Source organism: Desulfoferrobacter suflitae (genome assembly GCF_022603395.1).
GTDB lineage: Bacteria > Desulfobacterota > Syntrophobacteria > Syntrophobacterales > Syntrophobacteraceae > Desulfoferrobacter > Desulfoferrobacter suflitae.
This window is the reverse complement of the sequence record NZ_JAIBKA010000002.1, coordinates 345,729-403,399: the sequence shown is the minus strand read 5'-3', so window position 1 is coordinate 403,399 and position 57,671 is coordinate 345,729. Positions and strand designations below refer to the sequence as shown.

46 protein-coding genes and 1 pseudogene (2 of these 47 cut by a window edge) are annotated in these 57,671 nt (G+C 53.1%); 20 read left to right on the top strand and 27 right to left on the bottom strand.

Annotated elements, in window-relative coordinates; translation table 11 throughout:
* Positions 1-1,423, bottom strand: the 5' portion of a protein-coding gene (locus tag K1V27_RS04615) for a cache domain-containing protein (RefSeq protein ID WP_258928377.1). 761 nt of this gene lie to the left of the window's left edge; 1,423 of the gene's 2,184 nt are visible here — the first part of the coding sequence; it begins with the start codon at positions 1,421-1,423; its stop codon lies off the left edge, out of view.
* 316 nt (positions 1,424-1,739) lie between these two features.
* Here K1V27_RS04615 and K1V27_RS04610 point away from each other — a divergent pair, with 316 nt between their 5' ends.
* From K1V27_RS04610 to K1V27_RS04600, 3 genes are all read left to right on the top strand, one after another.
* Complete coding sequence (locus K1V27_RS04610; RefSeq protein ID WP_258928375.1) at positions 1,740-2,243, top strand: nitrous oxide reductase accessory protein NosL; 504 nt, start codon at positions 1,740-1,742, stop codon at positions 2,241-2,243.
* 232 nt (positions 2,244-2,475) lie between these two features.
* A complete protein-coding gene (locus tag K1V27_RS04605; protein ID WP_258928374.1) occupies positions 2,476-4,563 on the top strand; it encodes a TonB-dependent receptor domain-containing protein in 2,088 nt (695 codons plus the stop codon).
* A 65-nt stretch (positions 4,564-4,628) separates the two neighbouring features.
* Positions 4,629-4,784, top strand: coding sequence for a hypothetical protein (locus K1V27_RS04600; protein WP_258928373.1), 156 nt, complete (start codon positions 4,629-4,631; stop codon positions 4,782-4,784).
* A gap of 3 nt (positions 4,785-4,787) precedes the next feature.
* Here the strand turns inward: K1V27_RS04600 and K1V27_RS04595 are convergent, their stop codons facing one another.
* Positions 4,788-5,219 (bottom strand): archease, encoded by a 432-nt coding sequence (locus K1V27_RS04595; protein WP_258928372.1) that lies wholly within the window; start codon positions 5,217-5,219, stop codon positions 4,788-4,790.
* A 26-nt stretch (positions 5,220-5,245) separates the two neighbouring features.
* Positions 5,246-6,703, bottom strand: coding sequence for an RtcB family protein (locus K1V27_RS04590; protein ID WP_258928371.1), 1,458 nt, complete (start codon positions 6,701-6,703; stop codon positions 5,246-5,248).
* 644 nt (positions 6,704-7,347) lie between these two features.
* Here K1V27_RS04590 and pheA point away from each other — a divergent pair.
* The 5 genes from pheA to K1V27_RS04565 all read left to right on the top strand — a co-directional run bounded on the left by pheA (position 7,348) and on the right by K1V27_RS04565 (position 12,064).
* Positions 7,348-8,481 (top strand): prephenate dehydratase, encoded by a 1,134-nt coding sequence (gene pheA / locus K1V27_RS04585; RefSeq protein ID WP_258928370.1) that lies wholly within the window; start codon positions 7,348-7,350, stop codon positions 8,479-8,481.
* Positions 8,482-8,484: 3 nt separating this feature from the next.
* Positions 8,485-9,177, top strand: a complete 693-nt coding sequence (locus tag K1V27_RS04580; protein WP_258928369.1) for a type I 3-dehydroquinate dehydratase — start codon at positions 8,485-8,487, stop codon at positions 9,175-9,177.
* The gene (gene aroE, locus K1V27_RS04575) at positions 9,174-10,013 is read left to right on the top strand and encodes a shikimate dehydrogenase (protein ID WP_258928368.1); all 840 of its coding nucleotides are present in this window, start codon (positions 9,174-9,176) and stop codon (positions 10,011-10,013) included. Before K1V27_RS04580 ends, aroE begins: the two co-directional genes overlap by 4 nt.
* Positions 10,006-11,295 (top strand): 3-phosphoshikimate 1-carboxyvinyltransferase, encoded by a 1,290-nt coding sequence (gene aroA / locus K1V27_RS04570; protein WP_258928367.1) that lies wholly within the window; start codon positions 10,006-10,008, stop codon positions 11,293-11,295. Before aroE ends, aroA begins: the two co-directional genes overlap by 8 nt.
* Before the next feature lie 292 nt (positions 11,296-11,587).
* A complete protein-coding gene (locus tag K1V27_RS04565) occupies positions 11,588-12,064 on the top strand; it encodes an FKBP-type peptidyl-prolyl cis-trans isomerase (protein WP_258928366.1) in 477 nt (158 codons plus the stop codon).
* 52 nt (positions 12,065-12,116) lie between these two features.
* Here the strand turns inward: K1V27_RS04565 and K1V27_RS04560 are convergent, their stop codons facing one another.
* The 5 genes from K1V27_RS04560 to dnaN all read right to left on the bottom strand — a co-directional run bounded on the left by K1V27_RS04560 (position 12,117) and on the right by dnaN (position 21,013).
* The gene (locus tag K1V27_RS04560; RefSeq protein ID WP_258928365.1) at positions 12,117-13,553 is read right to left on the bottom strand and encodes a sensor histidine kinase; all 1,437 of its coding nucleotides are present in this window, start codon (positions 13,551-13,553) and stop codon (positions 12,117-12,119) included.
* Complete coding sequence (locus K1V27_RS04555; protein ID WP_258928364.1) at positions 13,540-14,586, bottom strand: NAD(P)H-dependent glycerol-3-phosphate dehydrogenase; 1,047 nt, start codon at positions 14,584-14,586, stop codon at positions 13,540-13,542. Before K1V27_RS04555 ends, K1V27_RS04560 begins: the two co-directional genes overlap by 14 nt.
* Entirely contained in the window at positions 14,586-17,015 is a 2,430-nt protein-coding gene (gene gyrA / locus K1V27_RS04550) for a DNA gyrase subunit A (protein ID WP_258928363.1), read from the bottom strand. Before gyrA ends, K1V27_RS04555 begins: the two co-directional genes overlap by 1 nt.
* A 33-nt stretch (positions 17,016-17,048) precedes the next feature.
* A complete protein-coding gene (gene gyrB / locus K1V27_RS04545; protein WP_258928362.1) occupies positions 17,049-19,463 on the bottom strand; it encodes a DNA topoisomerase (ATP-hydrolyzing) subunit B in 2,415 nt (804 codons plus the stop codon).
* Positions 19,464-19,798: 335 nt separating this feature from the next.
* Entirely contained in the window at positions 19,799-21,013 is a 1,215-nt protein-coding gene (gene dnaN / locus K1V27_RS04540; protein WP_258928361.1) for a DNA polymerase III subunit beta, read from the bottom strand.
* Positions 21,014-21,630: 617 nt separating this feature from the next.
* On the opposite strand from dnaN, the gene K1V27_RS04535 reads away from it, so the two are divergent.
* The 7 genes from K1V27_RS04535 to K1V27_RS04505 all read left to right on the top strand — a co-directional run bounded on the left by K1V27_RS04535 (position 21,631) and on the right by K1V27_RS04505 (position 30,730).
* On the top strand, positions 21,631-23,394 hold the full coding sequence (locus tag K1V27_RS04535; RefSeq protein WP_258928360.1) for a formate--tetrahydrofolate ligase: 1,764 nt from the start codon (positions 21,631-21,633) through the stop codon (positions 23,392-23,394).
* 95 nt (positions 23,395-23,489) lie between these two features.
* Entirely contained in the window at positions 23,490-24,380 is an 891-nt protein-coding gene (locus K1V27_RS04530) for a bifunctional 5,10-methylenetetrahydrofolate dehydrogenase/5,10-methenyltetrahydrofolate cyclohydrolase (protein ID WP_258928349.1), read from the top strand.
* A gap of 77 nt (positions 24,381-24,457) precedes the next feature.
* Positions 24,458-26,029: an ATP-binding response regulator gene (locus tag K1V27_RS04525; RefSeq protein ID WP_258928347.1), complete on the top strand. Its 1,572-nt coding sequence runs from the start codon at positions 24,458-24,460 to the stop codon at positions 26,027-26,029.
* A gap of 241 nt (positions 26,030-26,270) precedes the next feature.
* Positions 26,271-28,553, top strand: coding sequence for a PAS domain S-box protein (locus K1V27_RS04520; RefSeq protein ID WP_258928346.1), 2,283 nt, complete (start codon positions 26,271-26,273; stop codon positions 28,551-28,553).
* Complete coding sequence (locus K1V27_RS04515) at positions 28,553-29,722, top strand: sensor histidine kinase (protein WP_258928345.1); 1,170 nt, start codon at positions 28,553-28,555, stop codon at positions 29,720-29,722. The genes K1V27_RS04520 and K1V27_RS04515 overlap by 1 nt, the downstream gene beginning before the upstream one ends.
* A gap of 61 nt (positions 29,723-29,783) precedes the next feature.
* Complete coding sequence (locus tag K1V27_RS04510; RefSeq protein WP_258928344.1) at positions 29,784-30,287, top strand: universal stress protein; 504 nt, start codon at positions 29,784-29,786, stop codon at positions 30,285-30,287.
* Between the two features lie 50 nt (positions 30,288-30,337).
* Positions 30,338-30,730: a response regulator gene (locus K1V27_RS04505; protein ID WP_258928343.1), complete on the top strand. Its 393-nt coding sequence runs from the start codon at positions 30,338-30,340 to the stop codon at positions 30,728-30,730.
* 38 nt (positions 30,731-30,768) lie between these two features.
* Here the strand turns inward: K1V27_RS04505 and K1V27_RS04500 are convergent, their stop codons facing one another.
* From K1V27_RS04500 to K1V27_RS04475, 6 genes are all read right to left on the bottom strand, one after another.
* Positions 30,769-32,481, bottom strand: coding sequence for a GspE/PulE family protein (locus K1V27_RS04500; protein WP_258928342.1), 1,713 nt, complete (start codon positions 32,479-32,481; stop codon positions 30,769-30,771).
* A 148-nt stretch (positions 32,482-32,629) separates the two neighbouring features.
* On the bottom strand, positions 32,630-33,037 hold the full coding sequence (locus K1V27_RS04495; RefSeq protein ID WP_258928341.1) for a response regulator transcription factor: 408 nt from the start codon (positions 33,035-33,037) through the stop codon (positions 32,630-32,632).
* Positions 33,038-33,039: 2 nt separating this feature from the next.
* Complete coding sequence (locus tag K1V27_RS04490; RefSeq protein ID WP_258928340.1) at positions 33,040-33,912, bottom strand: sensor histidine kinase; 873 nt, start codon at positions 33,910-33,912, stop codon at positions 33,040-33,042.
* A gap of 40 nt (positions 33,913-33,952) precedes the next feature.
* A complete protein-coding gene (locus tag K1V27_RS04485; protein WP_258928338.1) occupies positions 33,953-34,861 on the bottom strand; it encodes an oxygen-binding di-iron domain-containing protein in 909 nt (302 codons plus the stop codon).
* Between the two features lie 217 nt (positions 34,862-35,078).
* Positions 35,079-36,755 (bottom strand): PilT/PilU family type 4a pilus ATPase, encoded by a 1,677-nt coding sequence (locus K1V27_RS04480; RefSeq protein WP_258928337.1) that lies wholly within the window; start codon positions 36,753-36,755, stop codon positions 35,079-35,081.
* 12 nt (positions 36,756-36,767) lie between these two features.
* The gene (locus K1V27_RS04475) at positions 36,768-37,850 is read right to left on the bottom strand and encodes a bifunctional 3-deoxy-7-phosphoheptulonate synthase/chorismate mutase type II (protein ID WP_353740529.1); all 1,083 of its coding nucleotides are present in this window, start codon (positions 37,848-37,850) and stop codon (positions 36,768-36,770) included.
* Between the two features lie 405 nt (positions 37,851-38,255).
* Here K1V27_RS04475 and K1V27_RS04470 point away from each other — a divergent pair, with 405 nt between their 5' ends.
* Both K1V27_RS04470 and K1V27_RS04465 read left to right on the top strand, forming a co-directional pair.
* Positions 38,256-39,230, top strand: coding sequence for an NAD(P)H-binding protein (locus tag K1V27_RS04470; protein ID WP_258928335.1), 975 nt, complete (start codon positions 38,256-38,258; stop codon positions 39,228-39,230).
* Positions 39,231-39,284: 54 nt separating this feature from the next.
* Complete coding sequence (locus K1V27_RS04465; protein ID WP_258928334.1) at positions 39,285-40,232, top strand: YbgA family protein; 948 nt, start codon at positions 39,285-39,287, stop codon at positions 40,230-40,232.
* A gap of 164 nt (positions 40,233-40,396) precedes the next feature.
* Here K1V27_RS04465 and K1V27_RS04460 read toward each other — a convergent pair whose 3' ends face one another.
* The 3 genes from K1V27_RS04460 to K1V27_RS04450 all read right to left on the bottom strand — a co-directional run bounded on the left by K1V27_RS04460 (position 40,397) and on the right by K1V27_RS04450 (position 42,112).
* Positions 40,397-41,062 carry a DnaJ domain-containing protein gene (locus K1V27_RS04460; protein ID WP_258928333.1) on the bottom strand — a complete coding sequence of 222 codons (666 nt, stop codon included), beginning with the start codon at positions 41,060-41,062 and terminating at the stop codon, positions 40,397-40,399.
* A gap of 144 nt (positions 41,063-41,206) precedes the next feature.
* Positions 41,207-41,605: an Hsp20/alpha crystallin family protein gene (locus K1V27_RS04455; RefSeq protein ID WP_258928332.1), complete on the bottom strand. Its 399-nt coding sequence runs from the start codon at positions 41,603-41,605 to the stop codon at positions 41,207-41,209.
* Positions 41,606-41,656: 51 nt separating this feature from the next.
* Complete coding sequence (locus K1V27_RS04450; protein ID WP_258928331.1) at positions 41,657-42,112, bottom strand: Hsp20/alpha crystallin family protein; 456 nt, start codon at positions 42,110-42,112, stop codon at positions 41,657-41,659.
* Between the two features lie 267 nt (positions 42,113-42,379).
* Here K1V27_RS04450 and K1V27_RS04445 point away from each other — a divergent pair, with 267 nt between their 5' ends.
* A complete protein-coding gene (locus K1V27_RS04445; protein WP_258928330.1) occupies positions 42,380-43,015 on the top strand; it encodes a tyrosine-type recombinase/integrase in 636 nt (211 codons plus the stop codon).
* A 56-nt stretch (positions 43,016-43,071) separates the two neighbouring features.
* Here K1V27_RS04445 and K1V27_RS04440 read toward each other — a convergent pair whose 3' ends face one another.
* The 8 genes and pseudogenes from K1V27_RS04440 to K1V27_RS22730 form a co-directional block, all read right to left on the bottom strand.
* Complete coding sequence (locus K1V27_RS04440; RefSeq protein WP_258928329.1) at positions 43,072-44,829, bottom strand: DUF2207 domain-containing protein; 1,758 nt, start codon at positions 44,827-44,829, stop codon at positions 43,072-43,074.
* A gap of 14 nt (positions 44,830-44,843) precedes the next feature.
* Complete coding sequence (locus tag K1V27_RS04435; RefSeq protein WP_258928327.1) at positions 44,844-45,398, bottom strand: LemA family protein; 555 nt, start codon at positions 45,396-45,398, stop codon at positions 44,844-44,846.
* 259 nt (positions 45,399-45,657) lie between these two features.
* Positions 45,658-46,620: a P1 family peptidase gene (locus tag K1V27_RS04430; RefSeq protein WP_258928326.1), complete on the bottom strand. Its 963-nt coding sequence runs from the start codon at positions 46,618-46,620 to the stop codon at positions 45,658-45,660.
* A 17-nt stretch (positions 46,621-46,637) separates the two neighbouring features.
* On the bottom strand, positions 46,638-47,540 hold the full coding sequence (locus K1V27_RS04425) for a hypothetical protein (RefSeq protein WP_258928325.1): 903 nt from the start codon (positions 47,538-47,540) through the stop codon (positions 46,638-46,640).
* 30 nt (positions 47,541-47,570) lie between these two features.
* Entirely contained in the window at positions 47,571-48,614 is a 1,044-nt protein-coding gene (locus tag K1V27_RS04420; protein WP_258928324.1) for a MotA/TolQ/ExbB proton channel family protein, read from the bottom strand.
* Between the two features lie 734 nt (positions 48,615-49,348).
* The gene (locus K1V27_RS04415; protein WP_258928323.1) at positions 49,349-49,864 is read right to left on the bottom strand and encodes a nitrous oxide reductase accessory protein NosL; all 516 of its coding nucleotides are present in this window, start codon (positions 49,862-49,864) and stop codon (positions 49,349-49,351) included.
* 109 nt (positions 49,865-49,973) lie between these two features.
* Positions 49,974-50,867 (bottom strand): damage-control phosphatase ARMT1 family protein, encoded by an 894-nt coding sequence (locus K1V27_RS04410; protein ID WP_258928322.1) that lies wholly within the window; start codon positions 50,865-50,867, stop codon positions 49,974-49,976.
* A 1,060-nt stretch (positions 50,868-51,927) separates the two neighbouring features.
* Positions 51,928-52,929, bottom strand: a pseudogene (locus K1V27_RS22730) (hypothetical protein); the annotation flags it as partial.
* Between the two features lie 478 nt (positions 52,930-53,407).
* Between K1V27_RS22730 and K1V27_RS04400 the strand changes: the two are divergent.
* On the top strand, positions 53,408-54,520 hold the full coding sequence (locus K1V27_RS04400; RefSeq protein WP_258928319.1) for a PQQ-dependent sugar dehydrogenase: 1,113 nt from the start codon (positions 53,408-53,410) through the stop codon (positions 54,518-54,520).
* A 551-nt stretch (positions 54,521-55,071) separates the two neighbouring features.
* Complete coding sequence (locus K1V27_RS04395; protein WP_258928318.1) at positions 55,072-56,010, top strand: DUF3786 domain-containing protein; 939 nt, start codon at positions 55,072-55,074, stop codon at positions 56,008-56,010.
* Between the two features lie 299 nt (positions 56,011-56,309).
* Here K1V27_RS04395 and K1V27_RS04390 read toward each other — a convergent pair whose 3' ends face one another.
* Together K1V27_RS04390 and K1V27_RS04385 are read right to left on the bottom strand one after the other, a co-directional pair.
* Positions 56,310-57,254 carry a methylenetetrahydrofolate reductase gene (locus K1V27_RS04390; protein WP_258928317.1) on the bottom strand — a complete coding sequence of 315 codons (945 nt, stop codon included), beginning with the start codon at positions 57,252-57,254 and terminating at the stop codon, positions 56,310-56,312.
* Positions 57,251-57,671 carry the 3' portion of a methylenetetrahydrofolate reductase C-terminal domain-containing protein gene (locus K1V27_RS04385; RefSeq protein ID WP_258928316.1) on the bottom strand. 248 nt of this gene lie beyond the right edge of the window, so 421 of the gene's 669 nt are visible here — the last part of the coding sequence; its start codon lies off the right edge, out of view; its stop codon occupies positions 57,251-57,253. The genes K1V27_RS04390 and K1V27_RS04385 overlap by 4 nt, the downstream gene beginning before the upstream one ends.

The window sequence follows — 57,671 nt, the reverse complement described above, 5'->3', positions numbered from 1 at the left end:
TGATACCCTGCAGATAATAACCGTTGTCCCTCTCGGATCGCACGCATACTGCTTCATCGGTGAGCCACAACTGCCGGCCGGCCTTGGAAAAAATGCGGTATTCACAGCGGAAATTCGCTCCTGGCAGGACCGCACAACAATCGTCAAGCATTCTTTTTACCGATTGCAGGTCCTCCGCATGAATTTGCCTCATCCAGAGACCGGAGTCCGCCATCCATTCTTCCGGCGAGAAGCCCAATATTTCAATCACCTGCGGGCTGATATAGAAGGTGGTTCGCAATTGATCCGGGTTGGCTGCATAGGTTATGGCCGGTATTTGCTCAACCAGTGTGCGGTATTTGCCTTCTGCGGCGCGCAACTCGAAAGCGCGCCTCTCCAAAGCGGCAGCCATTTCGTCAAAAGCACGCGCTAAACCATCCAATTCGCCCGCCCCGTACGGCAGCCCGCTGCGCGCCGTCATATCGCCCGCCGACAGGCGCTCAACCGCTCCGGCCATGGCTCTCACCCTCTTGAGGATGAGCACTTCACTGCCAAACCAGACTGCCAAGAGCGCTGCCATTATGACTAAGCCCAGCCCCGCAAAGTGCTGCAAAAGCACTTTTTGGGCCTCGCTGTAGACAACCCTTTGGGGAATCCCAACACCCACATAGAACCCCGTGTCTACAACGGTGGAGAGTGGAGTGAAGGCGTAAAGACGGGTCACCCCATCCAGTCCGGGAAGCTCGGCCGTGTCCTGGCCTTTGGCCAGTATCTGCTCTATGATGGCTGTATCGCCCGCCGATCTGCCTGCCCACCGGTCATGCTCGGGAAAATGCGCCAAAACAGTGCCGTTTCGGGAAATCATGAGAAACTCTGCATGCGCCGGTAACCGCACCTGATAGCTGAACTGATGGAGCTGATCCATGGCCACTGATGCAAACAATACAGCCTGGATATGGCCGGCATCATCGACCGTTGGATAACAGATATCGAACGTCCCTTCTTCCGGCGTGGGACCGAGGGCAAAGTCTTTGGTCTTGAGGCTGTGCCGAAACCAGGATTGGTCCACCAGACTGGCCTCACGAGGCCGTCCGTCAGCACTGCAGAACAATTGCCCATCCGGTCTGATGACGCCAAGGTTCGTGTAACGTGGGTATTCTTCCAGGATATCGGATAACATATTGCGGCAGGCTGTGCTGTCCGTGCCGACGATCTCGGGCAACTTGGAGAGGGCAAGAAGCAGCTGTCTTGTTCTTTCAATGAGCTGTTCCTGGTCCCTCGCAGCAAACTGGGCGATGCGCAAGACATCCTGCCGGATGTGGGCAACCACCTGATTCTTCTCCGACAGGTAGGTATAGATCGTCAGACCAAGCAGCGGGAGCAGGGTCAGTAAAATGAGCGACGCCAAACGCGAGCGAAGGCTTGTCAACGGCAACTTTTTCATGGGGAATGCCGTGCCCCTGCCGTTACGGCTCCTGTCAGCCCAACGAAGAGCGCCCAAAGGCACCGAACAAAACTACTCACAATGCCGACCCATCCCCGGATTTCCGCTCTCGCCATCGTAGCCTCTGCCCAAAAACTGCAATAGGTCATTTTAGCAAATGTTTCCATTCAATTTTGTGTGTTAAAATCAAAAATGCTTCATGCAAGAACGCAACACGATGATTGGCAATATATCTCAATTCCACAAGAACGGCCGAAAACAAACTACCTCCAAGGACCAAAAGGACCAATCCGTGAACGACAAGAAAAAGATGTTAATGAAGAAATCATATGGCCTGCCATGCATATTCCTGGTGCTTGCTGCAGTGTCGGCTTTTGCACAGGATTTCACGGACATTCAACAACACGGGACATGCAAGTATTGCAACATGGACCGCCAGCAGTACGCTCACAGCAGAATGCTGGTTATCTATAAAGACGGCACCGAGTTTGGCGCATGCAGCCTGCACTGCGTGGCCGTCGACCTGGCGCTAAACATAGACAAAACGCCCCAATCCATACTGGCAGCGGACTACAATACCAAACAACTCATCGAAGCAGAGACTGCCTACTGGATTCTTGGCGGAACCCTTCACGGCGTGATGACCAAGAGAGCCAAGTGGTGCTTTGCAAAGGAACGGCACGCGCGCCGGTTTATGCATAGAAACGGTGGCAGTCTGGTCACTTTTGATGAAGCGCTGAAAGCTACCTACGAAGACATGTACGCCGATTCCAAGATGATTCGCAATAAGCGCAAATTGAGAAAAATGCACGCTCAATGAGAGCACCGTCGCCTGCTCAATTTCGTTTCAGGAAACAGCAGTTTACTCCGAGCATACGCATGCTTTTCTGCGTCCTCTGAGATCTCCGCGGTGAACGATTGCGTCAGGGAATACGAAAGAATTTTTCGGGCATTGCCCGCTTCCGAATCAGGCTTTCCAGCATAGAATCATAGCTAAACCTCCATTACTCTCCCCCGGAACACCTACTCGTCCACCACAGGAGGATTAACAAATGACAAGGGCTTGGATGGTACTCTGGGTTTTCATCCTTATTCCGGCATCGGCGGTCTATGGGCAGCACAGTCAGGAGGCGTTGAAAGAGATGATATTCAAAGAAATCGTCATCACTGCACCCCCAATTGAGGAACCCCTGAAGGAGAAGATCACCAAGAACGCTTTGGATTTTGGAACATACGTCAATATGGGAGAGGTGCTTGAAGCGGTGCCCGGGGTGAGCGCCGTGCGGCGGGGAGCGAGTGCTACCGAACCCGTCATCCGTGGACTGGGCTGGGAAAGAGTGCAAACGCAGGTCGGTTTTGTTCCCATTTATGGCGGCTGCCCCGCCCGGATGGACCCTCCGGTGACCTATCTGCAACCGGAAAATTTCCAGGATGCTGAAGTCATCAAAGGGATTCCCTCCGTCACGCTTGGACCGGGAGGAACGGCTGGGCGGGTGATGGTTTCCACCGATTACAAGCGCAGCCCGGAGGCACCGCCGCAATTGGGAGGCTGGGTTACCTCCACCTACAATGGCGCCCGCAATGGCTTTTTGGGAAGTGCGGGGTTCAAGGGGGGGAACAAGTGGGTAGATGTCTACGGGACCGTTAACGGTATCGATTATGGAGACTATGAATCGGCCGACGGAAAAACTGTTCCTGCAGACCAGGAAGAAGTGGGTGGTGCGGTTTCTCTGGGATTCAAGCCAAGGGATGATCATCGCTGGTCCAATGGGATAATTTTTGTACGCGATAACGGCATCGAATTTCCTTCTGTTCCCATGGACAGTGAAAAGACCACCACATGGATTTATAACACCACCTACCGGATGGACTTTGCCGGCAAAACCCTCGAGAGGTTGCAGGTGGACGGCGGGTTTTCTTTGCTCGATCATCGGATGAGCAACCGTAATAAGCCGAATCGAAGCACCTTGGAAGCAGTGGCCACCACCAGTTCCGATTCGTATGCCGGCCGCACCCTTCAGGACTGGAGACTCACGCCGTCCATTCTTCTAACCACCGGTCTCGACTACTACAACCTGGAGCGCGACGGCATGCGCAATCGATTTGTCGTAGCCAGTGGGAAGACCTTCATTGACCACATCTGGCCTGATATTACCCAGTGGAATATGGGAGGATTTTCTGAATTGCACATCGATCTGGCAAACGACTGGCATCTGCGCGCAGGAGGTCGAATTGACGGCGCCCGCAGCGAAGCCAATGCCGTCGACGATACCATTATGGCTGGCACCACTGCCTCAACCATCCGTGAACAGTTCGTCAAGTATTATGGACCCGCTGCGGCCGATGTCGACCGCAGCGAGCTGCTGGGCTCCGGAAACCTGTTGCTGGAATGGCAAATGATAGAAGAGCTCACTGTGTTTGTCGGGGGTGGAGTGATCTCCAGGCCTGCCAATTCAACGGAGCGATATTACGCGTTTTCGCCGGCGCCGGGCGGTTACACACTCGGCAACCCCACCCTTGATCCGGAAATCAAGTACGAACTGGACTGGGGAGTCAATTGGGCAAAGCCTTGGGGGCTTTTTCAGTTGTCACTCTTCTACGACTGGGTCAGTGACTACATCCTGCCGACCCAAATCGGCACGCTTGGCAACCTGCCGGTGCGCGGTTTCAAGAACGTCGATGCGCAACTCTATGGCGGCGAGCTGGCTGTTATCCTGCGAGCTTTCAAGCACTGGAGCCTGCCGGTCAGCCTTGCTTATGTGAGAGGTAGAAACACAACTGAAGGCAAAGATCTTCCAGAAATCCCTCCGCTTGAAGTGAGAGCGGCGGTACGCGCCGAGTATGGCAAGAAAGTTCCCTGGTGGGTTGAGTTTGGAGGACGCTTTGCGGCGAGCCAGCACTACGTGGATGAGAGTTTTCCAGAGGATGAAACGGCCGCCTTTGCAGTTTTTCATCTCTACGGCGGGTTAAAACCGGTCAAGGGATTAAAATTGATTGCGGGTATCGATAACCTGTTCAATACCGAATACAGCGAGCATCTAACCCGCGAAGCCGTCTTTAGCGTGGGAGATCTGGTCGCCGGAGAAGAAATCCCGGCTCCCGGCATCAGCTTTTTCGCGGCGGCTCGCTATGAGTTTTGAAAGCCGGTGGGGAACTGCTGAAATTCCCGGTCCGTTTTCAACCGGCAGATTCTGGGGGAGCAGCAATGAATGCCGCAGCCCTGGCTAATGAAATCTATTGCGCCAACATCAGGGCCACCTGTCAATTTGCCGTGGCAGACGCTAATGAAAGCTGGTACGATCTGACCCGCAAGGCAGCGCCGGACCTGCTCGAAGGCAAAACTCTGGAAGTCTCCCGTTAGCCGTCAGATGTCCACGATCACTGTGGCTTCCCATCCCTCCGGCGTTTGTTCCACTCGGAAACGGTGTAGAGTAACCGCTTTGACATCCACCACCAGATCGTGTTTGTGCATGTTCAACTCTTCGCCATGGGCATCTGCTTGCAAAATGAACGCCTCGTCCTGTCGGCTGATGCTGAGCCGGCAGACGCGCAGCAGAAGTTTCTCGGCGTCTTTATAGTAAATGAGCTCCTGCAGCAATTCGAAAAGCAGCATATCGATCGCGTCAGAAGAAACACTTATGCTTCTTTGCTGCTCATGAGCGATGGTCTCCAAATCCCCCACCATCACGTTCATGGTGGCGTCGCAGGCTGCGATAAACATCTCTTCGAGGGTATCGCCCGAGGCTTTGAAAGCGGCGTCGGCTGTGGCGATCTCATCCAGATATTCATAGGGCATGACAAACCTCACCGTCTCCCGGACGACTACCCTTTCACATTGCCAATGGGAATAAACCGCACCACCGCTTTGCTGATCCCCGCCTGTTCCGTGGCGGCGACAACGTCATCGATATTCTTGTAGGCTGCTCCCGCCTCTTCCGCCAGCCCTGCGTAAGAAACGCCGCGTACATAGATGCCGCGCTGCTCCATGTCATGCACCAGCTTTTTGCCCTGGAACTTCTTTTTGGCCTGTCGCCGACTCATGCTCCGCCCACTGCCATGAGCAGTGCTGAAGAACGTCTGGGCTCCACTCGCCACTCCCACCAGCAAGTACGACCCTGTTTCCATACTGCCGCCAAGGATGACCGGCTGCCCGGTTTTTCGGTAAATTTGCGGAAGTTCCGGGTTGCCCGGGCCAAAGGCTCGGGTCGCTCCTTTGCGGTGTACCAGTACTTCGCGCTCTTTACCCTGGACCATGTGTGTTTCCAATTTGGCCGTGTTGTGCGCCACGTCGTAAATCTGATGCAAGCCCAGTTCCTCAGGGCCCTTGTGAAAAACATCGGAGAACACCTCACGAATGCGGTGCAAGATCACTTGCCGGTTGGCAAACGACATGTTGATGGCGCATTTCATGGCCGCAAAGTAATCCTGCCCTTCCTGAGAATTGAAGGGTGCACAAGCCAATTCGCGGTCGAGGATCGTGATTCCGTATTTTTTCTCCATGACCTTCAAGAAAAGCTGCAGGTATTCGGTCGCCACCTGGTGGCCAAAGCCACGACTGCCGCAGTGAAACATGACAACCACTTGATTGGGCTTGGTGATGCCGAAAGCACCGGCCAGTTCGGCATCATAAACGTTTTCGGGTTTGACCACCTGGATTTCAAGATAATGATTTCCGGAACCCAGTGTACCAATCTGATTGTATCCGCGTTCTACCGATTTTGTGCTGATCTTGGACGAATCCGCACCATCAATACAGCCGTATTCTTCCGTTCGCTCCAGGTCTTCCGGCCAGCCATAGCCATTGTCAATACACCAGCGCGCACCGAGTTCGACAACGCGACGAAACTCACCCTGAGAGAGCTTCACAAAGCCGCTGCTGCCCACCCCGGCGGGCACTCTCTCGAACAACCGGTCAACCAGAAGCCTCAGGTGGGGCTGCACTTCCTCCAGAGTCAAATTGGTTCGCACCAGGCGCATACCGCAATTGATGTCAAAGCCGATGCCGCCGGGTGAAATCACTCCTGATCTGGTATCCATCGCTGCAACGCCGCCTATGGGGAAGCCATACCCCCAATGTCCGTCCGGCATGCAATAGGCGTAATTTAAAATACCCGGCAGGGTTGCAACATTGGTAACCTGATCAATGACTCCATCGTCCATTTCCCGCAAGAGCTTCTCTGTCGCATAAATCCTGGCGGGTACTTGCATGCCGTCTTTGTATGTGGCTGGAATTTCCCAAATGGAGTCGGATACTTTGATAAAATCTTTTACGGCTGCCATACTGCTGCCCCCTTTCAGAGCTGATTAATGCGTGCGCCTCGGCTCATGACCCTCAACGGCCCGCCCTTCTAAAATAACAACCCTGGCGCTGTTCGTCATCCTGGTTCAAGGATCGGCCCGTCGCCGCATCCTGGGAAGGCGAGCAGTGGTACTATTGTCTTGACATTTTTTACCAGGACCTCTTATGCTTGCAGTACAATGAGATCACTGCAGTGAGGGCTGAAAGCCTCATTGCAGTGTCAAGTTCCGCTCGCCATGGGAACACAATCAGATTGATCGCTCGATGGCTTCAGGAGATCGAAGGTGGCACCGCGTTGCAGGATGTTTTGCCGGTATTTTTGTTATTATTATCTGGGTGTACTCACCGGGTTGACGCCTCTGTGATTTCCCTGGTTAATTTGCCAAACGAAAGCCGCGGCGTCAGCCCGCGGCTTTTTTCTTTTCAGCCGGCTCAGACGAGCGGTTGCGGTTGGCTGTGCACATCAATGGGAGATCCTTCCTTCCGCAGTGCCGGCCTGGAATGAGGGAGTTTCCGTGCGCAAGCACCCTCGTCTTTGGATGAGGGTGTTATTGCTCCCTTACCTGACTCCTTTCACAGGGGGGGCAGAGGAGCCATGGGATTTGCTCCTGGGAACGAGATGAGTATGCATGAAGATTTGAAAACATTGAGAGACGCCATCGATGAAGTGGACCTGGAGCTTCTTCGACTTTTCAACAGGCGCATGGAACTGGCGCAGGGAGTAGGGCGACTGAAGGCTTCCAATGGTTTGGAACTGTTTGTTCCCGGCCGGGAGGAGCTCATTTTGCAAAGGCTTCTGGCTGCCAATCCGGGACCTATTTCCGAAGCTTCACTGCGCGCCATATACAAAGAAATTTTTGCCGCCTCCAGACTTCTGCAATATGTGCTGCAGGTCTCCTACCTTGGGCCCGAATGGACCTATTCCCATCTGGCCGCCCTTTCCCTGTTCGGCCATTCGGCACAATACATTTCCTGTCCCACGCTGGAAGATGTTTTCGATGCGCTGCTCAAGGGCAAGGTCCATGTAGCCGTGGTTCCCGTAGAAAATTCCCTGCAGGGCGGCGTAGGAAGAACCATGGACCTCCTGTATGAGAGAGATGTCCGCGTTCTGTCGGAATGCTACGTGGAAGTTGCCCATTGCCTTTGCAGTCACCTGGAATCCCCTCAAAGCATCAAACACCTCTTTGCGCACCCTCAGGCAATGGAACAATGCCGGCGCTGGGTGTTGGAAAATCTGCCTGATGTGGTGTGGACGGAATGCACTTCGACCGCTCAGGCGGCCCAGCTGGCCGCCAGAGATCGAGCCGGCGGAGCCATCAGCAATCTTTACGCCGCCCACCACTACGGCCTGCGCGTCCTGGAGGAAAGAATTGAAGATCATGCCGCCAATACAACCCGTTTTTTTGCCCTGTCCAATCGCCTCAACCCAAAAACCGGCAATGACAAGACCTCCGTTCTTTTTGCGGTGTCCGATGAGCCGGGTTCTCTCCATTCCGCCCTCGAGGCTTTCGCGCGCTCGGGCATCAACATGACCCGCATCGAATCCCGGCCCAATCGTCTTTTTCCCTGGCAGTATTTGTTCTACGCGGATATCGAGGGCCATCATGAAGACGACAGCGTTCGAGACGCGCTCCAGGAACTGAGGGGCAGCGTAACATTCCTGAAAATCCTTGGCTCATATGTGAAGAACGATCCCACCCATCCCATTCGTCTGGAAAAAGAAAGAATAAGACAAACCCCTCCAACGCCAGGTCATTAGAACATGGAAAGACTGAACATCTGCGGTTGTCTGTTGAATGCCTCCGAACAGGAGCTCCTGCAATACTTTAAGCATCCCGGCGTGGATCTTTTGGAATGGAGGCTGGATTCCTTCATCCATCAGCGCGGACACCGCCAAACCGTGCAGCTGCTGTCTCTGTTGAGCTCTTCCGACAGGCACCCGGTAGTAGTCACCAATCGACCCGAGCGCGAGGGTGGACTATTTGCGGGCTCGGATGAAGATCGCATGCGTCTGCTGTGGAAGGCGGCCGACCACGGGGCGGACTGGATCGACCTGGAAGATGATGTACCGCACGATCATCTCGCATACTTTCAAAAAAGCAATGCCGGACTCCTCATATCTCATCACGATTTTGGCGGGACACCCGATCAAGCGACTCTGGGCCGCCTGGCTGAAAATATGGCTGCACAAGGAGCCCGGGCCATCAAACTGGTCACTTTGGCACAAGTGCCGCAAGACAATATCAGGGTTCTCGATATGATCGGCTTCGGCAAAAAGCATTTATCCATCGATGTCATTGCCTTTTGCATGGGTCCCCTGGGCCGCTGGAGTCGCCTTGCCTGCCTTCTGCTTGGGAGTCCATGGACCTACGCCCGGTTGCCGGGACAGATCAGTGCTGCTCCAGGACAACCGACCATCGAAGAATTGCGCCGCGCATTGGAGCTGCTGGCATGATCCGACCTGTGCAAAAGGACCTGTACGCCGTTATTGGAGATCCGGTAGAACACAGCCTGAGTCCCGTCATGATGAATGCGGTCATGAGCGCTATGGGGCTGGCAGCGGTTTACCTGGCATTTCAAGCGGATGATCTGGAGGAGGCGCTGGATGTTTTGGCGCGCATCGGCCTGCGCGGCTTGAGTGTGACTCTGCCCCACAAAGAAACGGCGTATCGTCTGAGCCAGGAAGTGGATGAAACCGCCAAAACCATTGGTGCCGTTAATACCTTGAAATGGCAGATAAACCGCTGGATCGGCCGAAACACCGACTGGCTGGGTGCCAATCGGGCGCTGCGGGCGGCAACGTCTTTGAACGCAAAGCGTGTCGCCGTCATTGGAGCAGGGGGAGTGGCCAGAGCGGTAACCTTCGGACTGAAACGGGAACAGGCTGAGGTCATTATTTTCAATCGAGGAATAGAGCGGGGACGAACACTGGCTGAACAATTCGACTGTCAATTTTATCCGCTGGACGAACTGACCGCCGTCGCAGAACAGCTTCCTTTTGATATTGTTGTGCAATGCACCTCGATTGGACTGGCCGGATCGGATTCAGTACAGCTGGTGGCCGATTCCTTTTTCAGACCGCCCATGGTGGTCATGGATACGGTCTATCGGCCATTATACACGCCTTTCCTGCGAGCCGCTCAAAAAGTTGGATGTACGACCATAACCGGGCTCGACATGCTGTTGCATCAGGGAGTTGCCCAATTGCAGTGGTGGTTCGAGCGAGCCATACCGCAAGAGGCTGTAGGACTAATGAAGAACGCTTTGCAAGAGGCTCTTTCTCATGAGTGAAAGCGTGAAAAAAATAGGCACCGTGTCAAAGGTGAATTGTGCAATTGGGCTGCCGGGATCAAAATCGGTAACTCACCGGGCATTGCTGATGGCGGCCCTGGCTGACGGCAAAAGCGTGATAAGAAACCCCCTCAAAGCGGAAGACACACTGCTGACGGCCGGGGCATTACGCCAGTTGGGCGCAGAAATCAATTGGGACGATGAGCAGGAAACGCTTTGCGTAATTCCTCCGCAACACCGCTGGCGTGAGCCCGCAAAACCCATCCTACTGGGTAACAGTGGAACCAGCATGCGTCTGTTGCTGGGACTGACGGCAACGGGTTCAGGTAGATTTCTGCTGGACGGCAGTGCGCGCCTGCGTGAACGTCCCATCGATCCGATTCTCAAGGCTTTGGGAACCCTGGGAATCCAATACCGCTGTTTGGGGGTGCCGGGCTTTCCTCCGGTAGAAATCCAAAGCCGCGGACTGCGCGGCGGTGAAGTGGTGATCGATGCCAGCCAGAGCAGCCAGTTTCTGTCGGCCTTGCTGATTGCATCGCCCTGCGCTCAGAGTGAAATGCGCATCGGCTGGCGGCAGCCCGTGGCGTCTTTTCCCTACGTGCAACTGACCTTGACCATGATGGAAAAGCTCGGGATGAAATACCAGTGGTTAAGTGCTCAACAAATTGCCGTGCCCGCACCGCAAAACTATCCCCCTCTGGATTATCAGGTCGAAGCGGACTGTTCTTCGGCTTCCTACTTCTGGGCGGCCGCCGCCCTCACCCGGGGTGAAGTCTACACTTACCCGGTTTCCCCCGGTAGCTCTCAAGGCGACTGCCGATTACTGGAAGTGCTGGAGCGAATGGGTTGCACGATAGAGTGGGAGGAACGGGGCGTCCGAGTCAGGGGAGGCGAGTCATTGCAGGCCATTGATCTGGACATGAACGACATCCCCGACATGGTGCCAACCATAGCGGTGGTGGCGGCCTGCGCCGAGGGACGCAGCCACATTCGCAATGTGGCTCATCTGCGGGTAAAAGAATCGGACCGTCTGCACGTGGTGGCCATGGAATTGGAAAAATTTGCCGTGCCGGTTCGGGAACTGCCCGATGGGTTGGTGATTGAAGGAGGCAAAGCCAGACCTCCACAAACACCGGTTGAATCCCATGACGACCATCGAATTGCCATGGCATTTGCAGTGCTGGGGCTTGTGGTAGAAGGGGTTGCCATCCAGGGCGCGGAAGCTGTCGGAAAGTCGTTCCCCTCCTTCTGGGAGAACTTTGAGCTGCTGGGGAGCGCCTGACCGGATCGGCCGCCGGACCCGGCACAGATGAGGTGAGCGGAGCGACATCGCTGACTACAGCTCCACACAATAGAGTGCCCAAAATGCAGCGGGCAAATGAATTAACCCTTTGATATCATGGAGCAGCCTTGACTTTGTTCCGCTCACCGCCTAAGTTAAAACAACTGAAAGCAACGTTAGCGTTTTTCACCGGGAAATTTCCATCGAGAACTCCCAAGAGAATTCCAGCAATGATGAGTATCATACGGAGGTAACGTTGGTTTCACAATTCACTACCTTTAAGGAGAAAACAATGAACAAAGCGGAAAAGGGAAAGTTTGTTAAAGTCCACTATACCGGAAAATATGAAAACGGAGAGGTTTTCGATTCCAGTTCGGGGTGCGAACCGTTGGAAGTGCAATTGGGCTGCGGCCAGGTGATACCCGGCTTTGAAAAGGCTTTGGAAGGAATGCAGCCCAACGAGAAGAAGAGCTTCACGTTGGAACCTTCACAAGCTTACGGCGAGCGCAATGACGACCTGGAGCAAAGCTTTCAGCGCTCTGATTTTCCCGATGATTTCAGTCCCGAAGTGGGTCAGGTACTGGTCCTTCAAACCCCCGAGCAAGGGCAGTTCCCTGCCACAGTCAAAGCTTTGCAGGGGGACAGCGTGGTTCTCGATCTCAACCATCCCCTGGCGGGAAAATCCATCACGTTTGATGTTGAAGTGACCGAAGTAAACGATCAACCGACCGCAGCAAGCGCCTGCGGTTGCGGCTGTTCCTGTTCCTGATCGAGACAACACACCGCATGGATAACAGAGCCGGCCGTGCAAACCGGCTTTGTTATTTTGACCCATCAAGCTCGGTTTTGACCTGGGCCGCATCCTTCAGGGGCAGCACAAAGTAGAAAACGTTGCCGTAGCGCTGGGGCTCACAGCCCACAATTCCACCATGGATTTCCACAACATTGCGAACAAAATGCAGACCGTGCCCACCTCCCCGCTCCTGCCGAGCGCCGGAGGTTCTGTACCCCTCCTCAAAAACCTTGGCCGCCTGCTGCTCCGTAAGAGGTTTGCCCGTGGTGAAAAAATTGAAGCGCACACCGCTGGTATTCTCACCAAAAAAATTCGCCAGAATTTCCCGATTATAGGAAACCAGCTTGATTCTATGGCCCAGTTGATCTTCAACCCGGTGTGTGTATTTCAAGGCATTGGAAAACAAGTTGTCGAAAACCTGGGATATGAGGCCTTTGTCGACAAACAGGGTGATCTCCTCATCGGGAACATCTTCAAACATATTATCCACCACTATTCCCTTCTTCTCAAACATGGGAATGTAGCGGTCCAGCAGAGGCTGAATAATTTCCGTCCTAAAATTGCATGGCTGCTTCCTCAGAACATACGTCCCCTTTTCGAAATGGTCGCGCCGCATGAGCGTTTCCAGAAACAGGCTGGTGTGCTCATAATGCCTGGATAAAGCATTGGTTTCTTCGCGCAGTTTTGCGGTATTCTTGACCAGATGACGGTGGAGCTTGCCGATCTCTTTGAGGGACGGATGGTCGCGTCCCAGGAAAAGCACCAAATCCCCCAACTGCTGCTGAATCTGAGAGTATTCCTGGATTATTCTGTTCAAGCGTATGAGAAACAACTTGTAATACATGTTGGGTGAGATGACGTTGTGCTCGATGTCGGCCACCAACTGATTGATGAACTTGATATGATTGATGTTCTGCTCGATGAGCAATTTTTGGTGTAAATTGTAGCCGATGCGGTTGGTGAATTTCTCGAAGAAGAAGTGTTCCTGAGCGTCGACTTTCTCTTTGGGATATATTTCAAAGACCCCCAGAATGCTCCCCCGGCTGTGAAATGGAATCCATCGGGTAAGGGCCTCGTTACCCCGAATCGGGTAAACCCACGCGGATTCCGTTTGATAAGGCTCCTCGCTGAGCTCAAGCGACGCATCGACGCGATTTTTTAATGGAATCAGTCCCGAATCGGTTGTGCAGACTTTTTCCGGACGACCGGATTTCATGTTCAAAACGTACAAGCGGCTCTCCAAATCGAAGAAGACCTTGGGAACGGCGACACACACCTGGTACAAATATTCCAGGCTGGTGTACTCCTGGGCTAGATCAAAAAAAGTGGCAAAAGCTTCCTCCTGGAGCCGTTCAAAGTTGTAGCGCTCGTAACTTTCCTTCTTTTCCTTGACACGCAGATAGATGTCTCTAAACGAATCGGGTTGCATGGCTGAAACCTTGGTCATCGGGTCACTGGCAGGCATCCCGCATCATTTCCCAGGAGACTTCCAGTTCATGTTTTAGATCGCGATCCATCAATTCCCGCACAGCAAGCAGAGGGTTCTTATTTTCGAACAATACCTGGTAAACCTGCTCCGAGATGGGCATATCCACCTCTTTCTTCTGCGCCAGAAAGTGAACGGATCTGGCGGTCTTCACGCCTTCGGCAACCATCCTCATTTCACCCAGGATTTCCTCGAGGGTTCGCCCCTGACCCAGTTGCATTCCCACGGTGCGGTTGCGGCTGAGGTCACCCGTACAGGTCAAAACCAGATCCCCGATCCCCGAAAGTCCTGAAAAGGTCAATGGATGGGCGCCCATCTTTACCCCCAGTCGGGAGATCTCGGCAAGCCCGCGTGTGATCAGCGCGGCACGCGTGTTGAAGCCGAATCCCAAACCGTCGCTGGCACCCGCCGCCAGGGCAATCACATTCTTGAGCGCGCCGGCGAGTTCCAGCCCGGTTTTGTCCAAGCTGGTGTAGACTCTGAAAAAAGCAGTGGAAAAAACCCTCTGCAGGGTTTTGGCAAGATCCAGATCATCGGCGGCCACGGTGATCGCCGTGGGCATCTTCTGAATCACTTCGCGCGCAAACGTCGGGCCTCCCAGACTGGCGATCCGGGCGAAACCGCTCGCCGGCAGAAGCTCCTGCCAGATGCCTGACATGGTGAGCAGGGTCTCATTTTCGATGCCTTTGGTGGCGCTCACGATGATCGTGTTTTGGCTGAGAAAAGGAAGCATTTGACTGGCTACATTGCGGTACACATGCGACGGAACCACCATCACCAGCAAGGCATGATCGGCCACAACCTGCTGCAGGTCATTGTGCGGCAGAATATTTTCGTGCAGCGGGAAGCCGGGCAGATAAAACGCATTTTCCCGTTTCCCTGCAATGATCTCGCACAGATCCTGTTCATACACCCACAGGTCTACCTGGTACCCTTTTTCGGCCAAAACCTGCGCCAGTGTCGTACCCCAGCTCCCCGCTCCGACAACCCCGATGGAGTCACTAACATTCATCACGCTTCCTCGTCCTCCCCATTTTCTTCGGGCTCGAGCAGCACAGCAAGATCCGATACCTTTTCGCCTTCGTCCAGACCGATCAGCTTGACACCCTGGGTCACTCGTCCGATTTTGCTTATTTGGGCCACCGGTGAACGGATCAACCGCCCGCGATCAGTAATTATGAGGATTTCATCTTCTTCCCCCACCTGGCGAAAGCCGACCACTTTGCCATTGCGTTCGGTCACCCGAATATTCATCACTCCTTTGCCGGCACGTCCCTGGCTACGATAGGCTTCATTGGGAGTGCGCTTGCCAAAGCCCTTTTCAGTAACCACCAGGATCGACTTGCCTTCGTCTATGACGTCCATGCCGACCAATTCACTGCCATCCAGATTCATTCCTCGAACACCTCGAGTCACCCGTCCCAGGGGGCGAAAATCCTTTTCATCCATGCGGATGGACTTGCCGGCTTTGGACATCAGAAAAAGATGCTGGTTGCCGTCGGTGATGCGAGCACAAATGAGCTCGTCGTCATCGTCAAGCACGACAGCCTTGATGCCATTACTGCGCGGGTTAGCGTACTGGGTCAGATCGGTCTTCTTGATGATACCGTTCCTAGTGGCCATGACGGCATAATGGTCTTCTTTGAATTCCTTGACGGGCAGTATGGTCTGGATTTTCTCTCCCGGCTGCAGGGGAAGTAAATTGACAATGGCTTTTCCAATGGCGGCCGGCCCCACTTCTGGAATCTCATACACTTTGAGCCAGTAGACCTGCCCCCGATTGGTGAAAACCAGCAGGTAATCATGCGTGGAGGCGGTGAACACAATGGCCACTACATCCTCCTCCCGCGTGCTCATCCCGCTTCGTCCGCGTCCCCCCCGCCTCTGACTGCGATAGATGGAAAGCGGCGTCCGCTTCACGTATCCGGCGCGTGAAATGGTGACCACCATTTCTTCTTCAGCAATGAGGTCCTCGATGCATATTTCCCCTGTTTCGGCTATGATTTCCGTCTTGCGCTTGTCGCCGTATTGTTCCCGAAGTTCGTTTATTTCCTCGCGGATCACTTGATCAACCAGAGCCGGTGAGGCCAAAATCTGTCTCAGTCTTTCGATCTCCTTAATGATTTGTTGATATTCTTCAAGGATTTTTTCCCGTTCCAGACCGGTCAACCGCTGCAGGCGCATGTCCAAAATCGCCTGCGCCTGCACGTCGCTGAACTCAAAGCGCTGGATCAGTCCGGCTTTCGCTTCTTGCGGATTGACGGCGGCACGAATCATCTGGATGACCTCGTCCAGGTGCTCGAGGGCGCGCTTCAAACCTTCCAGGATGTGGGCCCGTTTTTCGGCCTGCCTGAGCTCATATTGTGTCCGCCTGACGACAACTTCACGTCTGAAGTCGAGGAAGTGCTGCAGCACTTCCTTAAGGTTTAAAACCAGGGGCTTGTTGTCTACGACGGCCAGCATGATGACACCGAAGCTGCTTTCCAGAACGGTGTGCTTGAAAAGATGATTTTCTATCACCTTGGGCTCTTCCCCCTGACGCAGAGTGATCACGATGCGCATGCCCTTGCGGTCGGATTCGTCGCGGATGTCGGTGATGCCGTCGATTTTCTTCAGTTTGACCAGTTCAGCTATTCTTTCCAGAAGTTTTGCTTTATTCACCTGGTAGGGTAATTCGGTCACAATGAGGTGCTGTCTCTTACCGAACTCCTCCACCTCGACGCGGGCACGCATTTTGATCACGCCCCTGCCTTGCTCGTAAGCCTGTCTGATTCCTTCCAGCCCGTAAATGAATCCGGCGGTGGGGAAGTCGGGTCCGGGAATATGCTTCATCAGCTCACTGATGTTGATGTCCTTGTCATCGAGAAGGGCCAGCAGGCCATTGCAGAGCTCTTTAAGATTGTGCGGCGGAATATTGGTGGCCATTCCCACCGCAATACCGGCCGAACCGTTCAGCAGCAGGTTCGGGACACGGCCCGGCAATACCGTCGGTTCAAGGAGAGTGTTGTCATAGTTGGGTTGAAAAAGTACCGTCTCCTTTTCGATGTCCCGCATGAACTCATGCCCCAACCGGGCCATGCGAACCTCGGTATAACGCATGGCTGCAGGCGGGTCGCCGTCCACCGAACCAAAATTCCCCTGACCGTCAACCACCGGGTAGCGCATCGAGAAATCTTGCGCCATTCTCACCAGCGCGTCGTAGACGGCCGAATCTCCATGGGGATGGTACTTACCAATGACATCACCAACAATGCGCGCCGACTTTTTGTAGGGTTTGTTGAAATCGTTTTTGAGCTCGTGCATGGCATACAGGATGCGCCGATGAACGGGCTTCAATCCATCCCTTACATCGGGAATGGCGCGCCCGATGATAACACTCATGGCGTAGTCAAGATATGAGAGCTTGATTTCGTCTTCGATATTGATCGTTTTGAGTTCCATGCAATCCTTCCCTGTGCGGGCTGCTTTAAATCACTATATATCCAGTTCCCTGAAATCCAGCGCATTATACTGGATGAAGTCACGCCTGGGCTCCACTTTATCCCCCATCAAAGTAGTGAAAAGCTCATCTGCCATATAGAGGTCTTCTACCCGTACTTGAAGCAGAGTCCGCTTATCGGGGTTCATGGTAGTCTCCCACAGCTGTTCGGGATTCATTTCTCCCAGACCTTTGTAGCGCTGAATGCTGGTCCCTTTTCTGGCCTCATCCATGAGGAATTGAAACAGCCGGCGCGGATCATCAAATTTCTCCTCCCCCTGAGAATCCTTGACCACATAGGGGACTTCATGGAGCATTTCAAGCTGTTCGTAGAGTTCGAGAAGCTTCTTGAATTCCACCGACTGCAGAAACTCGTAGCTAAGCCGAAAGCGCTCCTGCCCGTTGGTCGGCTGCCAGATCTCCAAGTCGTAGCCACGTTGTTCCTCCTCGATTTCAATCGAAGACACATCATACCCTGCCTGCTCGAGCTCGCTTTTGAGGACCGCCATGCTTTCGTGCTCGGTGGGGGACAGGCGTTGCTCGCTGAAGGTTTCAATGACCTTCTCCAGTAAGCCTTTATGAATCCCCTTTTTGCTCTGGCGTTCCAGCCATTCATCGTAGCGTGCAAAGGTCTTCATCAATTCAATGAGACGTTCGGCCGGCAGCGGTTCACCTTGGCTGGGAAGAAAGACTTCTTTCCTGTTGGTAGCCCTTTGGAGCAGAAAGGCGTTCAGTTCCTCGTCGTCTTTCATGTAGTATTCTTGTTTGCCGATGGCCACGCGATACAGGGGCGGCTGGGCAATGAAGAGATTGCCACGCTCGATCAACTCGGGCATCATGCGAAAGAAGAAAGTGAGCAGAAGCGTGCGTATGTGGGCACCGTCGACGTCCGCGTCCGTCATGATGACCGTCTTGTGGTAACGCAGTTTATCCGGATCATATTCATCTTTGCCGATGCCTGTGCCAAGGGCTGAAATCATCGTCCTTATTTCCTGGTTCTCAAGCATCTTGTCAAAGCGCGCTTTTTCAACGTTGAGAATCTTTCCGCGCAGCGGCAGGATGGCTTGAAACTTCCGGTCCCGGCCCTGTTTGGCAGAACCGCCGGCCGAATCTCCCTCCACAATGAATATTTCACTCCTGGCAGGATCGCGCTCCTGACAGTCCGCCAATTTTCCCGGCAGAGAATGATCGCTCAAAATACCTTTACGGCGGGTCAGTTCACGGGCTCTGCGGGCGGCCTCACGGGCACGGGCGGCATCCAGGATCTTTTCCAGTATGATCTTGATCTCTTTGGGATTCTCTTCAAAAAAGATGGAGAGTTTCTCGTAGATCAGGTTTTCGACGAGGCCTTTCACTTCACTGTTGCCCAGCTTCGTTTTGGTTTGCCCCTCAAATTGAGGCTGCGGCAACTTGACGCTCACGATGGCGGTTAGGCCTTCGCGTACGTCATCCCCGGTCAGCTTATCGACATCCGCCTTGGGCATTTTGCTCTGAGTGGCGTACTGTTTGATGGCTCGGGTGAGGCCGGTTTTGAATCCCACCAGATGGGCTCCACCTTCCCGCGTGTTGATGTTATTGGCAAAGGTGAAAATTTTTTCATTGTAGGTCCTGTTGTACTGCATGGCCATTTCGATGGTGACAGACTGTCTTTCTCCACTGATTTCAATGATTTCTGGATGGAGAGGCTCCTTGTTCTTGTTGAGATACTCGACGAAGGATCGCAGCCCGCCTTCGTAACAGTAACTCCTTTCTCTGGCGATGGCTTCATCAGAAAGATCGATGCACACACCACGATTCAGAAACGCGAGTTCACGCATCCGCTGTGCAATGATATCGAAGCTGATCTGGGTTTCGGCAAAAATGAGCGGGTCGGGCTTGAAAGTGATTTTGGTACCGCGTCGCTTCGTCTCTCCTGTGACGCTTACGGGAGTGACGGTAATGCCCCGTTCATAACGCTGATGGTAAACCTTGCCGTCCCGGCGTATCTCGACCTCCAGATACTCGCTCAATGCATTGACCACCGAAACGCCCACTCCGTGAAGACCACCCGACACCTTGTAGCTATTGGCATCGAACTTTCCTCCGGCGTGCAATTTGGTCATGACCACCTCGACCGCCGGCAGGTTCTCCTTTTCATGCAAGTCGACCGGAATCCCACGACCGTTGTCTTCTACCGTGATGCTTCCATCCAGATGAAGCTGTACTCGAATGTTGTCACAGTAACCGGCCAGGGCCTCGTCAATGCTGTTATCCACCACTTCGTAAACGAGGTGGTGCAGCCCTTCGGTCGAGACATTGCCGATGTACATTGAAGGCCGCTTTCTAACTGCGGTGAGACCTTCCAATACAGTGATCTGCTCCGCTGTATAGCTGCCGTGTGAACTCGTTTCACTCCTGTTCATTTCTGTCATAAGGACCTCATCCGGACATTAGGATTGATGGATTGGGCACCACCAACGCCGTTTCCCTGGTATGCGCAACCTGCAAGACAGGTAAGTTGATCGCCCATTTCTGAACAAATGATAAAAATATAGTAAAATCTTGCTATTAAGAGAACCGCTCAGGGCTTTGGAACGTTCTTCCACCAAAGAGTGCTCCACGGCACTAAAAACAGTTTAGTATAGCTTTTTTATTCTATTGTTTCAATTTACTTTTCAGGCTCGAATGGGGAAGGGCGTTGCGCTTGCCGTGTTCGTTGAAATCCAATCACGGCAAGTTGAGTTGAGGGAATTAAGCCAGCAGGAGTCTATACCACCATTGGCATAATCAGGCTAAAGTAGGCAGGATCATCCGGTGCCAAAAAAACACCGCCATGGAATTGGTCAACCCATTCAAATCGCACCTGGCTGCTTTCCATCGCCTGAACAGTATCCAAAACATAGCGAATATTAAAAGCCACCGTGAAATCACCTCCTTGATAATCAATATCCAAAAGGTCATTGGCTACCCCAATGTCCTGGCTTCCCGCTTCCAGTTCCAAGCTTCCTTCACGGATGATAAACCTTACGTGGCGCCACTTTTGGTCGGTCAACACCGCCATTCGTTTTAGAGCAGAATGAAGGTTTTCCCAATTCACCTGGAAAGCAAAGGGCCTTTCCTCGGGTATTATCATCTGATATTCAGGAAATTCGGCTTCTAACAGCTGAATACTGAGAAGGCTGTCTTCAGTCTTCAACATCAAACAGTTTTCGAAAATCCCCAAAGAAGCTTCCTTTTCCTTTTCTAAAATACGCAGGATTTCGTGGACTCCCTTGCGCGGAATGATGACACCCTTCCCCAACTGCAATTTGTTGAATTGCTCACCCGGAATTTCCACGTAACTCAAGCGATGCCCATCGGACGACACGAAGCGCAACCGTTCGGATTCGGTCGGATGCCACAAAAGTCCTGCAACACTGAAGGGATCCTCTTCTGCCGGAATTCCATAGGAAGTCTTGTCTAAAGCACTTTTTAGCACCTTGGCATCACACTTCAGGTATTCAATTTCCTGGTAAAAATTCATGTGAGGATAATCTTCCCAGGGAATCGTTGCCAGTTCAAACCTGGAACGTCCTGCCAGAACCATAAGTCGCTGATTGGGCAAAAGTTCCAACAGGATCTGTTCTTGCGGGAGCTCTCTAGTAATTTCCAGTAATTTACGTGCTGCTACGCTGATGGATCCCGGTTCTTGTATCTGTGCCGTAAATTGAGTCCAAAAGCTCAGCTCAAGATCTGTGGCCGAAATTTCAACCACCTGTTGATCGGTTGCCTTCAACAGCAAGTTGGCCAGGATTGGCATATTGCTCTTCTTCTCAGTAATGTTTTGAACTTTTTGCAGGGCACTCACCAGTGAAGGTGTCTGAACTGAAATTTTCATCATGATTCTTTCTTGATCGGTTAGCTCTATTTGTTGACTCCAGGCAACGGATTTCAAATCATTGGGGTGCTGGTCTACTTGATTGTTTCTCTTATATATTTTCAAGATCAACCATCATATTTATACTCTGTTCAAATGTCAAAAACTTTATTATCCAGCTAATATTGCAGAAAAAACTAGTGAACAATCAGTGCTCATTGGGTGAACAGATGTGGCAGCCCTCGGTCTGCGTCGATATTTTTCAACAAAAGCTGCACATACCGCTGACAGAAATGAACAGGTTTTGAACAGAGTTTTGAAAAGTACCCGGCCATCTGGATGGAGCTGCAGAAGAGGTTCGGCAAGAGTGATAGCAAGGCTGACGCGGGCATTCGATGCTGCAGTGAGTGTGGCGTTTTCCCCTTGACAAAGAAATCCGGCTCAAGTAGGGTTGCGCTGTATTGTGAAAAAAATATCTTGTATGAATTTTTGGGCGAGGCAGAAGAAACGTTGGTGACAGCCCGACCTCTTAAACTTAAAACCGGCCTGATTTCTCCATTTTCTCATCGTCTTACTTGTAACAGAAGTTAGCTGCGAATCGTATCCATATCTATGGGCCACTGTATAAAAAGAAAAGGGAGGTGAAAACAGCGCATTGCACCGAGATTGTTGGCTGGAGTAAAATGCTACGATGCAAATGTTCATCTGGATAATGCCCCAAATCGAAAAGGAGGAGTATAAACATGCCCTATAATGCGGTAGAAATGAAAGACTGGCAGATTTCCGACGAAGCGGAAAAGAACATGCCCACCCCCAAGGATTGGCAGGAAAAGTTGGGCCTGAAAGATGACGAGGTCATCCCTGCGGGTAGATTATGCCGACTTGACTTCATTAACATCATGAATCGTCTCAAAGACAAACCCGATGGAAAATACATCGAAGTTACCGCAATTACCCCCACTCCGCTTGGAGAAGGGAAAAGCACTACCTCCTGCGGTCTCATGGAAGGTTTGGGGAAACGTGGAGTGAACGTTGGTGGTTGCTTGCGCCAACCCTCCGGTGGCCCCACCATGAACATCAAGGGCACCGCCGCGGGCGGCGGCAATTCATTGCTGATTCCCATGACCGAATTTTCCATGGGTCTTACGGGCGACATCAACGATATCATGAATGCTCACAACCTGGCCATGGTTGCCCTCACCGCCCGCATGCAACACGAAAGAAACTACACTGATGAGCAGTTGCAGCGATTGACCAAGATGCGCCGCTTGGACGTCGACCCAACCCGTATTGAAATGGGCTGGATCATTGATTTTTGCGCCCAGGCCCTGCGCAATATCGTCATCGGGCTGGGGGGACGGTTTGACGGTTTCACCATGCAATCGAGATTCGGTATTGCGGTAAGTTCCGAATTGATGGCCATTCTTTCCATTGTCAGGGACCTGCCGGACCTCAGGGAAAGACTGGATAACATCACGGTGGCCTTTGACAAGACCGGCAAGCCTGTGACTACCAAAGATTTGGAAGTCGGCGGCGCCATGACCGCTTTCATGCGCAACACCATCAACCCCACTCTGATGTGCACTGCCGAATACCAGCCTTGTATGGTTCACGCCGGACCGTTCGCCAATATTGCGGTAGGCCAGTCTTCCATCATTGCCGACCGGGTTGGCCTCAAGCTGTTTGATTATCATGTCACCGAAAGCGGTTTCGCAGCCGACATCGGGTTCGAAAAATTCTGGAACGTGAAATGCCGTTTCAGCGGGTTGAAGCCTCACGTGTCCGTTCTGACGACAACCATTCGGGCCCTCAAAATGCATGGTGGCGGTCCCAAGGTTGTTGCCGGTCTTCCTTTACCGGAAGAATACACCAAGGAAAACCTGCAACTGCTGGAAAAAGGCATTCCCAATATGGTGCACCACATCAACACCATTCGCAAATCCGGCATGAATCCGGTCGTTTGCATCAATGCCTTCCATACCGATACCAAAGACGAGATCGCTCTAGTGCGCAAGCATGCCGAAGCTGCCGGTGCCCGTTGTGCATTGTCCGAGCACTGGGCCAAGGGCGGAGAAGGTGCGTTGGAATTCGCCGACGCCGTCATCGATGCGTGTAACGAAAAGAGCGAATTCAAGTTCCTCTATCCCATGGAGATGAAACTGCGGGATCGTGTCGCCATGATCGCCAAAGAGGTTTACGGTGCCGATGGTGTTTCCTGGACTCCGGAAGCGGAAGCCAAAGCCAAAATGCTGGAAGCGGATTCCAAGTATGACGATTTTGCCACTATGATGGTGAAAACCCATTTGAGCCTCACTCATGATCCGGCGGTGAAGGGCGTTCCCAAGGGATGGACTCTGCCGATTCGCGACGTTTTGATCTACTCCGGTGCCAAGTTCCTTTGTCCGTGTGCCGGCGCCATCAGCCTGATGCCTGGAACTTCTTCGGATCCTGCGTTCCGCCGCATCGATGTGGATACCAAAACGGGTAAGGTGATGGGATTGTTCTAACGCGCAGCCCGATGATATCCTATAGTTAACCACGAGGACTCTGTCATGGGCGGGGCAGACCATGCCCTGCCCGTCATTTTTAAGGAGGAATAACTATGCCGGCTAAATTGCTCAAAGGTGCCGAGGTAGCTAAGGAAATTCGAGCCGAGCTGAAGAAAGAAGTCGAGAGTTTGAAGGAAAAACACGGAGTGGTGCCGGGTTTGGTGACTATCCTGGTGGGAGAAAATCCAGCTTCTCAAAGCTATGTCAGAGCCAAGCAAAAAACAGCCCATGAACTGGGTTTCCATTCCGTTCAGGACAATCAGCCCGCCGACCTGAGTGAAGACAAACTGCTGGCGTTGATTGATAAGTACAATAAAGATCCACAAATTGATGGAATTCTTGTCCAGTTGCCTCTCCCTAAGGGTGTGAATGAAAATAAAATTCTGCTGGCAATCGATCCGAGCAAGGATGTCGATGCATTCCATCCGGTGAACGTAGGCAAACTGATGATCGGTGAACCCGATTATCTGCCCTGTACCCCTGCCGGCATTCAAGAGCTGCTGATTCGTTCGGGCACCGAGGTGTCGGGAGCTGAAGTAGCGGTGGTGGGTCGTTCGAACATTGTCGGCAAGCCGATTGCTGTGATGCTCATGCAGAAGGGCCCAGGGGCCAACGCGACGGTTACCGTATGTCACACCCGGACAAAAGATGTCAAGTTTCACACCAAGCGTGCGGACATCGTTATTGCGGCGGCCGGCGTGACGGAATATGTCAAGGGTGATATGATTAAGCCCGGTGCTGTGGTCATCGATGTCGGTGTAAACGAAGTGGGCAAAACCGCTGACGGCAAGAGAATCTTAAAGGGTGATGTGGCTTTTGACGAAGCGGTGGAAGTCGCCAGCGCCATCACTCCTGTTCCGGGCGGCGTGGGACCGATGACCATCACCATGCTCATGAAGAACACGGTTCGAGGCTGCAAGCTGCACCATAACATCAAAGACTAACGCAACTGCTACCGTCATTATCAAATATCGGCCCGTGGGAAACCTTTCCACGGGTTTTTTTGTTTGGAGCCCAGAAGATGGTGCGCAAAGACTGGAAGCTATTGCTCATCGATGACGATCCCGGGATTCGAAAAGTGATGTCCATTGCCTTGCAGGATGCGGGTTATGAGGTCTTGACGGCTGCCGACGGGGAAAGCGGGGTGGCGTTGTGCGGTAAAGAGCGGCCCAAGATTGTCATCACCGATATTCGCATGCCGGGCATTGACGGAATCGAGGTTCTCAAGAGAATAAAAGAATTGGACACCGACGTCGAGGTCATTGTGATCACTGCATTCAGTGAAATCGAATTGGCCATTAAAGCTCTGCAGCTCGACGCCTCCGACTTTATCACCAAACCAATTAATGATGACGCCCTCTGGGTGGCATTAAAACGGGCCGAAGAGCGCTACACTACGCGTAAGGACCTGAAGGATTACACTGCACTCATTGAAGAAAGGTGGATGGAGACGGCTGAAGAACTGGCCAAGACCTTTCACTTTCAGAGAAATTTGATCGAAAGCTCCATTGACGGGATCATCGCGTGTGACAGCGAGGGCAGGGTCCTCATCTTCAACAAAAGCATGGAACAGATGCTCGGCTACAGCAAAGATAAGGTGGTCGACAGGATGTCGTTGTATCAATTCTTTTCTTTGGGGGAAGTCGAGAAATTCTACAAGAAACTGTATGCGGAGGAATATGGCGGCAGAAACAGGCTCTATTTGTATGAAAGCACATTGATTTCCAAAGCGGGCAATAAGATTCCCGTGCAGCTTTCCGCAACGGTTCTATTCCAGGAGGAGGAGGAAATTGGGGTGGTTGGGTTCTTCCGGGACCTCAGGGATATCCGAAAGATGGCCCAGCAATTTGCGGATCAGGCCAGGCTGCTGCATCAGGATAAAATGATTTCTTTGGGAAAACTGGCGGCCAGTGTGGTGCATGAAATCAACAACCCCCTCTCGGGTATTCTCAATTACACACGCCTCATGATCAAAATCCTCAGCAGGGGCGCATTGAGCTCTGAAAGCACAGAGAAGTTTCAGTCCTACCTCGGCCTCATGGAGAGTGAAATCAGCCGATGCTCGAAAATTGTTTCCAACCTGCTGGCCTTTTCCCGCAAGTCCAGGCTGGAATTCAGCGCCGTGGACATCAACGAGTTGCTAAAAAAATGCATTCTCCTCAGTGAACATAAGCTCATCCTGCAGAATATCCGCATCACAACTCGTCTGCAGACAGATATGCCGATGGTTCTTGGAGACTTCAGTCAACTGCAGCAATGTGTCATCAATCTCATCTTCAATGCCATTGATGCCATGCCCAGGGGCGGCGACATCCTCATTGAAAGTTCATTCAACCCCGATAAAAAGGTGGTGGAGGTTGCCATAACCGACAATGGCGTCGGCATTGCAAAAGAAGACCTGAACTACATTTTTGATCCGTTTTTTACCACCAAGAAAGAGGGTAAGGGGCTCGGATTGGGGCTGTCGACGGTATACGGAATCATTGATCGTCACAAAGGTGCAATCAGTGTTCAGAGTGAGGTGGGCAAAGGGACACGGTTTGCTCTCAAGCTTCCGCTCAAACAGGAAACGGGAGAAGTCTCAGGGAGCTGAAAGCATGGCTGCGCACGGCGAATGCGTCATGCGCCTTGACCGATATGTTGTTTTAAGCTACATTTTTCGTGTAAGTGCACATTGTTACTAGTTTTTATAGTACGCTGCCGACGCAGCTTCACTCCATGCGGGATCCACAGGGTGGGCGGTTGCAAAACCGCATGGTTCAAAATCGCGTGGGATTGCCCCCGAGAACATTCCCTGTGACTCAAGCCCTGGTTCAAGCGAGCAGGTCTATGCCATGCCGCATAAAATCATAATGATGATCTACCACAGCCTGATCCTCCGTCTCATCCTGCTGGTTGGGCTGGTGCTGTTCATCAGTATTTCTACTTGGTCGTATTTCAACATAAAGTACCAAAAACAGAATAGTCTCAACAACATCGTGCTGGAGGTCGAGCGCCTGGGAAACACCATCAGACTGGGGACCCATTATGCCATGATGTTGAATTCGCGCGAGGATATCAATGAAATAATCAAGAATATCGGCAGGCAGAAGGGAATTGAAAATATCCGCATTTTTAATAAAGAAGGACAGATAAAGTTCTCGAATGTTCCCACTGAGGTGGATCAAACCACCAACATCAAAGCAGACGCGTGTTATATTTGCCATCGTACCGATCCCCCCAGGGAAAAGGTGGATATCAGCCAGAGAACTCGAATTTTTGCCGCTCCAGAGGCGGGATACCGCTTGTTGGGGCTCATCAGCCCCATTTATAATGAACCCAGCTGCACTACGGATGTCTGCCATGTTCATCCCGGCGACAAAAAAGTTTTGGGCGCTCTCGATGTTGTGGTATCTCTGGCGGCCACGGATGAAGAGATCCAATCTTATGAGCGCTGGATCCTGGTTTTGGCTGTCATCAGTTTTCTGGCAGCTTCTGCGATAATCGGCACTTTTTTGTGGATGTTTGTGAACCGACCTATCAACAAATTGATCACCTGTACGCGGCTGATCGGGCAGGGTGAATATGATCATCAGATGGAAACGGGTTGGGAAGGTGAAATCGGTCAACTGGCCATCGCGATCAGCCAGATGGGCAAGAAGATAAGTGAGAAGCAGGAAGAATTGAATAAGCAGCGATATGAATATCAAGAACTGTTTGAACAGGTTCCGTGCTTCATTACCGTGCAGGACAGGAATCTTAGGATACTCCGGTACAATCGCGAATTCACCCGCCATTTCGAAGCGAATCCGGGGGATTATTGTTATGAGGTGTACAAGAACCGGTCGGAGCCATGTGAAGTTTGCCCGGTGATGATGACCTTTGCCGACGGACAGGCACATTCCAGCGAGGAATCGGGAATTACCAAGGACGGTAAGGTATCGCACTGGATTGCATGGAGCTCACCCATCAGGGACGTTTCCGGCGAGATCACCGCGGTCATGGAGGTCAGCCTCGATATTACAGGAATGAAGCGGCTTGAAGAGGAGATTCGAAAGTCCGAACAAAAATACCGGGATATATTCAATAACATTCCCAATCCGATATTTGTTTTGGACAGAAGGAATTTGATCATTCTCGATTGCAACGACGTCGTAAAAAGCGTTTACGGCTTCGACAAACAGGAATTGGTGAAAAACTCGTTCCTCATGCTCTTCGAAGAATCGGAACATCAGAATTATGCTTTGGACATCAGAAATTCCGATGCCCTCAGCCAAGTGCGGCAGTTGACCAAGGACGGCAGGCTCATTTATGCCAATGTGCGCATTTCACCATCTGAATACATGGGGCGGGAAGCGCTGTTGGTCACCACCAGTGACATCACCAAGCGACTGCTTGCCGAACAGCAGCTGATCCAGGCGAGCAAAATGGCGACACTGGGAGAGATGGCCACGGGCATCGCGCACGAATTGAACCAACCTCTTTCGGTCATCAAGACGGCGAGTAGTTTTCTCATCAAGAAAGTCGTCAGAGGTCAAAAGATTAAAGAAGAGATACTCAAGACCATGGCCGAGGAGATCGACAGCCATGTGGATCGCGCTTCTAATATCATCAATCACTTGCGCGAGTTCGGCCGCAAATCCGAAGTGAAAAAGGAGGCCGTGCAGATCAATGAACCACTCAAAAAGGCGATGGAGATTTTCAGCCAGCAGCTGAAATTGAGAGAAATCGAGATAGTGACACAGTTTGATGAGAATCTGCCGGCGGTTTTGGCAAATTCCAACAGACTCGAACAGGTTTTCATCAACCTGCTGATCAATGCACGAGACGCCATTGAAGAAAAAGTTGATAAATCTTTCAGCAAGGATGTTGTCAAGAGAATAATTTTGCGAACATTTTACGAAAGCGGCAAGGTGACCGTATCGGTGAAAGATAGCGGACCGGGTATCCCCGATTCGGTGTTGGATAAGATTTTCGAACCCTTTTTTACCACCAAGAAAGTGGGCAAAGGTACAGGGCTTGGCCTATCAATCAGTTACGGCATTGTTCAGGATTACGACGGCACCATTCGAGTCAAGACCACGGAAGATGAGGGTTCTGAGTTCATAATACAGCTTCCCGTAGCGAGCGAGGTTTGATGAAGGATACCATCCTGCTGGTTGATGATGAAGAGGGCATTCGCAAGGTGCTGAGCATATCCCTGGCTGACAGTGGTTATGATGTTCTCACTGCCAGCAATGGAGAGGAGGCCTTAGGCATATTCAGAACAAGGCGGCCCCCGCTGGTGCTGACGGATATTAAGATGCCGGGCATGGACGGAGTCGAACTGCTGCGCAAGATCAAGCAGGAGAGCCCCGACACGGAAGTGATTATGATCACGGGGCATGGGGACATGGGACTTGCCATACGCAGTTTGCAGTTCGACGCGGCCGATTTTGTGACCAAGCCGATAAACGATGAAGCATTGGAAATCGCCTTGAGAAGAGCTCGCGAGAGAATCTGGATGCGGGACAAGCTCAGGGAATATACGGAAAATCTGGAGCGGCTGGTCACTGAAAAAACGCGGCAACTCGTGGAATCTGAGAGACTTGCAGCCATTGGGCAGACAGTTGCCGTTCTCGCTCATGCCATCAAGAACATAACGGGTGGGCTCAAAGGGGGCATGTTTGTGCTGGAAAAGGGTATCGAGCGGGATGATAAGCAGTACCTCAGCCAGGGCTGGGAAATGATCAAAGGTAATGTGGATAAGATCGCAAACCTTGCCCTGGACATGTTAAATTATGCCAAGGAAAGAATTCCGGATTACAGGCTATGGGATCCGAACCGGCCCGTTAGAGAGGTGTGCGAGTTGATGCGGCCACGCGCCGAAAAGTGTGGGGTGGAGTTGGAAATGGACATTGATCCTGATTTGCCGGAGATCGAGTTTGATCTGGAAGGAGTTCACTGTTGCTTGACGAATTTAGTGACGAACGCTATTGATGCTTGTGTGGACGTTGAATGCAGCAAGCAGGTAAAAAAGGTTGTGGTGAAGTCCTTGCAGCAAGACGACGGCGCAGTGATCTACCGGGTGGAGGACTCTGGCTGCGGTATGGATGAGGCCACCAGAGAAAAGATATTTCGGATGTTTGTCAGCAGCAAGGGAACCAAAGGCACCGGGTTGGGATTAATGATCACAAGAAAAATTGTGGAAGAACATGGGGGGACCATAACCTGTGAGTCGCAAAAGGGACGTGGGGCTACCTTCACCATCAAGTTGCCGCCCAGGGGCAAATCAGCAGCGGTGAGTCGGGCACGCCAGTGCGCATAACACGATATTTTTCTGAACCGGGTTGACCAGACAAGCCAATTGAATTGAGAAGGAAAAAATCATGGTGGAGTACAAGAATATATTATTTTGCACCGATTTTTCCGAGGACGCCAACATTGCATTTTTGCACGCCCTCAATTTAGCCAGGAAGTACGGCGCCAATCTGCATATTTTGCATGTACCCCACTCACCGTTCACCTATTCCCGGCATATCGTCGATGAGCATGTGCCCGCTGAGAAGTCCCAGGACGGGCAGTCATTTTTTGATGACGATGTGGCCAAGCAGGCGGAAAAGGAGCTTCAAGAAGCCTACCAACCAAGACTCGGGGATTTTAAGTCATATCAATTTGTAATCAGATGTGGCGCTCCGGAGGTGGAGATCATACGCTATGCCAAACGCCATGACATTGATCTGATCGTAATGGGTGCATCGGGCAAATCGGAGAAAGACAGAAGCAAAGAACGCGGCAGTACCGTAGCCAATGTCTCTAAATATGCCCATTGCCATGTAATGGCGATTAGAAACCCGGCGAAGCAATTCACGCTGCCCGGTAAAATGCGTTGATTCGAGTGTGCAAGAAAATTCTTTAGCAATGGGCCTGGAGGGACTCAATAATGGCGAAAAAAGTTCTGGTAGTCGATGATGAACTGGATATCCGCGTCTTTATGACGACCTTGCTCGAGACCAGCGGATACAAACCCATTGCCGCAGAAGACGGTCAGCAGGGTCTGGAATTCGCGCGCAAACACATGCCCGCTCTGATCATTATGGATATCATGATGCCCAAGGAGAGCGGCATCCACATGTACCGCGAGCTGAAAAACGATCCCGGGCTAAAGGCCATACCGGTCATCATCGTCTCTGCCCTGTCAAAAAAGACTTTTTTCCATTCTCAAAAGGTGCTCGATGAATATGAAGGGGAGCGAGTTCCAGAACCTGCGGCCTACATTGAAAAGCCCCCGGAAGCCGATGAATTGCTTGACACCATCCATCAGATCCTGGGATAGTCGCAATTGATGCCCCTCGATATGCAATGCGGCGCAATCTAAAGTTGCGCCGATTCTTCATCCGCTACGGTGACACGGTGCACTTCATCCATGGTGGTGAGACCTCGCAGCACCTTCTTGATCCCGTCGTAGCGCATGCTCTGGAAGCCTGACTTTTGGGCGTATTTTTGAATTTCAGTGACCGTGGCTGATCGCGAAATGAGGCCGCGCAGGTGATTGTCGAGGGCGATGATTTCGTGGATCGCCAGCCTGCCCGAATAGCCTGTGTTATTGCAATACTTGCAGCCCTTGCCCCGATAGAAATGAACTTCTCTTCCCTCCCAGATGAACAATTGGCGGATCTCTTCCGCAGAGGCCTGATACTTTTCCCTGCACTGGTCACAGATTTTGCGCACCAGTCGCTGGCACATCACTCCAATTAACGAGGGAGCCACGATAAAGGGCTGAACGCCGATGTCCATCAAGCGGGTGACGGCCTGAACGGCGCTGTTGGTATGCATTGTCGCCAACACGAGATGTCCCGTCAGGGCCGCCTGACACGCGATGCGAGCGGTTTCCAGATCGCGGATTTCACCGACCAGGATGACGTCGGGGTCTTGCCGCAGGAAGCTCCGCAATGCCAGGGAAAAATCCAGATCAACCGCCTGGTTCACCTGAACCTGGCTGATTCCCGGCAACTTGTACTCAACGGGCTCCTCAATGGTAGTGATATTGATTCCGGGCTTGTTCAGATACTTGAGCATGGAAAACAGCGATGTGGTTTTTCCCGAGCCGGTGGGCCCGGTCACGAAAAAAATACCGTGAGGCACCGCCAGAACATACTTCATCACCTCCATGGTGGATTTTGAAAAATTCAGCTCGGTCAGATCAGGAATGTCGCGTCCCTGGCTGAGGCTGAGGATGCGCAGAACGATTTTCTCTCCAAAGATCGTGGGTATACTGGAAAACCTCAGGTCAACGTCTCGGTTGGGAAGTTTCAGGTTGATTCTTCCGTCCTGGGGCCGGCGTCGTTCGGTGATATCCAGATCCGCCAGAATTTTCAGTCGGGAGACGATGGGCGCTAACAGGGACTTTTCGAGCTTGCTCCTGTCCTGGAGGATCCCGTCGATCCTGAAACGGACCCGCACCTTCTCCTCGCCGGGCTCGATGTGGATGTCGCTTGCACCCTCGCGCACCGCGAGAAGCATTAAACCATGGACAAATTCTATGATTATCTTGCCGCCGGCGGCCTTTTGCAGTTCATCCTTGGTCAGTTCGCTGATGTCTTCAATGGTGATGCTTTCCGTGACCACCTTCTTGGAAAGATCACTCAGCAGGTTGTGCGTCTTGTACTCGATTTCGATGGCATCTTCGATGTCATCGGGAAAGGCAAACACCGGGCTGATGGGTTTGCCGATGATCTGTTCCGCTTCCTTGATGATGAACTGGGCCTGGGGGTTTGCCAGGGCGGCCGTGGCGACGTCCCCAAACTGGTAAATCAAAATGATGTGGTTAGTGTGGGCAAAATTCTCCGGCAGTTGCTGCACAAGCTCGTGCTGGAACAGAGTGGTCCTGAGGTCCATGTAGGAAAGGTTGAGCGAATCGCTCCAAAGCCTTCCCAGCTCATGTCTGCGCGAGGGAGTTGCGTGTGCCAGGTGCAGCAGGATTTCAAACGCATTCTCTTGATACTTTTCGATGAGTTGCCGGCACGTCTCCTGGTCGAGGATCTCCCTGGCGACGAGCAGCTTCAAAAATGCAGGATTCTTGATCATGAAATCTCCGCCGGTTTTACCGCAGGTGCGGTTGTGCACACCAATACCCAACGCACGTTGTTGCCCGCTCAGCCCATGTTGGGTTCCGTCACCCGTAGCGGGCGTGACGCAATCCAACCTTCGGCCGCTTAATTCCGTGGAGCGGCACTTAGGAGGCGCTGCGACCACCCCTGTTGCGGACAAAATCCTGAAAAGTCTCTTTGATGATGGATTTCAGCTCGGCGGGAGGAGTGTCTTTGCGGATGTAGTTGGCTGCCCCAAGGTCCAGACACTTCTCCACGTTTCCAATATCCGTTACGGATGTGAGCATAATGACAAAAGCATTGGGGAATTGCTCCATGATTTCCCGCAGCACCTCATCCCCGGGTTTCAATGGCATGTTGATGTCCAGCAGAAGCAGGTGCGGCTTTTCTTGCTTGAACAATTCAATGGCTTCAACGCCGTTGGCCGCTTCCCCGACAACCTCGCAGTTCATGGATTTCAAAAGGGCCCGCAGGAGCACCCTCACATGGGATTCGTCGTCTGCTATGACGACTCTCGGTTTGATTGCTGCCATGGTTAATACTCTATTGGTAAGGTGAAGCTCAAGGTCGCACCGGTCCCGACCTGGCTCTCGACCTGCAAGGTGCCGCCGTGTGCTTCGACAATCCGCTTGGCAATGGCGAGCCCCAGGCCGGTGCTTTTTTCTCCCCCGGTGGGACGTGCCTTGAGACGATGAAATTCTCCAAATATGGTCTCCTGATGTTCCAGGGGGATACCCGGTCCCTCGTCTCGTACACTCACTCTTGCCTGATCTCCGGCATGCGACAGGTCGATATAAATATGGCGGCCGCGCGGAGAAAATTTGATGGCATTGCTCAGCAGGTTATCCACAACCTGAGCTATCTTGCTCGAGTCGAAGCGTTGCTCACCAATGTCCGGCAAAGCCTCCACCAGCAAAATATTTTTTTTCTTGGCCAATACTTTGTGGATGCGGATTCTTTCCTCGATGAGTGATTTGAGGGACCCGATGCTCGTGTCCAGATCGAACTTACCGCTTTCAATCACGGAAATATCCAACAAGTTGTTGACCAGGGTCAACATGCCGCTGCTGGCTGAATGAATCACGCCGAGATACTCCCTTTGCTCCTTGCTGAGCGGCCCGTCGGCTTCGGAAAGCAGTATCTCACTGAGGCCCCGTATGGATGTGAGAGGATTTCTCAGATCGTGTGCTGCTATTCCCAGAAAGCGATTTTTTTGCTGGTTGAGTTCCACAAGTTTTCTCGTTGAGTCGGCGTGTTTCTTTGTCAAGTTGTTGAGCAGTTGATTCTTGAGCTCATAGTCTTTTTCCGTTGCCCAGTATTCCAGCAATACCGAAAGTAACCTGGATCGAAGCAGCCTTTCGCCATATGCTTTATTGAAAAACTCAGTGATCAGTTCATTGAAGTTCATTCTTCAGTTTTTCCGCCTTGGACCATGGCCGGCTAATGGCTCATTTGCCAATGGTGACCGGCTCGGGGGACTTCCTACCCCCCAACCTCTGTCTGATGGGGCTGGTGTCTCCCAGGTTAAAAAAGGAACGATCGCCGATCACCCCGTCAATCCCGACTCCTTTCAAGGACGAGAGGAGCTCGCATATCAGAATGATGTCCTCGGGATCATAGAGCACGCCTCCGTGTTGCGGAGCGAGTGCGTTGAACGGGATTGGGGCTATCTGATCGAGTGCATATTTGAGTGCGCGCTCTGATCCCATGATATTGTGGTGGAAATGCAAAATGTTATAGATGGGGCAGTTGTTAGCTTCATCCGGGCAATTGGGATAGTCCTCGCAGTTCTTGCATCGCAAGCGCAGCTTGAGAAATAGGCCCAGTTCCGTTGAGTAACTGCTGAACAGGTCCCCGGTAAACAGTATGGTGCTCTTTTCATCAAAGGTGACAAAACTGCCCGCCGAATGCGAAAAGGGGGTGTTGATGAAGCGCAGTGTTCGACCACTCGAGAAACGATACCGGTAATCAAGGTCGTGTAAGGAAATCAGTTTGGCGGACTCGGAATAGTGCTGGATGAACATGTGATTTGCCCGGTCGGAAATGATCTGTAAATCCTTTCGCCCGATGATCACTTCCAGATGCGGCAGGCTGCCGCATAAACGGGGGGTATAGTTCTGATAAATGAGAGCGGCGATGGAAGAAGGAGTGAGTCCGATTTCCATGATCTTCATCATAACCGAGGGAAAATCAGCGCGACTGCCGCCGTCGATCAAAACCGCTTCGTCATTGTCCGTAATGATATAAGGATTGGCATACGAACCGGCCTGCGCATCGTAGGCTCCAACCCAGTATACATCCTCGGACAGCTTAATGGGGCGTTCGTAGTCCAAGTTGAGATTCGTAATGTCGGGCATGCACATCCTTTCGACAACAAATCCTGCAGCTTTGCCGATATCCGACTGCGCGCGGCCTGTGTCCTGGGAGCTTGTTCGAGAATCGTAACGTCCTCTTCTCCTTGAGGGGGAAAGGTTACGTGAGTGGGTGAGGGCGTTCCCGGCCACGCTCCTGAATCTTGATTCGTGAAAACGGAAAGCCATATTATACCTTTGTTAAGCTACCGTTAGTAGTTTTTTATTTGGCTGCTTTCGTGATGTAGTCGGGGTTTTCTGCATATAACAAGGCATCTTTGGCAGCGATCTTTCCGTCTCGCAGAAGTCGGTTCAGGCAAACATCCAGAGACGCAAAGTCGTCTGCCTCCGTTTGAATTTGGCTGCGGATTTGATGGGTCTTGTTTTCTCGAATAAAATTGCGAATTCTGTAGCTGTTGATGAGTTTTTCGTAAGCGAGAACAAGCGAGTCTCCCTTGTATGAGGGTACCAACCGTTGCGAAAACACCAACAGCAGGGCGTCGGCAAGCTGGTTCCTGACCTGCCCCTGCAGATGTTGAGGAAACCGGTTGACCATACTGTCGATGGTGGACGTCGCATTGTTCGAGTGGGTGGTGCTGAGCACCAAATGACCTGTGGAAGCAGCGCGCAGAGCGATTTCAAAGGTCTCCTGATCACGCAGTTCGCCGATCACGATGACATCCGGGGCCTGTCGGAATATTCTGCGTAATCCTTCAGAAAAGGAATTGGTGTCCGATCCCACCTCCCTTTGATTGATGTTGCTCTTCCTGGGTACGTGCAGGTACTCGATGGGATCCTCCAGGGTGATGATGTTGCAGCTTCTGTTCTGGTTGATGGCGTCGATCAGGGCGGCTACCGTGGTGGTCTTGCCGTGGCCGGTCGGTGCTGTAACGAGGAGGAGACCTTGAGGTTTGAGGACAAATTCCTGCAACCAGTCGGGCAGGCCGAGTGCTTCGAAAGAGAGGATTGTGTTGCTGATGCGGCGAATGGCCAGGGAAACGGTGTCCTTTTGTCGGTATACATTCACCCTGAATCTTCCCAACCTTTCAAAATCAATAGAAAAATCTATTTCTTTGCTGTTCAGAAAGTCTTCCCACTGGCGCTCGTTCATCAACGCTTTGGCGTATGCCACGCACTGGTCTGGTGAAATGGGAGGCATGGCGGCGCGTCTAAGCGAGTTGCGGAGCTTGATGGACGGGGTGACATCAGCCGTGATCAGCATATCCGATCCAGTGGATTCGACCAGGTATGCCAGAAGTTTGGCGACGACGGGAGGGGCACCCCCGGTTACCTGTTGAACCTCGATACCGGAAAAGGCACCCGCGCCCCTTTCTTTCAAACATTGGAGTGCGAGATCCATATGATAGGATGGAACGACGACGGGATTGACCCGCTTGCCCGTAAAAAACTCCACTTCCCGGATGGCCGTCAAGTCGCTTGGGGATTCCATGGCAAGACTGATGCTGCGCGCCTCAACTTTCAGGGGCAGCACCCGATGTTTGAAAATGATATTCGACGGGACCACGCCCATGACGTCTTCATTGACACAAACATCCACCAGGCTGGAGCTCTCGATGCCATATTGTTTTCCGAGGAACTGCAGGAGGGCGTCATCGCTGATGTAGCCCAATCCGACCAGGATGGAACCCAGCTTCTGCCCCCTCTGCGCCTGAATTTTCAGGGCATGCTCGAGTTGATCCTGGGTCAAAAGACCTGCCTGGACCAGCGATTCGCCCAGGGGGATTTTCGCTGCGTCTTTGGGGCGTGCGGGAATTTGTCTCTTACGGAGGAGAATATCTTTTATCTCTTCTTGTGATACCTTTCGATTCCTCGAGGAATCCACCTTTTCATCTTCAATGATCTCCCCGAGCATTTTGCCCAAATCATACATTTCCGCCATGACTTGTCTCCTCTAGTCGCCACTCTCCACGAGTTCCTGCTTGCGGATGGATTCCTCATGGATATACTGATACAGGCGGAGCACAAATTGCTCATCCAGCCCAAGGCGGTTGGCGGATTCCAGTCTGTCCTGCAACATTTTCTGCAGGCGTTCCGGTTGCAGAATGGAAATGTTGTTCTGTTTCTTTAACCGCCCGATGTCCATTGAAATATTCATGCGTTGCAAGAGCAGCTGCATGATCTGCTCATCCAGTATATCGATGGTGCTGCGCAAATGAGTGATGCTCCTCAGATAATGGGGGTCATCCGTGGAGACCTGCTTCACATTGAGGTGGCTCAGGAGAACCCCCAGTTCCCTCGGAGTCACTTGTTGCTGGGCGTCGCTCAGCGCCGCCCGCGGGTTGATGTGGCACTCTATCATGAGACCGTCGAACAGCAGGTCCATGGCTTTTCGGATGATGCCGGAAAGCAGCTCCACCGTGCCGCAGATGTGGCTTGGATCGCAGATCATGGGGAGTTTTGGAATTTTCCTGCGAAGCTCGATAGGAATGCGCCATTCGGGGGTGTTGCGGTAGACTTTCTCGTTGAACGAGCAGAACCCCCGGTGGATGGCCGCGATTCTGGTTATTCCTGCTTGATTGACGCGCTCGATGGCCCCTATCCAGAGGCCGAGATCAGGACTTATGGGATTTTTCACCAGTACCGGAATGTCGACTCCTCTCAGAGCGTCGGCAATTTCTTGAACGGCAAAAGGATTGGTCGTGGTGCGTGCGCCAATCCAGAGTATATCGATCCCCTGGCGCAGGCATTTTTCCACATGAGAAGGTTTGGCCACTTCGGTGGTAACGGGAAGCCCGGCCCTGTCCCCTGCTTCTCTTAACCAGGCAAGGCCTTCAGCCCCTACTCCTTCGAATGATCCGGGTCTCGTTCGGGGCTTCCAAATTCCGCCGCGCAAAGCACTGACGGGGTATTTTGCGATGGCGCAAGCGGTGTCTATCATCTGTTTGCGGCTTTCGGCACTGCACGGACCGGAAATCACGAAAACATCAGAGTACGGGATGCCCCACTGAGAGAGCTCGCGAATGTTCAACTCAATATTCATGTGTGCCTGCCTTCAATTTCAGAAAAAACCCTGCGGGGGTTGTTTTTTATGCGAGTCGGAAAGTTCCGTAAGGAGTACTTGCCCGACTTTGTGCGCGCTGCATCAAGACATTTATTTGCCTTCCGTCAAAGGTAATGATTGTAAGTTCCAACTTTGCAAGTATACAATACTTTTTGTCTACAGGATACGGGGCAGACCAAACTGCTCGTGAGTCTCAGCATTAAGGAGTACAAACTGCTGTAGCTTCCAAGATAATGTTTTTGGTGTAGACGGGTATCGTCACGCGTTGCGCGTGACGATACCCAACGCCAATTTTGCTGGGTTTCGTATCTCAACCCATCCTACTCGGAAGCCAAGATCATTTTCTTGAACAGTACATCAACAGAATCAAGGATGAATATGGGTCCATCCAAGTCAAAAGTTCTCTTGACCGGTGTGACCGGGTTCATCGGAGGTCGCCTGCTGCCCGTCCTGCTTGAACAGGGAGCAGCTGTCAGATGCCTGGTCCGTTCGCCGCAGAAGCTCCCTGCGCAATTATTCAACAATCCGTCCGTTGAAATAGCCGCAGGCGATCTGCTCGAACCCGACACCTTATTGCGCGCCATGGAAGGGATCGATGGGGCGTATTACCTGGTCCACTCAATGGGCGGGCGCAGCATTTTCGACGCCCGGTCGTTCATCGAGCGTGATTTGCGTGCCGCTGAAAATTTCACCAGAGCCGCTGAACGTGTGGGGCTGCAACGTATTATCTACCTGGGCGGTCTGGGAGAAACGGGGGATAATCTTTCAGAACATCTGGCGAGTCGGCAAAAGGTAGGCCGCATACTGCAATCCGGGGGTGTCCGCACAACGGCACTGAGAGCTGCAAATATCATCGGAGCCGGCGGTGCTCCCTTTGAAATGCTGCGCTATATGGTCGAACGGTTACCGGTCATGGTCTGTCCCAAATGGATCGACACCCGCAGTCAGCCCATCGCCGTACAAAACGTGATAGAATATTTGACCGGCTGCCTGTTCGAGCCCGCGACTTCGGGGCTTACCTTGGATATCGGGGGCCCCGACATAATCACCTACCGCCAACTGATGTTGATATATGCGCGAGTCAGGGGCTTGCGCCGCATGATTGTGACGGTGCCGGTTTTGACCCCGCGCCTTTCTTCATATTGGATCAACTTGATGACCCCGGTGCCTGCAGGGGTTGTCATGCCCCTGGTGGAAGGGCTCAAAAATGAAGTGATCTGCAGGGACAACAGGATACGCGCCCTGGTACCAAGCAGGTTGATTCCCATGGAAGAGGCTGTCTGCACGGCGCTTACTGAAATACAACAAGGTCCGGGCAGGCTGCCTTCTCGGCAGGCTTGTCTCATGCGTTGAGGATCTCAATCCTGAAAAAGGAAGACGTGCTGATCCTCATGGTGGGGGTATGCGATGGAAAGAATACGGTTGGGCATCAGTACCTGCCTGCTTGGCGAACCTGTCAGGTACGACGGCGGGCACAAATTGGACAGGTTTCTAAGAGATACCCTCGGACAGTACGTGGAATACCTTCCCGTTTGTCCCGAAGTGGAATGCGGGCTGGGGATACCGCGTGAATCAATGCATCTGGAGGGAGACCCGCAAGCCCCTCGACTGATCACGACGCGAACCAGGCGCGACATGACCGAGCTTATGCAGAGCTGGGCCGGCAAACGGGCCACGGAACTGGAAGGGGAGAACTTGTGCGGGTTTATTTTTAAGAGCAATTCTCCCAGCAGTGGAATGGAGCGTGTAAAGATTTCCGATGAAAACGGTATGCCGAGAAAGATCGGGGTCGGGATCTTTGCCGCAACCTTTATGCGGCATTTCCCGCTGCTGCCGGTAGAAGAAGAAGGAAGGTTACATGATCCGCGACTGCGCGAGAATTTTATCGAGCGAATTTTTGTCTTTAAGCGGTGGCGGGAGATGCAGGAGGGGGGAAGAAAAGCCAATCGCATGGTGGATTTCCATACCCGCCATAAGCTCCTCATTATGGCGCATAGCACCAAGCATAACAGCCTGATGGGAAAACTGGTTGCACGCGCCAAAGAGATTCCTGCTCAAGATCTTTACTCTCAATACGCCTCCCTGCTCATGGATGCCCTCAAGTTAAGGGCCACTGTTAAAAAGAATACCAATGTGTTGCAGCACATCATGGGCTACTTTAAAAAACAGCTGACGGCGGACGAAAAACAGGAGCTCCTGGAGGTAATAGGCCACTATCATCAAGGGCATTTTCCTCTAATCGTGCCCCTCACGCTGATCAATCATTACGTCCGCAAATACGATCAAGCGTACCTGAAACTGCAGTACTACTTGAATCCACATCCCGTCGAACTGCAATTGCGAAACCACGTGTGATGCAGGCCACCTGCATGCTGGGCCGCAACTTTTCCTCAATGGCTTGACAAGGGGCAAGAGAGCGCGGGTATGCTTGATGGCTGCGCCGTTTCATTGCAACAAATTTATGCAAAGGCTGCTGTTTCGGCAAAATGTATCCCCAGGGCCCCCGAAGACCTGCGATATCAGTTGAGATTTCTTACTCTGATCACCACCCTTAGGAGGCGGCTCTGGAGGGGGTGAGCGGGGACCTCGAGCACTGTGCCGTCACGGATGTTCGGTGGGATGCGCAATCGAGCGGACTGCCCGGTTTCTATTGTTCCCCGTCCGCTGCACTGGGCGCACGCAAAGATCGCCACCTGACCTCGCCCGCCGCAACGCGGGCACGATTCGCTTATGGGAATAGGCAGCAAGCCTCCTTTGACTGCCTCTTCGGGTGTCAGGATGACTTCCAGGTCTAAAAAGCGATGCCGCCCGTGCTGCGTTCCGACGCCGAAAAACTCTCTGAAAAAAAAGTCGCTGATATCGTTCATTCCCGTGAAGTCCCCTCCGATATCGCGTGGCGTGCGTCGCCCGCTGGCCGCAGGACGTTCCGACGGGGCCCTGTTCGCTGGCGGTTGCGAGCTTTTTTGGCGCTCTTCTTCGCGCAGGCTTCTATTGTAATCTTCTCGAGTCGCCGGTCTGGAGAGGACGCAGTAGGCCTCTGTGATTTCTTGAAAATAGCGGGTTTTTTCCGTCCCTGCCAGATCCGGATGGTGCTCTTTGGCAAGCCTTCTGAATGCGGCACGTATGCCGCTGGTGGTTGCACTGCGGGAAACGCCAAGGATCGAGTAGTAGTCCTTCCGCTTCATGGCGTCGCCTCTCCTTTGCAGGATGGGTGGCTTCCCTCCCCCATCATCCTGCAGCAGAAACGGCCAAGCAGAGAATAACCTCCACTCGGCCGTGTATCCCATTCAACCATGCTTCTCGATGAATGCGGTCGAATCCTTCACAAACTACGCGGTCTTGACTTCGATCTTGCGTGGCTTGGCGGCTTCTGCTTTGGGCAGAACCAACTTTAAAACGCCGTCCTTCATGGAAGCGACAATTTTTTCGCGGTCAATGGCGCTGGAAACCGTGAACTGCCGGTAGTAATCACCCACCGAGTACTCCCGCAGCAACGCGGTGCCGCTCTGTTCCTGCTCTGGAGCAGTGCCTCTTATGGTGAGCTGGTCATCATTAAGATCGATATCTACATTGCCGATGGGGACTCCGGGCATATCGGCCAGAAGTGTCAGCTCATTTTCCGATTCGTAGATGTCAACCGCCGGCACAAATATGGGCACATTCCTGGTGCTCTCCGACTTGGTTTGAAGTTCTTGTTTCTCCTGCACCTGCAAATCCTTATCCGTCATGATATCACCTCCTGTTTACGTCCCGGGCCAGTTTTTTATCCGGCTTGAATGCTATTCCGCCTTTATGCTGATTTTCTTTGGCTTGGCATGTTCGGCCTTGGGCAACACAAGTTTCAATACGCCGTCCTTAAAATGCGCTTCGACACTTTCGGCGTTCACATCGTAAGGCAGAGTCAGTGCCTTGTGAAACTTTCCCGTTCTGCGCTCGCGACGGTGATAGCTGACATTGGCTACATCTTCACTTTTCCTTTCGCCACGCAGGCTGAGCGTGTTTTTTTCAACGGAAATGTCAATGTCGTCTGATTTGAAGCCGGGAAGTTCGGCCTGGACGTAAAGTTTGTCTGCATCCTCAAACACGTTGAGTGCCGGGAACACTCCTGAAGCCAAAGCCGCCGGACCTCTGCCCATGGCGTCCACGAACAGTCGATCCATTTCCTTCCTGAGTCTTTCCATCTCCAGCAGAGGATTTCGCCATTCGGTGAAGCTGGGGTAACGAATGATGGCCATGTCATTGCCTCCTTTCGATATGATATGGTTATAATGCTTCGTTTTTTCCTGTCGATGCGAAATTAAGTTCGTGGTTTCCTGGTGTCAATACACGCTGAAAAAATTTTTCGTGTAATTGATTTTTGCCCTCCAAGTTGCTAATTACTAAAAGGCCCACTGGCTCCCTTCTCCCTTTGGGGGAGGATTAGGTGAGGGAGCTGACGGCCGCGTTGCAGGGCCATTGTATCGCTCCCTAAAGGGAGATTTGTTGAGGGCGGCGTAAGGGTTATGGCAAAGAAAAAGACTTCAGGAACCAAATCCGCAGGTGAAGGCGATGCCGCATCGTCCATCCAGCATCTCAGCCGTCCGCAGATCCAGAAGCTCATGGATGCTTTCCGGTTGTGGAACGACAATGCCCATAGTCAATATATAAGGCGGGTTCGCGGGAGATACTGGCTGGCGTTCCTTTTGCTCCGCTTTACCGGAGCGAGAATAGGCGAAATCCTGTGCGTCAATGACTCCTCGGATATTGATTTTGCCAGAAACGAAGTGAGAATTATCGCATCGGAATGTTCTTCAGAAAGAAAACAGGAGAGGGTTATTCCCGTGTCCACCGAGGTCATTTCGAGAATATACCATTACCAGTCGGAATTTCCGGCCATGCGGGGCAAAGTCTTCACGCTGGATCAGGGCAATTTCAGAAGAAAATTCTATAAGCGGGCAAAGGAGGCCGGCATCCCCAGAGAACTGTCCTACCCTCATATCCTGCGACACACCAGGGCCATCGAGCTGATCGAGGCGGGTGTGCCTTTGACTATGGTCCAGCAGCTCCTCGGGCATGCATTGAGCAGCACAACCGCCGTTTATCTGCAGCGCTCCGAGGTGGCGGCCAAAGAGATCCTGAAGGAAAAGGGCTTGCTTTGATCAGCAAATTTCTCCATCTCTGGACATCCAGCGACCTCTGCGGCCGGTGAACCGCTTCACCAGCTGCCGCCGCCGCCGCCACCAAAACCGCCCCCTGAAGATCCGCCACCGCCGAAACCGCCTCCGCCTCCCCCGCTGCTGCGGGGCGCTGAAAACATGGCTGAGGAAAGACTCGAGCTCATGGTGGTGAGGGAGCTGGAAAAGGCTCGCGGGCTGAACGTTGCAAGCCTGGACGGGTGGGATGAAACGTACCACTGGGGCGGTTCCTGGTCAATCCCCTCGAAGGCTTTAGCCCACCGGTCGGTCACATCCAGAGCGATGGCATACGGCAGAAATCTTGAAAACAAGTGTTTGTCGTCCATTCGTTCGAGCCTGTCTTTTTCGGCACGAGTCAAGAATTCTTCAAAACCCAGGATTTGGTTGTGTGCAAAAGCGCAGGCGGCAGTCTTGGCGGGCATGAATCGGGCCAGTCCCAAGATGGGTAATCCGGCTGCTATACCGGCAAATAGACCGCGCGCGCCGTCGGGCGAGAGCAGCCCAAGCCCGATCGCCAATGCGATGCTCACGGTGAATCCTGCGGCAAGGTAGGTTTTCCTCACCTTGTCCGGGCTCTTGCTGAAATATTTCTTGTTCACCAAATCCTGATAGGGCGTGTCTTTCAGCAGGTCCAGATGCTTGTAAAATTTGTTTTTCAAATCCGACACTTGCACTTCGTTCGAATGACCGGCAAAGATTTTTTCCATCAGTGTGGTCTCGAACTTGCCAAGGTCTTTTTCGGGTTCTTTGAGTTGCCTGAGGGTGTAGGCCGTAGAGTTGAATATCCAACCCTCCTCCACCTGCTCCTCGATGCTGAGGTAACCCTTGGCCGCCAGTCCTACGATGGCTGCGGTGAGGTCCCGCGCGTCGAGTTTCTCATCCATCAGGGTCCCCAGTTCCGCAGCGGAAAGGGGTTTGTCCTGATAGGCCGGAGGTCCGTATGCAACCGGGACGGCTTTGCGCACTATGGGGTCTCTACCCTTCTTGTGCCAGGCCTGCAGCATGCCGATGAAGGTGGCCATCGGCAACAAAAACACCCAGTTTTCCCGCAAATTGACGGCCCACAAGAACTTCTTCCAGGCCGACGGGGGCGATACCAGCCCTTTTTGCCAGGCGAAGCTGAGGGTCAAGCCTTCTCCCGGCTGGAGCGACCTGGTCGCATAAAAAGCGCCGGCATTCTCTTCCGTCTGTGCCGAGCAGGCCGTCTCTCTCGAACCTTGTCGGCCCGTGTAGCAGGTTGCCAGCAGCTTGTCGCTGTTAGCCAGGACATCCAGTTGAACCTTGGCAGACGCTTCTTCAATGGGGGCTTTCCAATAATTGCCGGTGACGTTCCAGTAGAGTTCGTCTTGGTCGCCCAGGAAAAGCACGGCGTTTTCAACCGTGTAGGCGATCACATAGGTTTGTCGCCCTTGAACGTATTTATCGGCATCGCCGATGCGAATGGTGACCACGTTGCCCCTTCGGCCGACTTTGTAGCTCCGGGGCTTTCCCGTTGCGTCGCTCACCGCGGAAACCTTTATGGGAGTTCTCAGGGAGTTGCCGAGCTCATCGACGTACTTGTAGGGGACTTCCCGATAGATGCCGTGTTTTGGCCGGGAAAATGCGACACTGATAGTTTCGATCACCTCCAGGGACGAATCCTTGCGGATGGTGATATCCGCATGATAGCGCTCGATGGTGAAATGCTGAGCCGCTGCGCAAATGGGCACGGCCATGATCATGGCAGCCAGCATCAGGGAGGTGCTAAAGCCGTGGCGTTTTGAAAATTTTGGCGGCATTTGGGAACTCCGATCTAAAAACTCACCTTGACGGCTTGTCTTTCCGCGGCAGGGGATTCCAATTCAAAAAATTCGCGGGTGTGAAACCCAAACTGGGAGGCGATGAGGTTGGATGGGAAGGAGTGGGTGAGCGTATTATAGTCGCGCACCACCGCATTGTAGTAGCGCCTGGCCTGCTCGATATTGTCTTCCAGCTCCTTCAACTGGGTCTGCAGTTGCAGGAAATTGGTGTTGGCCTTGAGGTCCGGGTACGCTTCGGCGACGGCGAAGAGGCTCTTCAACGTTTGTCCCAGCATGTTTTCCGCCTGAGCTTTATCTTCGGGTGATGTCGCCTGCATGGCTCGAGAGCGGGCTGCGGTCACGTTTTGGAAGAGCGACTGTTCGTGTGAGGCGTAGCCCTTGACGGTTTCCACCAGGTTGGGGACGAGGTCGTAGCGCTTTTTCAGCTGCACATCAATGTCCGACCAGGAGGAATCGGCCGTGTAGCGCAGCCGCACCAGCTTGTTATAGATGACAATTCCGGCCCCTATGGCGGCCCCAATCAGCCCCAGGACAATGTAACCGAGCATTTTTTCCCCTTCTTCAATTAGACCGTTTCACGCCATTTGAATCCAGGCACAATTGCATCAAATATCAGCAGTGACAAGATGACTTTCACCTTTTTCTAATAACTTCTCAATCACGTTAGACAAATGATGCTGATTCGCCGGCTCGTCGTTTCCGCGTGCTGGTGACGGGAGTCCGCCAAGCCCGATGAGCTAACAATTCCAAATTACTGGCAAAGGATATATGCCTGCCGGACAGGCCAATTTCCACGAGGTAAAAGGCTCAACGTAGGTCGCTGTAGCATTTGAGCCCGTAAGCGGCACTTGCTCGCTTCACTGCCGCAACCACCGCCCGTTCCATCACCCGGGCTGCCAGCAGACCCAGCACGCTCAAATCCGCTGCGACCTGCCCCGTTCCCATGGTGAAGATGGTGTCCCCGTCGAACATGGAGTGGGCCGGCCGCATACTCCGGGCGTAGCCGTTTTGCGTCATGGAAGCCAGCTTGGCGGCTTGGGCTTTATTGAGCTCGGCATTGCTGACAATAATCCCGATGGTCGTGTTGTCCGCGAACAAATTGCGTTTTTCGGCGTAGGAGCGAATCATGACTGCTTCCGTGTCGGCCAGTGCCGACCGATCGTCATTCAACAGACCAGCCAGCCGCTCTCCACTTTCGGGATCAACCACATCGCCTAGGCAGTTGACGGCCACAATGGCGCCCATCTGCAGCCCACCGACCTGGATGAAATGACACCCCAGCCCGCTTTTCATCGCCCGGTCCATGCCCAGAATTTTTCCCACTGAGGCCCCGGTCCCGGCCCCGATATTACCCTGTGCGGAGAGATCCGGCGATGCGTTGAGGCAGGCTTGATAACCCATCTGTTGGTCGGGCCTGACTTTTGCCTCGCCGACGGTCAAATCAAACAGCACCGCACTGCACACAATGGGCACTCGAGCTACCCGCACATCGAAACCGACGTCTTGCTCTTCCAGGTATCGCATCACGCCGCAAGCCGCGTCCAGTCCGAAGGCACTGCCGCCGGCCAAAACCACCGCGTGCACTTTTTCCACCAGGTTGACAGGATTCAACAGGTCCGTTTCCCGCGTTCCCGGGGCTCCTCCCCTCACATCCACGCCGACCGTCGCCCCCTGTTCACAGAGAATCACCGTACAGCCTGTTGCCGCCCGAAAGTTCTGCGCGTGCCCCAGCTTAATGCCGTCGATACGGGTTGAACCCTGCTCATTCATTATCCAGTTCCTCCAATTCAGTTGTTCTTCCAAGGGATGATGCTCACCGGAATCGTCTTGCGCATGCGTGCCAGGAATTCCTGCAGCTTCCCGTATTGCATCTCCGGGTGGGCCATGAGGAACATCCTTGGCTGGTATTTCTCACGCTCCTCTTCCGAATACTTCTGTGCTTCGTCCTTGAAGAGCTGCTTCACATCCTTGGCCACTTCCAGTAAAGCCGCGTCGGGCAAGCTGGAATAGACGGAAATCTCGGTTTCTCCGCGCAGCACTCTGGCATCCGAATACCCATCGGGGTGCAGTTTGGTAAAAATTTTGTAGACGTTGGTGGGCGTCTCCTCCCCCTTGGGAGTGCTCTTCTTTCCTTTCTCCATTTGTTCCACTTGAGCCAGAATGTCCATCAACCCCTTTTTCTTGAGCAATTGCTTGACTTTTTTCATGTGGTCTTGGAACGTCGCGAGCTGCGCTTTGACTTGATCGCGTGCCTTCCTCAGCTTGGCGGATTGTTCCAGGAGTACATCGTTGTTCTTTGCCAGGCTGGTGTATTTGTTGTTCAAGGCATTATATTCACTGTTTACGGCGCGAAAAGAATCGACGATGGATTTGTGCTCCTTTTGCAACTGCTGGTACTCTTCTTGGGCCTCTTTCAGCTTTTTTGCAGTGACCTTTTGTTCCCTTTGCAGGCTGGTCACCAATTGCTTCAGGGCGTCGTGGCGTTCCTTCCATTTGGCGGTTTGCCGCTCCATTTGTTCCTGCTGAGCGCGCAGCTGGTCGATTTCTTTATGAAACGAACCGACATCCGAGCGGTTGAAGACCATGGCCAGGGTGAGTATGAAAAAAAAGAAGAGCAGTCCGAACACCATGTCTCCAAAGGAGGTGGAAAAATCGCCTCGGCTCTGGTCGTCTTTAAAATAGCCCTTCATGCTTCAATCCTCGCCGGAATATGCAACGACTCAGACATCCGGTTCGTTCGTCTTCAGGTGGTGCTTGCGCCAGGGCAGGAAAAAAGTGATGTAGAGGTACTCATCTTCGGCCAGCAGAATGCGCCTGCGGCTCTCTTCTATCAGGGAGTTGATCCACATGACGATGACCATTCCCACCATACCGGTCAATGTGGTCAAAAAAGCGTTCTTCATGCCTCCCAGGGCCTCCAGCATATTTCCTTTAAAGGAGCTGAAATCCTGCATGCTGGTGGCGGCATCGCGCATCCCGGTAACGGCGAGAGTAAATCCCAGGACCGTGCCGATCATACCCAGCAGGGGGAGGATTTTGATGATGAAGGAAACCTTGGATTCCTTGAGAAATTCTCTTTGGTTGGGAAAAGCCATCAGGGTTTCATAATCGGCGTGCAGGGTATATTCGAAGACGTCCCTCAGATTGTTCCATTTTTGAGCCAGAACACTGTGCCTGGGTTTCATGATGTGATCGATACGAACCAGCCAGTCGTTGGCTTCCGGATCGATGCCGATGATCTGCTGTTCGGCTTCAAGGAAAATTCGGTGTTCCTTTTCCAGGCTCAGATACTGAAGAAAATTGGTGGCAAGCCCGACCAGCATGATGATGGCAATCACCTGCGAGATTCCCGAGGTATCAAAAAATATCTCTCCAAAAATGGCGCGCGTCAGAGGGACGTCCCAGGCAATGCGGGTCAAAAACATGAGCGAAAGGAACGTGACTTTGGGTGCGAAGAGGGGATCGTCTGCGGCGGTCAGTAATCGTCTTCCGACCAAATAACAGGCGGCCAGTGCCGCCAGGAGCGGAACAATGCGCAGTATCCAATAGCCCGCATGCCGCCCCAGCAGGGTGATGAAACCAAGGAACTCCTGCAGGTAATCGGTCTGCCACAGGGCATGCAGCCAGGCAGATTGTGAGCTGTAGGAAAAGATAACGACCATCAGCAGCAGGATGCCTGTCACGGCAAAAAGCAGTAAGGCGCTGAAGGCCTTCGCTCCGTATTCGTCGATGATGGAATTAAACACTTGAAAGAGGCGTTTCATCTGCTGATCCTGAAGTCTTGGCGGTGATAGATTGAGCGCATGTTTTCCAGAGCTGTTCCCTGAGCAGGCGGCTCCTCCCCTCAATGCGGGGAAAGCAGCACAAATGAGTTGAGCCATACCTTGCGCAAGACACAACCCATCGACATTTTCAAAACCAAGCCCGGATTACAAAAAGCGCTGATCAGAAAATATTGCGCTCCACCCAATAAGGCAACCCAAATATCGCTCATGGGGCAGGTGAAACGAATTCAATGTTCTGACTTGTCGGCAATTCGGCATGGTCTGCACTCAACCCCTGTGCAGGCAAATCCTTGGGCGCGGTTTCAGGATCCTTCCTGTCCCCTCGATGTTTTGCGAATCATCAAGGGTTGAGATAACGTCGGTAGGCACGTGCGGCTCCGCAGTGGTTCATCCAGGAGGGGCATCGTAGATTGTCATGTGAGGTCGCCAAAGAGGGAGAAACGGGCATCGGTGTATCGATATATCACGTTGACGCCGTGCACATGTCTTGCCTGTCCGCCAGGAGTCTTGAGATTTTGGTCGATTTTCGAAAGGATGGGGTGCAAGCGAGGCCGCTCACCAAAGGGCGGGGCCCCCCACTCCGCCCGGTTGCTATGGGAGAAGACGATATTTATAAGAAGCCAAACTGGAACGGGGCGAGCAGATCGCCCCGCAGGTCGGTTTGTCGGTAAACAGAGAGACAATTGTCTCCAATCGATGGCATGCATTGGCCGCTAGCTTTTTCCCTCTTGTTTCGTCTTCATTTCTCGCTGTCTCTTTTGGATCATCAGCGTGTCATTGTACATGTCATCAAACGAGGCCTTCATGACTTCATCAAAATTGGCCGTCTTGCCACCGTGCTGTGATATAAAACTGTCCGCCGCATCCTTATCTGCAAAGGCCCATTTCGCTCTTGCCGTCATTACTCCTGGAACGTCGCCGCCGATTACCCAATAAGCCTTTTCCGCATCGATCTGCTGCTTCGTGTTGTAGTCGCCGACGGTAACCCTTTTGACCGGCTTGTCCGTGTGCAAAGCCATATCGATGGCAGCGCAGTGCACTGAGCAGAAACCTTCGACAGAGCCGTCCTCATGTTCGATAATGACCCAGGAGTGCTCATAACTGGCTCGTTCCATGCCGCAGTACATGCAGCTTTGGTCAGCGGCAAAAAGGTTTCCGCAAAGCAGCAGACAGGAAAGGACCGAAACCATGACACAACACAGCGAGCCTTTGAAATGTCCCAAATTCATGATCTTCTCCTTTTGTAAGGGCGTTTTGAGTTGGGAACCTTCTGCCCCCAATAGACTTGCTCTGTGGATGCAGATCGATTCCGGCGAATGAGGTTTGCCATGCCTGTGCTCACATTTCGCTTACAACCGCCGGTTTTCCGCAAGACGCCATGGCACCGCTCTGTCCGAGCACATGGGTGCCAACTGGAAAGCCGGTATGTGCGGCGATAACAGAACACTTGACCTTAAACAGAAAAAAAATGTTTCGCGTTTCCTCACTGAGGGTTTCGAAGTTGCCCTGCCCCTTGGCAATGACCAAATCAGCCTGGTGGAAGCGCCGAACAAAGCTTTCCCTGCACTGCTCAAGCAGCGTACCAGGTGCATCAGAACCGTTGTCGATGATCTCAACCATTCCGTGCAGCCCCGCGCTTTGTGCGTCCTCTCTTGTGGCGTCATTGAGGACGGGAAAGCCGCGCACTGCCAAGGTCACCCGTTCCGTTCCAAGTTGTTCGATGAGCACCCGGTCAAAAACGATTTCTCCAGCATTATCCGCCAGGTATAGGATGTTTCTGGCGGTGCTGAGGGCTGCCCGGAAAACGTTTAGATCCCCGGAGAAAGAATCGTCCAGAACCTGGTTGACTGATTGGCGCAAATCGGCTTCGGTCACGTGGCCGTTGATGCCCATATCGATCACATTTCCGGCAATAGCCAGCCGTACCCCTTGTTCCAATGGGTCTGATGCGGATTCAAGTTGAGCTCTCAGTTCGGGCAGTAAACGCAGCGCCATGTGATTCTGATGCGCTTTTGCCACCCGGTAGGGGTCTTCTTCTCGTGTGATCGTGCGCAGTTGCCGGTGAATGCGCTGAGCCATAACGGGAGGCGGTTGCTGCAGGTCCATCTCACCCGCCCAGTGCAACACCTGGCGCATGAGCGAAGCATGCTGCACGGCATCTGCCGATACCATCCGAACTGCGTTAAGGGCCTGACGAATCAAACAGGGTATACAATCGAGATGTGTTTTCATGTGCATGAACGCATCGCTGGTTTGTTGTCACTCGATTTGAATTGCGGATACGGCAGCTCGCTCCAAACATTGACTCGGTCTCTACAAGCCATGCAAGGCACTCCATTCACTTCAGATGTAAACGCCATGAAACAGCCCCCCATGAAATGGTTCATTGTGCGCTTCACCTGCCGTCAAAAAGGGCAATTAACGTGCCATGCGATGAAGCGGGGGGAGGATATCGTCGATCCTTTAATCATCGCTATTCCAGCAGCAGATGGATGCCGAGGTTGCCCTTGGCTTGGAAGGTCCGGCCGTCCCAGCCGGCAAGCCTCGCCAGCAGCCACCAGAATGCCCGCCCTTTGAGGTTGCAGTTTAGGGGCCGCGAATGGGCACAGCAGTCCTCCCAGCCGCACCCGGCGCACAAAGGAGATCCCCAGTGGGTGGCACACCACTGGTCGGCCCAGTTCCCTCCCCAATAGTCGCAGGCATCGTCCCCGCCGAGAGGGAGAAAAGCGCTGCCCTCGGGGTTGTAGCTTTCGATGTCGGCAAAATCGAACAGCACTTTGCCGTTGGCCCGGCAATAGTCGCGTATCTGATTGTTTCTCAAATGCAGGTTGCCGTTCCCGCCGCTCCCGTCCAGATGCCCTGTCATGTAGACGAAAGTGACATTTGCAAAGTCGGACTCAAGCTGATTCATGAGGTTGAGATAGGTGTTAATGTCGCCTTCCGTGGAGCTGGAAACCTGCCCGCACCAGGACCACATGATGAGGTTGCGGTCATTGCCGGGAGTATTCAGCAGGGCGCGAGTCCTGGTGGCCCAGGTGGTGCGGTCGGGATTGCCCAGGTCTTCGTCGGGTTGGTAGTCGTGCAGCGACAATGCGCCTGCGCTGCCGTCATAGTTGAAAGCATAGAGGGATCCAAGAGCTGACTGCAGCGTTTCCATGCCGGTGACGATCTGGCTGCCGTGGGAAGTATGACCGTAAGCAATGCGAAAATCTGTTCTGGCTTTACTGATCCAATAGCGGGGGATTTTGTCAATGTCGGTACAGGTATGATCAATGATCACAGATTGACCGACCCTGGTCTGTCCCGAATCGGGGTGCACCATGAGAGAAGAAACGTCGACCGCTTCAAAATCGGAGCCATGCACCCGGCCCAGCTGGCGCAGTTCATCATTGTCCCAGTGCTCATCGGGCACTCCCGAAAGGTACCAGGCAGAGCCGTTGTCGGCGAGCATCATGCCGTATTTTTTGAGGGCGCGCAAAATCACCTGGACTCCGGGAGAAAAGGCCGTGATGTCAAAGGACGGGCGGAGCCTGAAGCGCTGCCCCATGGGCGGATACTGTAATCCGGTCAAGCTGGATGCATGGTGGCGCGCCGGCCAGACGTAGGCTCTGCGCGTCTTTGGAACGGTGAAGCGAAGAGCGTGCCGGATCTCTCCTGCGGCCACCTCATCGTAGCGCACCAGGCCGGGCAAAATGGGCAGACCGGCTGCATCCGCCGAAGTCCATCCGGTGGGGCGAAGAGCATTGGATTTGAGATCAAAAATTGCCCCGGACCCGGCCGTCCAGCTGCCATCGGGCTGTGGCCGGGCGTCGAACAGTTCGTATAACATGCAGTTGTCGCGCTCTAGAATCAAAATGTGGCGGTCGCCATCGCTCTCTGAGCCTCCTTCGATGGGCGCATCCGGCGGGATGGGATAGGGGCCGGAGTCGCTTTCATCATCATAGAGAAACGAAACGGCCACCTTGGGCTCGATGCCCGGCACCGTCACATAAGGGATACCGATGGGGCCGCCTTCCAACGGACCCTGACCGAAGTCCGCATGAACGGGTTCTCCGGCTCCTATTGTCGCTATATAGGCTGCTGAATTGGGGTCCACCGGCAGCGTATCGATCGGCACATTCCAGATGTTGTCTGCCGGAAAAACCGAACACCCTTCCAATTTTGGAGCATCATGCGCCTCGACAGGTGCTGCGAGAACAACCGGCCCATGGCAAACGGCGCTCTGAATCAACAGTCCAAGAGCGCAGGTCAGACACCTTGCCAGGCACACGACGGGAATTTTGAAGTGACCCATTTCCCTCCTCCTGAGCCAATCTGTAGGACGTCTCAGCCAAAACCTCCATCGTCTCCAAGAGTTTCTTTCCTCGCAAGGTCTTACGATCCTGCCCGAGCTTTGCCTTGATCACCTCCCGTAAGTAAGCGCTGACGCTTAAAAAAATAATGGCTTACGTTGGTATCAAAGTCAATCGCCGATATGCATGGAGGCACTGCACTACAGGGTGGGCGGGGAGAGGTGGGCCAGGTGAGCTGATTGAAATGACCTCAAGCGGGTTGATGTGTCATTCATCAGCCACAGCCGCCGGTGCAGATGAGAATGGTCGCAAGCTCACCGGTGCCCGTTGACTGGGTGCCTTGCACTGATTAGCAAAAGCCTGAAGAAGAGGTTGGGTTCGTCTGGGAAAGGTTGAGTGATTAAAGAAATGACACGGATCGCAATACATTATCTGGTTCTGCTTTTCCTCCTGACGCTTGGACGGGGTCAGGGAGAGGCTATGGCGCCGATCGACCTGGAACTGGTCGCCGGCAATCTGGTTCAACCGGTTTTCATAACCCATGCGGGCGACGGCTCGGGAAGGATTTTCGTTGTAGAAAAACAAGGTCGAATCAAGATATTCGCAGACAATGGGGTTTTTGCAGATGCCTTTGTGGATGTTTCAGGCAAAATTTTGACAGACGGAGAACAGGGACTCTTGAGCCTGGCCTTTCCTCCAGGCTTCAGTTCGAAAGGATATTTTTATATCTATTACACCAACCTTGACGGGGACAACGTCGTTGCCAGGTATTCCGTTTCGGTAAATCCCAACATTGCCGATGCAGCCAGTGAGGAAATCATTTTGACCCTGCCCCATCCAACCTATCTGAACCACAATGGGGGGCAACTGGCTTTCGGTCCGCTGGATGGGTATCTCTATATCGGCACCGGTGACGGTGGGGGCGGCGGAACGAACAGTCAAGACGGCTCTTCGCTGCTTGGCAAGATCCTTCGCATTGACGTGGAGTCGGGGCCCGGCGCCGATGCAGCCTACAAGATCCCAGCCGACAACCCGTTCGTCGGTTTGCAGGGATACCGGGAAGAGATTTGGGCTCTGGGTCTGAGGAATCCCTGGCGTTTCAGCTTCGATCGAGTTACCGGTGATCTCTATATCGGTGATGTCGGTCAGGCCACCTATGAAGAAATTGACTTGCAGGCTGCAGGCAGTCTGGGAGGCGCCAATTACGGCTGGAATTTTCTGGAAGGGCCTGCCTGCTATAGTCCTCCGACCGGTTGTGTGGAGCCAACCGGCTATGTTGCTCCCATCCACCATTATGACCACACCGTGGGGAGGTCTGTGACCGGCGGCTATGTCTACCGGGGGAAAGCATACCCGGCCATGACGGGAGCTTACTTCTTCGCGGATTTTTCGACAGGAAAAATTTGGGGACTGCGCAGGAAAGGCGCGGGATGGTCCAGCCAGTTGCTGCTGGATACGAGCTTTCTGGTCGCCACTTTCGGCGAGGATGAAGCCGGCGAGCTCTATGTCGCTGACTACACGAACGGCTTGATGTATCGGATGAGAAGCATCGCGGTGCTTCCTCCAGCATACCAGTTGCTGCTGGGGGATTGATTCCCGGGCAGGTTCATATGGCATCCGGGTTCGAGTTGAAGGTGATGGGCCGCCATGCCGGTGCCGGCCCAGCCGCCCCCCCCCCAGGCCGGGGATACGGTCAGGTCGGAAGCCAAAGCCAGCAACCGGGTACACGCGCTACCCAGCTGTGGAGCCGTTTGATGATATGAGGAGGCATACCATCCTTTCGTGTGTTGTGTGCCGAGACAATATGCCAATAACAATGCCGTGCCAATAGAATACTTGCCGGCAATCTGCTCTTTTTGCCGGTTATCAGGCAAACTTCTCGTGGCGACGGTTTCGGTTCCCTGCAATACACTGAGGCCTGTCTCTCCAGTTGACACGAGCACACCTCCGGATACAATGATGCCAAGGATTGGTGATGGGTTTCGCTTCGCTCTACCCATCCTGCTTTCAGTCCATCGAGGAGAACAGGCGATGCAGGCAAGGGTTTCGGCACGCGGTTCACGTGATGAATCCCTTCAGAATTCCAGGCGACGCAAATGAAATTTCTCACCCTCAAACGGTAAATCAAGGAGGCCCAGTAGTTCATGGCAACGGGTGCGTGCGGTATCAATTGCGATGTGTGCAAGCTGCAACTGATGGAAATCTGTTCCAGCTGCGGGTCGGGAAAGAGCCTGCTGGCCAGGCAGAAACTCGCCGCACAGGAGAGGATACTCGGCGGCGTGTGCCCCATTCTTGCCTGTGCCAGCATGAAAAACCTTGACTACTGTATGAGAGACTGCAGCTCGTTTCCCTGCGATCATTTCACTGCCGGTCCTTATCCCTTCAGCCGGGGTTTTCTGGCCATGCAAGAGCGGAGGAGGCAAGAACAGCCGCCGGCTCTGACCCACAACAAGACGCCCATCCAGGTGCCGGCCGAATACTGGGACAGCCTGGAGAGCAAGAACATCGCCGACTTGTGTAACTTTACCCTGTTCAGCCCGCATCCCCCGGAAGGCATGACATTTCGCTGCCTGCGCGACGATGTGCTGATTGACATAGGGAGTCGTTGCCTGAAGCGATTGCACCCGGAAGGCTGGATCAGGCTCGACGATCCACTCCTGGAGCTGGTGACTCTGCTGTATCTGAACCACGTCAATGGATTGTATCCCCTCGGAAAAGACATCGTTGGTCCGCAGGATCTCAAAGAAGCGCACTATTTCAAAGGGCGGCATGCCCTGAAAACCGAGGCGTTGCTCGATCGCTACGGCAACGATCTCGACGGGTTCAAACGGGCGGCGCAGTTTTTGGACGGAAAAGCTCGGGATATGGCGGATGCGGCGTACATGCTGCTGCCGTTTCCGCGGGTGGCCCTTTATTATCTGCTCTGGGAGGGGGATGAAGAATTCAGTCCCAAGCTCTCTGTTTTGTTCGATCGGTCGATAGAAAATTACCTGTCGGGATCAGGCATCTGGTCGCTGGTCAGCTACGTTTCGGGGGCGTTGCTGCGGGGGCCGGAAAGCGGTTCAAAGCCAATTCCCATTTGACAATCCTCCCGATGTGCCCCTGCCATGTCGGGGAAACAACGCCAAGGCGCGAGACCCCCGGCGGGTTACCGCTACCTTTTGGATGCCGACTTCAGTGGGCATGGCCGAGAAGTATGAGTGAGATCGGGAAATAGAGGTCGGACCACAACAAAAAGAACGAGCCCGACACGGCTGAAAAAACAGCCTGTCGGGCTCGCCAAATAACGCAGGGCTGAAGCCCTGAGCTGCATTCTTCTGACGGCGCGGAGTTCCGTGTTTACGGATGGACCGACGGCCCCGCTTCAGGGCCGGTCAGCTTTCTAGTCCACTTTCGGTCGCGGGTAGAGTCCGCCGCCCTTGACGATTTCGGGCACCTTTTCTTCCCATTCGATGGCCATGATGTGAAATCCCCGAACCCCTTCAACTTCCTTGAGTTCCTGGATCTGTTCGATGCACATCTTGATGCCTTCCTCGGCCTGTTTGTCCTTGGGCACCCCGGCCAACCGCTCGATCACCGAATCGGGCACATCCATTCCCGGCACCTTGTTTTTCATGTACTTGGCCATACCGAGGGATTTCATCGGGGTCAAGCCGGCCATGATATGCGCCTTTTCGTGCAATCCGCGATCCACCACCTGCTGCATCCAGAGTTTGAATTTGTCCATATTGTAAATGCATTGGGTCTGTATGAATTGAGCGCCGGCGGCAATTTTCTTGGCAAGGCGCGCCACGCGGATCTCGAAGGGGTCGGCAAAGGGGTTGGCCGCGCAGCCGATGAACATTTCCGGCGCAACTTTCATCTCGAAGCCGCTCAGCAGCTTCTTTTCATCGCGCATCATTTTTACCGTTTGGATCAACTGGGTGGAATCCAGATCAAACACATTGACGGCGGTGGGATGGTCGCCGAAGCTCTGATGGTCGCCCGTCAAGCACAGCATGTTATGGATGCCGAATGAGGCGGCGCCGAGAATGTCCGCCTGCATGCCGATGCGGTTGCGATCCCGGCTGACCATTTGCAGGATGGGCTCGAAGCCCATCTGCTTGATGCGGATGCATGCCGCCAGGCTGCACAGGCGAACCACCGCCGTCTGGTTGTCGGTGACATTGATGGCATCTACATAATCGCCGATGAGGTTGGCCTTTTCTTCTACTATCCTGCCGTCAGCACCGCGCGGAGGCCCACATTCAGAAGTAACGCCGAAGTGTCCTGCATCCATGATCTTTTGCAGCTTACTTGGGGTCTTAGCGGAGTTGTTTGTGCTCATACCTGTGAAACCTCCTTGATGATCTTACGGGGTCCCCCGTCTCTGCTGGTGGCCCAATTCTTGGGGTCGTTCGGCCGCTCAAAACGATCCAGCTGCCCCAGTTCTTTCAGTCGTTCGTAGATCAGGTGCCAGCCACAGGCCGTTTCCTTGCTGATTTCACACTTGCCGCTGGAAGAGCCGCCGCATGGACCGTTCGCCATGCGCTTCGAACAGCGGGCGATCGGGCAAATGCCGCCGGTGGTCGCCAGAATGCAGTCGCCGCAGGCCTGGCAGCGCTCAGTCCATTCTCCCTTTTGTTCGGTAACCCCGATGAAACAGGTGTTTACTCCCGGGAAAATGGGTTTCTTGGAGAATCGTTCCGCCAAAAACTGCACTCCTGCACCGCATGCCAGCGAAACCACCGCATCGTACTTTTCG

What these genes read in the sequence shown, in the direction of transcription:
- K1V27_RS04600 (WP_258928373.1), top strand. Translation starts at nt 4,629, where the DNA reads ATGAATGCCGCAGCCCTGGCTAATGAAATCTATTGCGCCAACATCAGG.
- K1V27_RS04595 (WP_258928372.1), bottom strand. Translation starts at nt 5,219, where the DNA reads ATGCCCTATGAATATCTGGATGAGATCGCCACAGCCGACGCCGCTTTC.
- K1V27_RS04445 (WP_258928330.1), top strand. Translation starts at nt 42,380, where the DNA reads ATGGCAAAGAAAAAGACTTCAGGAACCAAATCCGCAGGTGAAGGCGAT.
- K1V27_RS04530 (WP_258928349.1), top strand. Translation starts at nt 23,490, where the DNA reads ATGCCGGCTAAATTGCTCAAAGGTGCCGAGGTAGCTAAGGAAATTCGA.
- gyrA (WP_258928363.1), bottom strand. Translation starts at nt 17,015, where the DNA reads ATGGAACTCAAAACGATCAATATCGAAGACGAAATCAAGCTCTCATAT.
- K1V27_RS04455 (WP_258928332.1), bottom strand. Translation starts at nt 41,605, where the DNA reads ATGACGGATAAGGATTTGCAGGTGCAGGAGAAACAAGAACTTCAAACC.
- K1V27_RS04390 (WP_258928317.1), bottom strand. Translation starts at nt 57,254, where the DNA reads ATGAGCACAAACAACTCCGCTAAGACCCCAAGTAAGCTGCAAAAGATC.
- K1V27_RS04435 (WP_258928327.1), bottom strand. Translation starts at nt 45,398, where the DNA reads ATGCTCGGTTACATTGTCCTGGGGCTGATTGGGGCCGCCATAGGGGCC.
- K1V27_RS04400 (WP_258928319.1), top strand. Translation starts at nt 53,408, where the DNA reads ATGGCGCCGATCGACCTGGAACTGGTCGCCGGCAATCTGGTTCAACCG.
- K1V27_RS04415 (WP_258928323.1), bottom strand. Translation starts at nt 49,864, where the DNA reads ATGAATTTGGGACATTTCAAAGGCTCGCTGTGTTGTGTCATGGTTTCG.
- K1V27_RS04505 (WP_258928343.1), top strand. Translation starts at nt 30,338, where the DNA reads ATGGCGAAAAAAGTTCTGGTAGTCGATGATGAACTGGATATCCGCGTC.
- K1V27_RS04495 (WP_258928341.1), bottom strand. Translation starts at nt 33,037, where the DNA reads ATGGCAGCAATCAAACCGAGAGTCGTCATAGCAGACGACGAATCCCAT.
- K1V27_RS04610 (WP_258928375.1), top strand. Translation starts at nt 1,740, where the DNA reads ATGAAGAAATCATATGGCCTGCCATGCATATTCCTGGTGCTTGCTGCA.
- K1V27_RS04425 (WP_258928325.1), bottom strand. Translation starts at nt 47,540, where the DNA reads ATGAAGGGCTATTTTAAAGACGACCAGAGCCGAGGCGATTTTTCCACC.
- K1V27_RS04535 (WP_258928360.1), top strand. Translation starts at nt 21,631, where the DNA reads ATGCCCTATAATGCGGTAGAAATGAAAGACTGGCAGATTTCCGACGAA.
- K1V27_RS04440 (WP_258928329.1), bottom strand. Translation starts at nt 44,829, where the DNA reads ATGCCGCCAAAATTTTCAAAACGCCACGGCTTTAGCACCTCCCTGATG.
- K1V27_RS04510 (WP_258928344.1), top strand. Translation starts at nt 29,784, where the DNA reads ATGGTGGAGTACAAGAATATATTATTTTGCACCGATTTTTCCGAGGAC.
- K1V27_RS04470 (WP_258928335.1), top strand. Translation starts at nt 38,256, where the DNA reads ATGGGTCCATCCAAGTCAAAAGTTCTCTTGACCGGTGTGACCGGGTTC.
- K1V27_RS04480 (WP_258928337.1), bottom strand. Translation starts at nt 36,755, where the DNA reads ATGGCGGAAATGTATGATTTGGGCAAAATGCTCGGGGAGATCATTGAA.
- K1V27_RS04460 (WP_258928333.1), bottom strand. Translation starts at nt 41,062, where the DNA reads ATGAAGCGGAAGGACTACTACTCGATCCTTGGCGTTTCCCGCAGTGCA.
- K1V27_RS04555 (WP_258928364.1), bottom strand. Translation starts at nt 14,586, where the DNA reads ATGAATGTTAGTGACTCCATCGGGGTTGTCGGAGCGGGGAGCTGGGGT.
- aroA (WP_258928367.1), top strand. Translation starts at nt 10,006, where the DNA reads ATGAGTGAAAGCGTGAAAAAAATAGGCACCGTGTCAAAGGTGAATTGT.
- pheA (WP_258928370.1), top strand. Translation starts at nt 7,348, where the DNA reads ATGCATGAAGATTTGAAAACATTGAGAGACGCCATCGATGAAGTGGAC.
- gyrB (WP_258928362.1), bottom strand. Translation starts at nt 19,463, where the DNA reads ATGACAGAAATGAACAGGAGTGAAACGAGTTCACACGGCAGCTATACA.
- K1V27_RS04515 (WP_258928345.1), top strand. Translation starts at nt 28,553, where the DNA reads ATGAAGGATACCATCCTGCTGGTTGATGATGAAGAGGGCATTCGCAAG.
- K1V27_RS04485 (WP_258928338.1), bottom strand. Translation starts at nt 34,861, where the DNA reads ATGCCCGACATTACGAATCTCAACTTGGACTACGAACGCCCCATTAAG.
- K1V27_RS04560 (WP_258928365.1), bottom strand. Translation starts at nt 13,553, where the DNA reads ATGCCTGCCAGTGACCCGATGACCAAGGTTTCAGCCATGCAACCCGAT.
- K1V27_RS04490 (WP_258928340.1), bottom strand. Translation starts at nt 33,912, where the DNA reads ATGAACTTCAATGAACTGATCACTGAGTTTTTCAATAAAGCATATGGC.
- K1V27_RS04525 (WP_258928347.1), top strand. Translation starts at nt 24,458, where the DNA reads ATGGTGCGCAAAGACTGGAAGCTATTGCTCATCGATGACGATCCCGGG.
- K1V27_RS04465 (WP_258928334.1), top strand. Translation starts at nt 39,285, where the DNA reads ATGGAAAGAATACGGTTGGGCATCAGTACCTGCCTGCTTGGCGAACCT.
- K1V27_RS04520 (WP_258928346.1), top strand. Translation starts at nt 26,271, where the DNA reads ATGCCGCATAAAATCATAATGATGATCTACCACAGCCTGATCCTCCGT.
- aroE (WP_258928368.1), top strand. Translation starts at nt 9,174, where the DNA reads ATGATCCGACCTGTGCAAAAGGACCTGTACGCCGTTATTGGAGATCCG.
- K1V27_RS04395 (WP_258928318.1), top strand. Translation starts at nt 55,072, where the DNA reads ATGGCAACGGGTGCGTGCGGTATCAATTGCGATGTGTGCAAGCTGCAA.
- K1V27_RS04410 (WP_258928322.1), bottom strand. Translation starts at nt 50,867, where the DNA reads ATGAAAACACATCTCGATTGTATACCCTGTTTGATTCGTCAGGCCCTT.
- K1V27_RS04590 (WP_258928371.1), bottom strand. Translation starts at nt 6,703, where the DNA reads ATGGCAGCCGTAAAAGATTTTATCAAAGTATCCGACTCCATTTGGGAA.
- K1V27_RS04420 (WP_258928324.1), bottom strand. Translation starts at nt 48,614, where the DNA reads ATGAAACGCCTCTTTCAAGTGTTTAATTCCATCATCGACGAATACGGA.
- K1V27_RS04580 (WP_258928369.1), top strand. Translation starts at nt 8,485, where the DNA reads ATGGAAAGACTGAACATCTGCGGTTGTCTGTTGAATGCCTCCGAACAG.
- K1V27_RS04605 (WP_258928374.1), top strand. Translation starts at nt 2,476, where the DNA reads ATGACAAGGGCTTGGATGGTACTCTGGGTTTTCATCCTTATTCCGGCA.
- K1V27_RS04450 (WP_258928331.1), bottom strand. Translation starts at nt 42,112, where the DNA reads ATGGCCATCATTCGTTACCCCAGCTTCACCGAATGGCGAAATCCTCTG.
- K1V27_RS04500 (WP_258928342.1), bottom strand. Translation starts at nt 32,481, where the DNA reads ATGATCAAGAATCCTGCATTTTTGAAGCTGCTCGTCGCCAGGGAGATC.
- K1V27_RS04565 (WP_258928366.1), top strand. Translation starts at nt 11,588, where the DNA reads ATGAACAAAGCGGAAAAGGGAAAGTTTGTTAAAGTCCACTATACCGGA.
- K1V27_RS04430 (WP_258928326.1), bottom strand. Translation starts at nt 46,620, where the DNA reads ATGAATGAGCAGGGTTCAACCCGTATCGACGGCATTAAGCTGGGGCAC.